Consider the following 56,005-nt stretch of genomic DNA (forward strand, 5'->3'; position numbering starts at 1 on the left):
CGCGGCGATCTCCGCGAGGAGGTACGCGTCCAGCGGCGTCTCGGGCGACGGCTTGAGGATCACCGAGCAGCCGGCCAGCAGCGCGGGCGCCAGCTTCGTGGCCGCGGTGAACTGCGGCACGTTCCAGGGCACCACGGCCGCCACCACGCCGACCGGCTCGCGCCGCACGAGCAGCGGGCCGAGCGCGCCGGGGCGGCGTTCCTCGTAGGGGAAGTCGCGGGCGACGGAGATGGCGCAGTCCCACACCATCACCGCGCCGAGCGCCTGCGCGAGGACGCTCCAGGAGTAAGGGGAGCCGTTCTGCGCGGAGATGACGCGGGCGAACTCCTCGTGCCGGGCGGCGATCGCGTCCTTGATGCGGGTGACGACGGCGATCCGCTCCTCCGGCGGCAGGCCCGACCAGACCCCGGAGTCGAAGGCGGTACGGGCCGCGGCCACGGCCCGGTCGACGTCGGCGGGCGCGGCGTGCGGCACGCGCCCGATGGTCTCCTCGGTGTGCGGCGAGACGACGTCGAGCACGGCGTCCGTCGCCGGTTCCACCATGGTGCCGCCGATGAAGAGCCGGTCGTGCTCGGCGATTCCGGTCATCCGTGAACCCTCCGTATCTGACGTCCCATCAGATGCTCCATCAGATGGGGATAGCAGCTCCCCGCGGGACGGGCAATGCATGTGCGGTGCGTAACCGCCCCACCACGGATGCAGGCGTCCGGTTAAGGTGTCCGGAACAACTTCATCCCACCTCGGAACGGGGGAAGCCGGTGCGAATCCGGCGCTGACCCGCAACCGTGAGCAGGGCCCAGGGGGCCTGTGAGCCGGAGTACCCGCGCCGAGGAGGAAAAGGCTCACCCGTCGAGGTATGCGGGGCCGGGCCGGTGCCCCGCGCCCCTGCGCGGCGACCGCCGCGCGGCTGCGTACGCCCTCCCGTACGGACTCGTACAGACACCGAGAGGCACCGACCCCCATGGCCCCCTCCTTCGCCGTCCACGCGCGCCGCGGCGCCGCGGCCCTGGCCACCGCCGCCGTGCTGGGCGCCGCCGCAGCGCCCGCGGCCTTCGCCGACGGCTCCCCGTCCCCGGCGGCCCCGGGTCTGTACGGCGCCAAGGACCCCAAGTTCGACGGTGTCTTCCGGCAGTCGCTCGCCCTCGTCGCCCAGCACGCGGTGGGCGTCTCCCCGGCCCCCGCGGCCGTGGACTGGCTGGCGGGCCAGCAGTGCTCCGACGGCGGCTTCGCCGGCTACCGCGCCGACACCGGCAAGGCCTGCGACCCCAAGGCCGGCGAGTTCACGGACGCGACCTCCGCCGCCGTGCAGGGCCTCGCGGCCGTGGGCGGCCGGGACGCGGCCGTGCAGAAGGGCCTCGGCTGGCTCAAGGAGCACCAGAACGAGGACGGCGGCTGGGGCATGAGCCCCGGCGCGGCCAGCGACGCCAACTCCACCTCCATCGCGGTCGGCGCCTTCGCCGCCGCGGGCCAGGACCCGGCGAAGGCCACCGGCAAGAGCGGCAAGAGCCCGTACGACGCGCTGCTGTCCTTCCAACTCGGCTGCGACAAGAAGGAGGACGAGCGCGGCGCGTTCGCCTACCTGCCGCAGAACGGCGAGCTGCAGGCCAACGACCTCGCCTCGACCGCGGCCGCCCTGGCCGCCCTCGGCAAGGGCTTCGGGACCGGTGCGCCGGAGCAGGGCGACAAGCCCGTCAAGCCGCTGGACTGCGCGGGCGACGAGAACGCGAAGCCCAAGGACGCGGCCGCGGCGGCCGACGCCGTCGCCGGCTACCTGGCCAAGAAGCTGGACGCGAACGGCGGGCAGCTGAAGTCCTCGATGCCGGGCGCCCCGGAGGGCCCCGACTTCGGTGCCACCGCCGACGCCGTGATCGCCCTCGCCGCGGGCGGGCACCGCGAGGCGGCCGGCAAGCCGATGGCGTGGCTGCAGTCCAAGGACAGCAAGACCGCCGAGTGGGCCGCGGGCGACCCGGGCCGCCTCGCCAAGCTGATCCTCGCCGCGCGCACCGCGGGCACCGACCCGCGCGCCTTCGGCGGCGCGGACCTGGTGCAGCAGCTCGCCGCGACGGGCCCGAAGGCGGAGGGGCCGGCCATTCCGACGAAGTCCGGGGAGAAGGAAGGGACGAACGGCCGCAGCTTCGGCGGCTGGTGGATCTTCGGCGTCCTCTTCGTCGCCAGCATCGGCGTCGGCTTCCTCCTCAGCAACCGCAGGAAGAAGCAGCTGTGATGCGCAGGATGCACAAGGTGTGCGTCCTGCTCGCGGCCGGGATGCTCGCCGTGCTCGGCGCGGCACCCGCGCAGGCGGCCGGTTACCGCTACTGGTCCTTCTGGCAGGCGGCGGGCGGCGGCAAGGACTGGACGTACGCCACGCAGGGCCCGGCCACCGCACGCCCCGGCGACGGGGAGACGATCGGCTTCCGCTTCGCCGTCAGCGCGGACTCCGCGCAGGCGGCGAAGCCGCGGGGCGCGGCCGACTTCGCGGCGGCGTGCGACGCCACGCCCGCGAAGGACGGCAGCAAGCGGGTGGCCGTCGTCCTCGACTTCGGCACGGCCGCGGACGCCCCCGCGGGCGCCGCCCCGCCTGCCGCGCGCACCGCGTGCGCCCAGGTCGGCACGGACGCGAGCGCCGGGGAGGCGCTGGCCGCGGTGGCGAAGCCGCTGCGCTACAACTCCTCCGCGCTGCTGTGCGCGATCGCCGGGTACCCGGAGTCGGGCTGCGGCGAGCAGGTGGGCAGCGACAGCGGCGAAAGCAAGCCTTCCGCAGCGCCGGAGAAGAAGAAGGACGACGGCGGGCCCTCCGCCGGCCTGGTCGCGGGCATCGCGGCCGTGGCCGTCCTCGGCGCGGCCGCCGTCTGGCAGACCCGCCGCCGGCGCGGATAGGGAAACATCGGGTGAGGAACAGCGGCGCTCTGCACGCCGGCGCATGGTGGATCTGGGCCCTGGGGCTGGCCGCCGCGGCATCGCGGACGACCAACCCCCTGCTGCTCGGCCTGCTCGTCGGCGTCGCGGGCTATGTGGTGGCGGCCCGGCGGACGGACGCGCCGTGGGCGCGCTCGTACGGGGCGTTCCTCAAGCTCGGGCTGGCCGTCATCGGCATCCGCCTGGTCTTCGCGGTGGTCCTGGGCTCGCCGATTCCCGGTACGCACACGCTGCTCACGCTCCCCGAGGTCCCGCTGCCGGACTGGGCGCGCGGGGTGCGCATCGGCGGCCGGGTGACCGCGGAGGGCCTGGTCTTCGCCCTGTACGACGGGCTGAAGCTGGCCGCCCTGCTGATCTGCGTGGGCGCGGCGAACGCCCTCGCCAACCCGGCGCGGCTGCTGAAGTCCCTGCCGGGTGCGCTGTACGAGGCCGGGGTGGCGGTCGTGGTCGCGATGACGTTCGCGCCGAACCTGGTCGCGGACGTGGCCCGGCTCCGCGCCGCCCGCCGCCTGCGGGGCCGCCCGGACCGGGGCCCGAAGGCCCTGCTGCAGGTGGGGGTGCCGGTGCTGGAGGGCGCGCTGGAACGGTCGGTGGCCATGGCGGCGGCGATGGACGCACGGGGCTACGGGCGCACGGCCCGAGTCCCGCGCTCGGTACGGCACTTGACGAACGTCCTGACGCTCGGCGGCCTCACCGGGGTGTGCGCCGGGACGTACGGGCTGCTGGCGGACGAGGGTGCCGGGTACGGCATGCCGGTGATGGTGGCGGGACTGGCTGCCGCCGTCGGGGGCCTGCTGCTGGGCGGGCGCCGGTCGGTGCGGACCCGGTACCGGCCGGATGTATGGGGGGTGCGGGCGTGGCTGGTGTCGGGGTCGGGGGTGACCGTCGCGGTTCTGATGACCCTGGCGCCGGAGGCACCGCTGCACCCGGGTGTGGTCCCGCTGACGGCACCGGTGTTGCCGCTGGGGGCGGCGGGGGCGGTGCTGGTGGGGTTGCTGCCGGCGTTTGTTGCGCCCCGGCCCCACCCTTTCGCCGGTCCTCAAACGCCGGACGGGCTGATTTCAGCCCGTCCGGCGTTTGAGGACGAGCGGCGGAGCCGCGACAAGGGGGTCTGGGGCGCAGCCCCAGGAAACGGGGAAAGGGCGGGTCAGGGGCAAGGAAAAACCACCCACGACAACGAGGCGGCACAGTGATCCGGTTCGAGAACGTGACCGTCACCTACGACGGCGCCGCCAAGCCGTCACTCCGCAACGCGGACCTCACCGTCCCCGAAGGCGAGTTGTGCCTCCTGGTCGGCCCCTCCGGCACCGGCAAGTCCACCCTCCTCGGCACCGTCAGCGGCCTCGTCCCGCACTTCACCGGCGGCACCCTCCACGGCCGCGTCACCGTCGCGGGACGCGACACCCGCACGCACCGCCCCCGCGAACTCGCCGACGTCGTCGGCACGGTGGGCCAGGACCCCCTCGCGCACTTCGTCACCGACACCGTCGAGGACGAACTCGCCTACGGCATGGAGTCCCTCGGCCTCCCCCCGCACACCATGCGCCGCCGCGTCGAGGAGACCCTGGACCTGCTCGGGCTCGCCGCCCTGCGCGACCGGCCCATCGCCACCCTCTCCGGCGGGCAGCAACAGCGCGTCGCCATCGGCTCGGTGCTGACCACGCACCCGCAGGTGCTGGTCCTGGACGAGCCCACCTCCGCCCTGGACCCGGCCGCCGCCGAGGAGGTGCTGGCCGTGCTCCAGCGCCTGGTGCACGACCTCGGCACCACCGTGCTGATGGCCGAGCACCGCTTGGAGCGCGTCGTCCAGTACGCGGACCGGCTGATCCTGCTGCCCGCCCCCGGCGCGGCCCCCGTCTCCGGCACCCCGGCCGAGGTCATGGCGGTCTCGCCCGTCCAGCCGCCGGTGGTGGCCCTGGGCCGGCTCGCCGGGTGGTCCCCGCTGCCCCTCTCCGTCCGCGACGCCCGCCGCCGCGCGGCCCCGCTGCGCGAACGCCTGGCCGACGCGGCACCGGAACCGGCGCCCGCGCCCGCACCCCCGCGGCAGCGGCGCGCCGGCCTGTTCCGCAAACCGGCCCGCCCCGAGGCCGCCCCCGCGCCCGTCGCCGAAGCGTCCGGCCTGGCTGTCCGCCACGGCCGCGTCGACGCGCTGCGCGACATCGGCCTGACCGTCCGGGCCGGTGAGACCGTCGCCCTCATGGGCCGCAACGGCGCCGGCAAGTCGACCCTCCTGCGCACCCTCGTCGGCATGCACGAACCCGCCCGCGGCACGGTGCGCGTCGGCGACGCCGTACCGCACCGCACGAGCCCGCGCCGGCTCCTCCGGCGCGTCGGCCTCGTCCCGCAGGACCCGCGCGACCTGCTGTACGCGGACACGGTGGCCGCGGAGTGCGCCGCCGCCGACCAGGACGCGGGCGCAGCCCCCGGCACCTGCCGGGAGTTGGTCTCCGAGCTGCTGCCGGACATATCCGACGCCACTCACCCCCGCGACCTCTCCGAGGGCCAACGCCTCGCGCTCGCCCTGGCGGTGGTGCTCGCCGCCCGTCCCCCGCTCCTGCTGCTGGACGAGCCCACGCGCGGCCTCGACTACGCGGCCAAGGCCCGCCTGGTGGAGATCCTGCGGGCCCGCGCCGCCGAGGGGCACGCCATCCTGCTGGCCACGCACGACGTGGAGCTCGCGGCGGAACTGGCGCACCGCGTCCTGATCCTGGCCGAGGGCGAGATCGTGGCGGACGGCCCGACCGCGGAGATCGTGGTCTCGTCCCCGTCCTTCGCCCCCCAGGTCTCGAAGATCCTGGCACCGCAGCCGTGGCTGACGGTGCCGCAGGTACGGGATGCGCTGGGGGTGGAGTCGTGAAGAGGGAACCGGCCGACCGCCGAGCGCGAGCGATCCGGCTCGGGCCACGCTCGATCGCCGCCCTGGCCCTGGTCTCCGCCATCGGCGTCGCCGCCTTCGCCTGGCCCCTGCTCGCCGCCCCCGCCTCGGGCCTGGCCCACTCCGGCGACGCCCCCTGGCTGTTCGCCGCTCTGCTCCCCCTCCTCCTCGCCGTCGTCGTGGCGACGATCGCCGACTCCGGTCTGGACTCCAAGGCCATCGCCATGCTCGGCGTCCTCGCCGCCGCAGGGGCCGCGCTCCGCCCCCTCGGTGCGGGCACGGCCGGCATCGAGCCGATGTTCTTCCTGATGGTGCTGTCCGGCCGCGTCCTCGGCCCCGGCTTCGGGTTCGTCCTCGGCTCGCTCTCGATGTTCGCGTCGGCCCTGCTGACCGGCGGCGTCGGGCCGTGGATGCCGTTCCAGATGCTGGCCATGGGCTGGGTCTCGATGGGCGCGGGCCTGCTGCCCGCGCCCGACCGGCTGCGCGGGCGGCGGGAGTCGGCGATGCTGGCCGCGTACGGGGCGGTCGCGTCCGTCCTCTACGGCACGGTGATGAACCTCCAGGGCTGGCCCTACATCGGCTCCCTGGCCTCCGGGGTGTCCTTCGTCCCCGGCGACCCGCTCCCCGACAACCTGGCGCGGTTCGTGGCGTACTGCCTGGCCACGTCCCTCGGCTGGGACCTGCCGCGCGCGCTCGTCACGGTGACCGCGACGCTCGCGCTCGGCCCGGTCGTCCTCAGGGCCCTGCGCCGGGCGACCCGGCGGGCCGCGTTCGAGGCGCCGGTGGAGTTCAGGGAACTGCACTGACCCCTTTCGCCCCTCGTCCTCCGGCACCAATGCTGGCCCCGGAGCGTCTTGACTTGGCGAGAGAGCTCACTTCTCCAGCAAACCTGCTTCCTTTCCCTCAGATGCAGGCGTAGATTCCGCTCGATTTGCGCGCCAAGCCCGCTTCATACCGCACATAGCGCGCGGGAGATGGGAGACGAGTCGTGAACACCAAGAGCCGCGCACTGAACGTGGCATCAGCAGCCATCCTGCTCTTGATCCCGATCTCGGGAACAGCAGCGGCGGGGAATTTTGAGACCGGCCCCACCAACGCTGCCACCGTGACGACGGGAAGCTCGCTCGGACCTGACGATCGCGTCACGTGCACGATCAAAGCGGCCAGACCCAACTACAGCGGGACAACCATCACTGCCGTCGGCTGGATGAGCTCGTGCCGCCCTCATGCGCCGCAGACGTGCCGAACCGAGACGGACCTGCTGCGCTACTACCCCGGTCCGGGGATGTGGCAGGTCGTGGCATCAGGACCGGTCAACTACTCCTGTCCCGGCCCAAGCCGCGTAAGCACCGCCGTCCTGCGTGATTGCGAATCAAACCCTGTGAACTGGAGCTACGTGACCAGGACCTACAGCACGATCATCCAGGACGGCATCCCCACCTCGGGGCATGTGGACAGCGATCTCCTCAACGTCCGCTGCGTCTGACCCTGGCGTGGCTGAAATCGCGCCCTCTGACAGCCAGATGAGTCCTCCGGGTGGGTATCACCAGAGCATGTCCGTCGCGACGCTCAGAACCACCAGAGAGGACACACAGTGACAACCATCGGCAGCAGCGAAGCGGCTTGGGAATTCTGCGAGAAGTTCAGCAGCCGCATCTACAGGACCTGCAAGCGGGACGTGGAGTTCTGCAACGAGATACGTCGCCGATATCAGAACTGGGAGGTCGACCCGGACGGCACGGATTCCAAGGTGCGGCTGCTCATATGCCTGGGGCTTCACTGCCTTACGCTCGATCAGCTGCATGCAGGCGGAGATCCAGAAAGAATCGCCGTTGCTGCGGTGTCCGAGGCCGTGCACACCAGGCCGGTCCATGAGCTCTTCGCCTCACTGCCTGCCCTGCCTCCGGTGGAAGCTTCGCAGGTTGACGCTATGAAGTTGATGGCCTACAGCCTTGGATCCGGGCATGACTCCTCCGCTGTGGCCAACTACTGGGCACGTATCACCGGGACGGCTCTCAGCTTCCTCAAGCAGGCTGCCGACGCAACCAGATACGACAGTCCGGACTGTGGGCAGGTCCTCTCGATGCGGGAATGAGCAGGGATCCCTTTACACGGGGCTGCAGTCAAGCGGTTGGCGGTATCGGGCGAGGTACACGGGCGAGCGCTTGACGCAGGACATGTCCGACGTCGGGCACGGGGATACCCAGCTCGGTCAGCCAGTCAACGGCTTGAACCAGCGGGACCTTGAGCTGTCTTGCACGCTCAAGGAGATCTTGCAGTGACAACCTGCTCTCCTTTTCAAGATATTGATCCTCATACCTGTCCGTCACAAGGAGCTCAAGAGCGTCATCAGCGGAGAGCCCGACAGGAAAGTCATGACAGGAAACCTGGATTCCGTAGCTCACCATCCTTTCGGCAAGCTCTTTAGGGCTGAGGAACACACTGCGCGCGGCAACGATGAGGTGCGCGAAAGGCATGACATCACCTGTTGATATGCCCCACCAAGAGCAAGGCCCAGAAGCGCTCAAGAGCTTTGCATCCACGTCGTCGAGTCGTTCAGGGGGACACATCGGTACATCGAATCCATAGTCCCGAAACCGGATTATGACGTCACCGAGGGAGCGTCCACGCCGAACCGCGTCAAGAATAAATGCGTACGGGAGAGGGCCGGGAGGAGAGAAGTCCAAGGCCTCGTCCCACAGCTCGCTTTCAAACAGCTCCAGATCATCAACCCGCGCATCGGACGGAAAGCAGGAAGGTACGGAAAACTCCAGCATGCGATAGACACGCACGACCTCGGTCGGCTGCATGCTCAGCTTGGCTGCGGCAGAGAGCACATGAGCAGGAGGGATGATGTGAGATCGGGTCAGCCATGATTCTTCTTCGCCACAGAATTCGCGCAGGAGCGCCAGCGGAACGTCAGGGCCGATACGCTCCGGCAGCCCAGCATGGTCAGCCACCAGCCCGTAGACGCGAAAGCGCGCAGAGACCTCGGAAACAGTGAGGCCGAATTCAATGCTGGCCTGAGCAATGCGCCCCGGGGGAACGGTCTCTCCCGGCCCGAACCACCCCGCCTCCCTTTCTTCGGAGTCTCTCAGCAACAAGGGGTCACCCATGGCTGCCTGCGCCAGGTCGACTACACCACCTGACACTTCGACACCGAGTTCGCTGAACGTCGCGGCAAGCTCGATGGGGTCCACATCCGCATCGATAGAATCAAGGACCAGTCTAGTGACCGTGGGAACCATTTCCTGCTGCCGCAAGCCATCACGATGACCCTCGACGGCTTTCGCCATTCCGGACCGCGATCCGTCGGGTCCCAGGTCATGGATGCCGAGTCGAGAGGCACGTTTGACCGCAGAAAGCGTCACCATACCCAACTGCTCGACCGCCGCAAGCAGTTCGTCCGAATCCGTGAATTTGAGATTGCGCCAGTGCCAGTACTCACTGTCGTCGCTCTTTTTGCAGAGCACCAGCTGATCGGACGGCATGGCCGGGAGGACCGGTCCGGTGTCACGCAGCTCCGGGCAGAAGACAGCCAGCTCATCGAGGGTGCGACGCACACCATGAGCGACGAGCCGCCACAGGTAGATATGGTCCGGCATGCTGCCTACAAAATCCCAATGGAGCTGCTTACGGTCACGACCACCGAGGACAGTCTCGACGTCGGAAGGGAGAATCCCCGTCCGCTTGAGATCGAACGATCTTCCCCCATAACGCAACAGCAGTCCCGCTCTTATTGCCGCGGCGGTAAGGATATCGGCCAGCTGTGGACTCCCGTATGCGACCCGGCAGATCCAGGCGAATTCCGGTAGCTCACGTTCGCTACCGACCAGATCGTCGGCGGCCTGGGTCAACAGGTCACACAGAAGAGTGGATAGGTCGTCGAGGACCTCCGCGCGGTCCGCCGATAGCTGGAGGGGAGCATACGAGCCGGAGAGGTTGACCACGACTCCGGTCAGTCCAGCCTCGGATGAGGAAAGGACGCCATTGCGCGTGGCAGGCTGGACGATCAGTCCATCAACAAGCAGGCCACCGCCATGCTCGGTCCAGGTCACCTGGACTCCTGGCGGCGCATGGAGCCAGTCGACTCGCTTGCCGTGGGCATCGAGCCCGAAGCGTTCCCCGCGGGGTTGCTTCCTGGACTGCAGCCGGCCCGCAGCCCACTCGGTGCGGCGCTGACCGTGTCGCGCCGTAGTGACGAACTCCGCAATACCGAGTACGCGTTCCAGTACATCGACGCATGACCAGCATTTGCTGGGTTCCGGCGCGTCGCGGAGGTACAGACGCACGCAGGTGCCTGGTTCCTCGCCTCGGTCCGCGACTGTGGCAATGCGAAACAGGTGGCCAGGTCCATGGACGGAGGCTTGGAGAACCGGACCGGGCATGCCGTTAAGACCCATGCGACAGGTGGTGACAGTCAGTTCGTCGGCCAGCATGAAGTAGCTCAGCACACCTATGCCGAAGCGGCTGTTCGGAAAAAACTCCACAGGCGGGTCCGCTTGGCTCCAAGCAGCGCGTTCGAGCTTGAAGTCAGCCTGTTCGGCGAACCGCGCGCCAGCCTTGGAAAAGACGCCACGCAGTTCGGCGTCGCCCATGCCAATTCCGTTGTCCCGGCACTCCAGGTAGGCCCGGCCATCTGCATCGACGCCCTGCTCGAACTCGATCCGGCCGACATGCACGTAGGCCACCCGGTCATTGCGCTCCAGGTATTGAGTCCGGGCACGACGATAGCGACACGCGTCCAGAGCGTTCTGATACAGCTCGCGCACCGCGAGATCACGGTCCTTGTAGAGCTGGACGCCCATGAGCAGCTCACGGACCCGGCGCTCATCCAGCCGGAAACTCGCCCAGCCGTCGAACACCCCCGCTGCAGGCTCTACGTCGTCCGCAGAGAGGCGTGTGGGAAGGTGCGGCATGGGGTGGGTGATCCGCTCGCGAGCGGCGCGATGGACCCGGTGCAGGATCTCGTCCGCCCTGGTCGTGTAGTCGCGGAGCCCTTCGATGACAGCCTCGTGATGGCAGCCGGCCCGGAGTACCGGAAAGGACGCCGGCCCAGCCCACTTGGCCCTTTCAAGAGTGTCACGGAGCTGGTCAAGGTTGACAGGGTGCGGGATTCCAATGTGCTCAACCACGATGTCCGGCAGCGCAGTCATGTCGGCACACGTCCCGTAGGCGAGGGCCAGCAGCAGGACCAGCCGCCGGTCACGGACGCGCTGGTGTCCGTGACCCGTCACCCGGTCCTCCTGCGGCAAACGCTCCAGGAACTCTGCGTTGCCCACGTCGGGACCACGCCGGACGCCATGCATCAGGTTGATCAAGCGAGGGATGCTCAGGGCTTCCCCGAGTGGATATGCGCGTTCACCCAGCAAGTCGATCAGCTGCCGCACACCATCGGGGTCCGCGTGCGCGCCTCGGCGCAGCAGCCAGCGGTGGAACAACCACCAGCCGATGGGAGCCGCCGCATCCGGCCGGAGTAACGCCCGCTTGACGAGCATGTCGTGCTCGTCGGCGAACGCTTCAAAGGACAGTCGATCTGCACCCGCACCCGCACTTGTCCTGAGATCCGCAGGATCAACTGTCCTGTACCGAGCCGCCATCCGTAGCCAGTTTGCGCGATACAGGAAGGGGACGAGAACGAGCAGGGCCGCTTCGGCCGGATAGAGGTCGGGCGAGAAGGTGTTGTCCGGCTCCCCCAGTAGCCACCCCACTCGTTCTGCAAAACGCACGGCCATGTCCGGGTCGTGCCACGTGTCGGCCTCCAGGGCCGCCTCTGCGGTGTCACGCACTACAGCCAGCGCTTCGACCACGGCCAGCACATGGCCTCGGACAGTGGCCGCATCCCTCGTGGGAGGTACGTGGTCCCATATCGTTGAACCGGCGGCTGCATGCACCCAAGGGTCCTCGGTGCCTGCCGTGCTCGCGGCAGGCACCGTCCCCTGGTGCATGTGGACATGGACGGATCCCGCCTGGACGACCGGTCCGGAATGCGCTCCACCGATCAGCAGGTTGCGCGCCTCTCCGTTCTCCATGCTCTTACATACACCTCGCAAAGAGTTCAGGCGGGATCGTCAACCCGGGCAGGTACGCAGGCTGTTGAGTCTCAGCATGGCAGCTCGAAAGCGGCCGAGTGGCGCTTGTCGGCTTCGCGAGGTGCTGGAGTCGGTGGCGCGCCCGGCTCCGGCTCGGCTGCACTGCGCAGCCCTGGGCAACGCCCTACAGCCGCTGAATGATCGTCCCCGTCGCGAGCGCACCGCCCGCGCACATCGCGATGAGGGCGAACTCCTTGTCCGTACGCTCCAGTTCGTGCAGCGCGGTGGTGATCAGCCGGGCGCCGGTCGCGCCGACCGGGTGGCCGAGGGCGATGGCGCCCCCGTTGACGTTGACCTTCTCCAGGTCCTGCTCGAAGACGTGCGTCCACGAGAGCACCACCGACGCGAACGCCTCGTTGATCTCCACGAGGTCGATGTCGCGCAGCGACATCCCGGCCTTGCCCAGGACGGCCCGCGTCGCGTCGACCGGCCCGTCGAGGTGGAAGTGCGGGTCGGCGCCGACGAGCGCCTGCGCGACGATCCGGGCCCGGGGGCGCAGCCGCAGGGCGCGGGCCATGCGTTTGGACGCCCATAACAGGGCGCAGGCGCCGTCGGATATCTGCGAGGTGTTGCCCGCGGTGTGGACGGCGGTGGGCATGACGGGCTTGAGCCCGGCGAGCGCCTCCATGCTGGTGTCGCGCAGCCCCTCGTCGCGGTCGACGAGGCGCCACATGCCCTGCCCGGCGTGCTGCTCCTCCTCCGTGGTGGGCACCTGGACCGCGTAGGTCTCCCGCTTGAAACGTTCCTCCGCCCAGGCGCGGGCGGCCCGTTGCTGGGAGAGCAGGCCGAGGGCGTCGACGCGCTCGCGGGTCAGGCCGCGCTTGCGGGCGATGCGCTCGGCGGCCTCGAACTGGTTGGGCAGGTCCACGTTCCACTCGTCGGGGAAGGGCTTGCCGGGCCCGTGCCGGGAGCCGCTGCCGAGCGGCACGCGGGACATGGCCTCGACGCCGCAGGAGAGGCCGATGTCGACGACGCCGCTCGCGATCATGTTGGCGACGAGGTGGCTCGCCTGCTGGGAGGAGCCGCACTGGCAGTCGACGGTGGTGGCCGCGGTCTCGTAGGGCAGACCCATGGCGAGCCAGGCGGTGCGGGCGGGGTTCATGGACTGCTCGCCGGCATGGGTGACGGTGCCGCCGACGATCTGTTCGACGCAGTCGGGCTGGATGCCGGTGCGCGCGAGGATCTCCCGGTAGGTCTCTCCCAGCAGGTAGGCGGGGTGGAGGTTGGCGAGCGCTCCTCCGCGCCTGCCGATGGGGGTGCGTACGGCTTCGACGATGACGGGTTCCGCGGCCATGACTCGCCCTCTCCTCGTGTCCGCGGGCTTCCCGGTGCCCGCGGCAGCAGAAGTAGTACGTGTTCTCGTCTTCTCGTCCCGCTCGCAGTCTTATGACTGCTACCCCCGGTACGCAAGGGTCGCGCAGGCCGCCCCTGCGCAACAGATGGCGTCGTCTCCCTTGTCGCCCCGGGGGCCCGTCAGTACGGTCACGGCAACTTTTCTGACGTCACGTCAGATGTGAGGTGACCAAGGATGGACTGCCCGGCGCTGCCCGACGGATTCGACTTCACCGACCCCGACCTCTACCAGCAGCGCGTCCCGCTCCCGGAGTTCGCCCGGCTGCGGCGGACCGCCCCGGTGTGGTGGAACGCCCAGCCGCACGGCCTGGCCGGGTTTGGGGACGACGGCTACTGGGTGGTGACCCGGCACGCGGACGTCCGGGAGGTCTCCACCCGGCCCGAGGACTACTCCTCCGCCCGCAACACCTCCGTCATCCGCTTCCACCCGAGCATCTCACCAGGGGCGATCGACGCGCAGAAGCTGATGATGCTCAACATGGACCCGCCCGAGCACACCCGCGTCCGGCAGATCGTGCAGCGCGGCTTCACCCCGCGGGCGGTCCGGGCCCTGGAGACGGCCCTGCGGGAGCGCGCCCGCACCATCGTGGCGGCGGCCCGCGAGCGCGGCAGCGGGAACTTCGTCACCGACATCGCCTGCGAACTGCCGCTCCAGGCCATCGCCGAGCTCATCGGCATCCCCCGGCACGACCGGGCGAAGATCTTCGACTGGTCGAACCGGATGATCGCCTACGACGACCCCGAGCTCGCCGTCACCGAGGAGACCGGCGCCCTCGCCGCCGCGGAGCTGATCTCCTACGCGATGGACCTGGCCGGCGCGCGCGCCGCCCGTCCCGCCCGGGACATCGTCAGCCGGCTGGTGGCCGCCGAGGGCGAAGGCAGCCTGGGCTCCGACGAGTTCGGGTTCTTCGTCCTGATGCTGGCCGTCGCCGGCAACGAGACCACCCGCAACGCCATCAGCCACGGCATGCACGCCTTCCTCACCCACCCCGACCAGTGGGAGCTCTACCGGCACGCACGCCCCGCGACCGCGGCCGAGGAGATCGTGCGCTGGGCCACCCCGGTCGTCTCCTTCCAGCGCACGGCGACGCACGACGTGCAGCTGGGGAACGTGACCGTACGGGAGGGGCAACGCGTCGGCCTCTTCTACGCCTCCGCCAACCACGACCCCGAGGTCTTCGACCGCCCCGAGGCCTTCGACATCACCCGCGACCCCAACTTCCACCTGGGCTTCGGCGGCGGGGGCCCGCACTTCTGCCTCGGCAAGTCGCTGGCGGTGCTGGAGATCGACCTGGTCTTCCGTGCGATCGCCGACGCGGTGCCGGGCATCCGCGCGGCCGGGGAGCCGCGGCGGCTGCGCTCGGCATGGCTGAACGGGATCAAGGAACTGCAGGTGGTGTACGGGCCGTGACGCCCCCTTCGTGACCCCTGGCTGATCGCCAACTCCCTTGATCTGGACTGGACCTGACCCCTTGTCAGGCTGATAAGGGCGGACTTACCCTCGGGTACACCTTCCGGGGCGGCACCTTTGCGCGTGCGACCGCGCACCCCCTGACCGCCAACCCCACACCGTCCGAGGGGAATCCATATGAAGGACGATCAAGGAAGACAGGTGACCGGCAAGGTCAGATGGCGCAGGTTCGCCGTCCTGGCCGTGCCCGGGTTCGCCGTCACGGCCGCGCTGGCCGTCGCCCTCGCCGACGGTGCCCTGGCGGCCTCGTTCGCGGTCTCCGGGCAGGAGTTCAAGATCCGCGCCCAGAGCATGGAGGGCGACGGCTTCGCCCAGTACGGCGGCGTGGACCGCAACGCCCGCGGCAAGCTGCTGCCGGTCGCGGTCACCGCCATCAAGACCGCCAAGATCCATTCGCTGTGCCAGTCGGTGGTGACCACGCTGCCGGTGCTCGGCGACATCTCGCTGCAGCTCACCGCGGGCGGGGGCGCCAAGCCGGTCGAGGCCGAGAACCTGTTCATCGACGCCACCCAGATGTCCGGCGACGCGGTGTTCAAGGACATCGAGATCGGCCGGGACGCGTCGACCCTCAACAAGGGCCCGAGCAACGCCCAGGGCCTGCAGGACGCCTTCGGCCAGCAGGCCAAGCGGATCGAGATCTCCGACGTGAAGCAGACCGCCTGGGCGACCAATGCAGGAACGTTCAAGCTGTCCGGCCTCGACATGAAGATCGGCCTGGGCAGGAAGGAGTGCTTCTGACGTGGACCGGTCCGCGTCGGACACCCCCGCCCCGCGCCGGCTCCGGTCCACCTGGCGACGGTGGCGCAAGAGCCGCCCGTTCTGGGGCGGCCTGGCCACCGTCGTCGCGGGCGCGGAGATCTGCGCCCTCCCGCTGGCCCCGCTGAAGATCATGCTGGAGCAGGGCATCGCGGGCATCCCCTCGGTGCTCATGGGCCTGGTGATGGTCGTCATGGGCCTGACGGCCTGGTTCGCCCCGCAGTACCGCTCGCTCGCCGGGGTGCTCACCGTCCTGATGGCCACGGCCGCGCTGGTGATGTCCAACCTCGGCGGCTTCCTGATCGGCACGCTCCTCGGCATCGTCGGCGGGGCCATGACCTTCGCCTGGACACCGGCGCCGGTGGATCAGGAAGCGGGCTGACATCCGCGCCCGTAAGGGGCGCGGGACCGCGTTCGATATGCGGCTCCGCCGCGTGGGCGCGACAAGCCACAACGGACCCGCAGCCGAAGTACCGCACACCCAGCGGGGCACCGCACCGCCCCGCACCTCCCGTCCCCCCAAGGAGATCCGATGACCCTCCGCACTGCGCGCCCGCTCGTCGCCTCCGGTGCCGGCCTCGCCCTGCTCGCCGCACTCGGCCTCGGCCTGGCCGGCTCGGCCAGCGCCAGACCGGCCGACGCCGGGTCCACCACCGTCTCCCCCGCCGGACACTTCTTCGCCGCCACCCTCAACGGGCAGGCCACCTTCCAGGCCGGCTCCGTGACCGTCACGTGCAACGTCTCCACCAGCCAGCCCGACGGCACCACGGCCAACAACCAGATACCCGCGGCGCCCGGCAACGCCAACCCCGCCGGTCCGGTGGCCAGTTCGGTCAACGCCCCCACGTACTCCGACTGCAGCGCCAGCCTCCCCGGCGTGACCGTCACCGTCACCACGTCCGGCGTCTGGGGCATCTCGATGCAGAACGGGTCGCCGATCACCGCCACGATGACCATCCCCCAGGGCGGCCTCGTCCTCCAGACCACCGGCCTGGCCGAGTGCACGGTGACCGCAGCACCCAGTGGGACCGCGTCCTTCGACACGACGTTCACCAACGGCGCGCCCTCGCAGTTCGTCGTCAGCGGCGCCTCCGTGCCCGTCACCGTCACGGGCGGCTTCGGCTGCCCGACCGCCGCCACCACGTCGGTCTTCAACGCGACGTACAGCGTGACGGACACGACGGACTCGACGCAGCAGATCACGGTGGGCAGTTGACGATCTGACCATTTGAGCAGCCCGCGCCCCGAAAGGGGCGCGGGACCCGCACCCGGCGAACCGGCTCAGGCCCGAACGGGCTCGGGCGCGACCGGATCGCTCTCCCCCCGCGCCCCCGGAATCACGGCGGGCGCCCGCCGCCCGGGCCCGGTCAGCACGTACTGGATACCGAAGCCGCAGGCGACGACCAGCACCCCGCCCAGCGCGTCCAGCACATAGTGGTTGGCCGTCCCGATGATCACCGAGAAGGTGAGCAGCGGGTAGAGCATGCCCAGCGCCTTCATCCACCTCTTCGGCGCGATCACGGCGATCACGATCCCGCACCACAGCGACCAGCCGATGTGCAGCGAGGGCATCGCCGCGTACTGGTTGGACAGCTCCGTCAGCGCCCCGAAGTCGGGGTGGGCCAGGTCCTGCGGCCCGTTGGCGGTGTCGATGAAGCCGAGGCCCGGCATCAGCCGCGGCGGGGCCAGCGGGTAGAGCCAGAAGCCGGCGAGCGCCATCAGCGTCGCGACGGCCAGCGCCGTGCGGCCCCAGCGGTAGAGCGCGGGGCGGCGCACGTAGAGGAAGGCCAGCAGGGACACCGGCACGATGAAGTGGAACGTGCCGTAGTAGTAGTCCATGGCGTCCGCGAGCCGGTCGGTGCCCGCCACGAAGTGGTTGAAGGCGTGCTCGACGTCCATGTGCAGGAAACGCTCGATGCCGAGTATCTGCCGGCCGTGCGACTCCGCCAGGCTGCGCGAGTCGGGGGCCTGGGCGCGGACGTAGGAGTAGGCCCAGTAGCCGACCCGTATCAGCATCAGCTCCAGCAACAGGTTCGGACGGTCGAGCGGGCGCCTCCAGAAGCCGAGCAGCGGCACCCAGGACCAGCGCCCGCGCTGCGGCTCGGCGACCGGGGTCGGCTCCGGCCGCTCCCACAGCTCCGCGCCGCGCGACAGGAACGGCACCGCGCAGGCGGCCAGCAGGGCGGCCAGCAGCGGGGCGTTGTCGCCGAGCGGGCCGAGCACGGGGTTCGGCGGTACGAGGACGGTGCTGGGGAGCGTCATGGCGAGCACGACGAGCAGGGGCCACACCAGTCGGCCGGCGCGCCGCCTGCCGACCCGGCCGACGACGGCGAGCAGGATCCACAGCTGCTGGTGCTGCCAGGCGGTAGGCGAGACGGCGACGGCGACGCAGCCGGTGAGGGCGGTGGCCAGCAGCAGCTGTCCGTCGCGGGCGTAGCGCACGGCGCGGCGCAGGCCGATGACGGCCACGGCTGCGGACAGCAGTGCGTAGAGCGCGAGTTCGGCGGGGCCGTGCAGACCGATGCGGAGCAGCAGTCCGTGCAGGGACTGGTTGGCGAGCCCGTCGGGGTGACTGCCGAGGCCGGCGCCGGCGATGTGGTGCACCCAGTAGGCCCACGAGTCGTCGGGCAGGGCCGCCCAGGCGAGGACCGTGCAGACGGCGAAGGTGATACCACCGGCAAAAGCAGCGCGCCGCCGCCCTGTGAACCAGAGCAGCGGCGCGAAGAGCAGCACGGCGGGCTGCAGGGCGGCGGCGAGACCGACGAGGATGCCGGGGCCGGGCCCGTCGTCCTGTGCAGGACGCGGTGGACAACAGGCGAGAACGACAAGCAGGACGGGGATGATGCTGGTCTGCCCGAGCGTGAAGGTGTTGCGCACGGGCAGCGAGAGCACGGCCAGGATGACGGCGACGGGTGCGGCGAGCAGCGCGGTGCGCCGCGAGACCGGCTGCGGCACGGCGCGCGCGACGACGAGCGCGAGGGCGACGACAAGGAGCAGCGTGCCGAAGGTCCAGGCGATGCCGAGGCTCTGTTCAGCGGCCCGGCTCAGCGGTTTGAGGACGAGTCCGGCGAACGGGGTGCCGGTGAACCGGTCGGTGTCGTAGAGCGAGCCGCGCACGTGCAGCACACCGTTGTCGCCGATCCAGATGGCCAGATCGGTGAACCGCCGCTCGGGCGGAAGCCGCAGCACGGCGGCGGCCTGACGCACGGCGAGCAGCCCGGCGAGCCCCCAGAGGACCCCCAGCACCATGCCGGTGCGGGAGCCGTCCCTCAGCGGGCCTCCGAGCCCGCTCCGCTCTGCTTCCGCCACGCTTCGCCGCTCCTCCGGTCGCCCAGTCCGGTCACCTCGTCGAGCTCTTTGAGACCTTACTGAGTCCACGGGATCGGAGGCAGGTCACCCCCGGGTCACCCGGGGGACTTCCGGGGGCGAGACGAAGTTAGCGCACGGGGGCGGCCCGACCGGTGCCCCGCGGCGACGACGCGAGGCGCCTGCGGCAGGATGGCTCCATGAGCATCGTAAAGATCAACGCCCTGAGCGTCCCCGCCGAGCAGCGCGAGGTGCTGGAGCAGCGCTTCGCCTCGCGTGCCGGTGTCGTGGAGAACTCCGACGGTTTCGAGTGGTTCGAGCTGCTGCGCCCGATGGAGGGCACCGACAAGTACCTCGTCTACACGCGCTGGCGCAGCGAGGAGGACTTCAAGGCGTGGATGGAGGGCCCGATGCGGTCGGCCCACCAGGGCGGCGGCGAGGGCGCCCCTCAGCAGCGGCCGGCTGCTGCGGACTCCACGCTGTGGTCGTTCGAGGTCGTGCAGCAGGCGGGGCCGAAGCAGGGCTGACCGAGTACCTGAGTACGCGTACTCAGGCGGCCCGTCAGTGCCGGACAGTAGTCTGCGTCCCGTCAACACGGGTGGACGAGGGACGGGACGGGCGGGGCGGACGTGAGTGCTGAGCAGCACCGAGGGCGCGACGGCGGGATCGGTGCCGATGACGCGGGGGTGATCCGATGACCACCCCCGCGGTCGGTGGTGCCGGCTTCGCCGGCCCGGCGATCAGGCAGCCGGTGAGCGGCCTGTTCACCGTGTCGGACTTCGAGTCGAAGTCGCACGAGGAGCTGCGCGCGATGGTGGCGCAGGCATCGCCGCAGGCCGCGGCGGACCTGAGCCGCAAGCTTGCGGATGCGGCCAAGGCGCTCAGCGAGATCGGCGACGGTCTCAAGAAGCACACGGCTCACGTGGCCTGGGAGGGCGAGGGCGGCGAGGCGTTCCGCACGTGGGGGTCGGACCTGGCGAACGCGACGCAGCGGCTGAGTGCGTTCAGCGGTGCGGCGGGCACGTGGATGGGGCACGCGGCGGAGACGCTGGCGCACGTCCACTCGTCGATGCCGGAGGTTTCGGCGGGGGCGAGGACGGTGCTGGACGCGTACCGGGGTGCGCATCCGGGTCAAGTGGGTTCGGTTGCACCACCGTTGAGCGGCACGGGCGGAGCCGGCGGCGCCGGCCTGCAGGGGCAGGGGCCCACGCAGCAGCAGGCGTACGCGGCACAGCAGCGCCTGGACGCGGACCGCGCGGAGGCGGCACGGCTGATGCGGCAGCTTGCCGAGTCGTACTCGTGGTCGGCGCACAACATGCAGGGGGCGGAGCGGCCGGTGTTTCCGGCCATGCCGTCGGACTTCATACCGAACCCGGGCGGCAAAGAAGACCTTCGGCAGAGCCCAGAGCCCGGCGCTGGTGGCACGCTGGCACAAGGAGGCAGCTCGTCTCCACCTATGACAGCCCCCGTTGGTGACGCTGCCCGGTCATTTGCCGACGCGTCTGCGCCAGAAAGGCACGTGAGCCTGCCCTCGACCGCAGCCAGCGCTCCTGAGCAGCCGGTTGCCAGCCGCATCGATGCCATAGCGCCAGCGGCACAGGCTCCCGGCCAGTCAACCGTTGCCCCGCCCAGCAGTGGCACCTCGTTGAGCCCGGTGCCTCTGCTCCCTATAGCCACACCGGTGTCCGCCAGTCCGCGACCGGGCGTATCCACTGCGCAAGTGCCAAGAGCCATCGATGAGCCTCGGAGCGCAGGGACACCGGCCGGCGGTGTGGGGAGAGTTTCGCCGGGGCGGTCTGTGGCCGGAGCACCGATTGACCGCCTGCCCGGCGGAGCTGGCGATGGCATCGTCGGAGGGCGCGCCACCCCCCATCCCGTCGAGCAGCCCACCCGGGCGATTCCGAGAGGAACCGTCATCGGTGCTGAGCCGGCTCGAGGCCAGGTCCAGACAGGTACTTCCATCCCTCATGCCCCAGGCGCAGGGCCAACGGCCAGTGGTTCTGGCCGACCTGGGACTGGAGGCGGGAGACGACTGGCGTCTGAGCCAGGAGGAGTCGTGGGCGGACGAGCACAGCAGCAACGCACGCAAGCGGCTGGTCGACCTTTCACACCAGGCGGAACGGGCCTACTGGGAGAGCGCCGTCCTGATAAGCAAAGCAAGAACAATCGACCCGCTGGGCGTCCTGACTACTTGACCGAGGACGAATCGACTTGGACCGACGGACATCGCCGGGTGGTTCCGCCGGTCATCGACTGACCGTGGAACGATCGGCCGACAATGGGAACTCACATGCGCAGTACCTTCAGAGCACGTGCTGAAAGATGCCTGACGGCGGTAGTCGGCCTGCTCTCGGTGGTTGCTGTCGGCACACCAGCGCAGGCCGACTCGATTCGCTCCCAGCAGTGGTATCTCGACGCCATGCATGCCGAGGAGATGTGGAAGACGAGCACAGGGACCGGCGTCACCGTGGCAGTCATCGACTCGGGTGTCGACGCGGACGTTCCGGACCTGAAGGGCCAAGTCCTCGACGGACAGGACTTCTCGGGACAGCAAGGAAACGCCCGAACCGACACGGACGGACATGGCACAAGGATGGCGTTGTTCATCGCGGGGACGGGTAAGGGAGCCGGGACGTACGGCCTGGCTCCCGGAGCCAGGATTCTTCCGGTGCGGGCCTCCGGGACGAACAACTTCAAGTCCGGTTCCCTGGCATTGGCTTCATCAATACGATACGCAGCGGACTCGGACGCCAAGGTCATCAACATTTCGATGGGCAGCCCGGGGGAAAGCGCCGAGATGACGGACGCTGTCCGCTACGCCGTAAGCAAGGGCAAGCTCATCTTCGCGTCTGTCGGGAACTCTGGTGACAAGGCGAACCTTGTCGAGTACCCGGCGGCGACGCCGGGGGTCGTTGGTGTAGGGGCGGTGGACCGGGGCATCAAGGCGGCGCCTTGGTCGCAGAGCGGACCCCAGGTAGCTCTCGCCGCGCCCGGTGCGGACATGATCGCCCCCTGCACCAACGGAGCCCCTGGGCTCTGCACAGGCGACGGCACCAGCGACGCCACCGCCCTCGCCTCCGCCTCCGCCGCCCTCATCTGGTCCGTCCACCCCAACTGGTCGGCCAACCAAGTCCTCCGTGTCCTCATCAACACGGCCGGCGGCCCCAAGAGCGGCGAAAAGCGCAGCGACACCATCGGCTACGGCGTAGTCCGCCCCCGCATCGCCCTCCAGAACCCAGGCGATCCAGGCCCTGCAGACGTGAGCCCGCTTCCTGGTGCTCAGTCGTCGACGACAAGCACCGCTGCACCTCACGGCGCGAGTCATCCTGCGCAGGCTGCTGCGGAGAATCGTTCCAGTAGCGATGCCCTGCTGTCCAAGCGCAACGTACTGGCGGCTGGTGTCGCCGCTGTCGTGGCTCTATCCGCCGCGTTTTCCGTACTCATCAGGCGCCGCCGCAAGGCCTGATCACATCTCTTGGCGTCACGATTGCCCGATCACGCATCACCACACCACGGAGTCCGAACGATGACCGACGTCACACTTGAGCCGGGCACGCCGGTACAACTGGCCTCATCCGGAACTGGTGTTGGGGGCGGGGACGGCACTCACCAGGCGAGCGTGCATCCGTGGACTACGGCTGGGGGCGTAGCAGGCGAGTTGAGTGAGGGGATGCAGGTAGCCCTCAGCGACTTGGAGCATGGCCACGCAGCGCTTAAATCGGGAACAGCAGGTTTTGCGAGCGCAGCAACTTTGAGCAACATTCTCAGCGGCTGGCAGAATCGTCTCGGCGCTGTTCGCGACGAGTGTCGCGAACTGGACGGGAACCTCAAGAAGGCCGGAGCCAACTTCGGCGAGAACGAAGCACAGGTGAAGGCGTCGTTCGATGCTCTCCAAAGCCGATCCAAGATTGACGATTACGCGAAGTAGGAGCAGCTCGGGCTGTGGTTACCATCGACGACCTGAAGAACCTCGATACTTCCAAGTTCACGAAAGCAGCCGACGCCTGGAGTTCCGTCAGCAATCGTGCCAGTTCAGCCAGGGACCGAGTGGACCACGAGATGCTGGGGAAGCTGGCCAGCACTCAGGAGGGCGACGCAGCGACGCAGGCTCTGGCACGAATTGCCACACTGAACAAAAACTATGAGTACATCCATGCCGAGTGTGGATTGATCCGCACAGCTCTCAGTTGTCTGGCCGAAGAGCTTGCCGCTCCACAGAGAAAGCTGAAGCAGGCATTGGAGGACGCAGAAGCGCTGAAGTTCACTGTCAAGCCCGATGGTTCCGTCGAGTACCCGAAGAGCCTGAGAGTTCCGGCTCCGCAGCTTCCGTCCGGGGCTTCGCCTGGTGCAATGCCATCTCTGCTGAAACCGGACAGCACCCCTGACCCGAACGCAGCCAAGGCGCAGGAGGTTGCCAACCGTATCGGCGACGCCCTCAGGGAGGCCGCTGAAATTGACGGCCGTTACGCCAGAGCGCTGACGAACCTCACCACAAACGGGGACCTGAAGAACACCGACCCCTCAGACGTCGCCAGAGATGCGCGGGGAATCCGGTCCGTCGCGGGGAAGCACTTCTCTGAGTCGAGCATCCCCAAAGGTAAGTCCCCCAAGGAGAACGCCGAATGGTGGAACAAGCTGAGCCAAGAAGAGAGGGACGAGTACGCCGCCGTATTCCCGGCCACTATCGGCAAGCTGGATGGTTTGCCATCCGCTGTTCGCGATGAGGCCAACCGCATAGTTCTTGCCGATACCCGAATAAGCCTCAGTCAGCAGCTTGCCGATCTCGTCAATAATCCGCCACAGCATTACGAGCAGAAGTTCAACCCTGTCACTGGGCTGCCTATCCAGGGCGAACAGCAGGAGACCTACGCCTGGAAGCAGTGTCTGAGGAAAAGAGAGACCTTGGAGGGTCAGCTGCGCGGGATAGCGGCTATTCAGAAGAGGTTTGACGCCACAGGCGAAGAAGGGCTTCCAGAAGCCTACTTGCTAGGATTCGACGCCGATGGGCTGGGGCGGGCCATCGTTGCGAACGGCAACCCAGACACAGCTGAACACACGGCTGTATACGTTCCGGGAACAACAGCACGGCTGCGTGACGCCGGCAAGGACATCGACAAGATGACCGAGCTGTGGAAGCAAAGCCATGGAATGCCCGGCGGGCCGTCGGTGTCCACCATTACTTGGATCGGCTACGACGCACCTCAAAGCGCTTTCCCGACGGATAAGGGCGACCTGGTGCCGGAAGCCGCATCCACTTCCTATGCCGATAAGGCCGCCCCAAAGTTGACCAACTTTCTTGACGGCATGCGAACAGCCCAGGGCGGGCCGCATGCCAGTCACACCACCGTCATCGGACATAGCTACGGGACCACTGTTGTCGGCGACACTTCCCAGAAAGGTGGTCTTGGGGCAGACGACATCATTGCGGTGGCCAGCCCAGGCATGCTCGTAGGGCATGCGGATGACCTAGATGCGCCGAATGGGCACGTGTGGTCCGAGGCGGCCTCCCTGTCCAAAGACCAAGTTCCGCTCGGCGGAAGATTGGTCGGGTTGGGTGGCGACAGTGAGATAACACCCTTGGCCAGGGTGTTCCCACTCACTTTCCCAATCTCATCCTTGACGCAAAATGTTCCATCGGATCACGAGTTCGGAGCCAATATCATGCGAACCGATTCCCAGGATCACGGCGGCTACTGGAAGGACTCCGATACCCTCTGGAATCAGGCGGCTGTGGTGACTCGAAACTATGACGTGGTGAGGCGTGGCTAGCAACAAGAGCGCGAAGATGAAGCATCATTCTGTAAAGTTGGCCGCTTCGGTAGCGGTGTCCATTCTGGCTCTTTCTGGTTGTGGTGACGTGAAGAAATCTAGCGACCTTGGATACACTCCAGAGACCCAAGAGATCGACGCGGCACGAAAGACGGCCAAGGAGTTGTCGAGCGAAATTCTTGATGCAATCTCCTTGAAGGGGAGGGTAAGTGGATCCGGACCCGGAGTGTCTCGTTGCGATGAAGATCCGGACCACTTGTACAAGATTCGCCACGCCTGGTCGGTCTGGGGGGTTCCCGAAGAAGAGATGCAGAGATCCCTGGAGCGACTCAAGGACGAGTTGCCGAAGCGCGGTTGGAAAGTCGTGCGGTACGGGCGAGACTCCAGCCAGGCCAAGAACATTGAGATGGTCGCCGACTCGACCAAGTCCAAATTTTCGGCAAACATCACCTTTATGGACAAAAGGGGAGTCAAGGAAGCATCTCCTCAGTCCAGTAGCACTTCAGGCATCATGGTCGACCTCGTGTCGGCATGCTTTCGCGTCCCTCAAGGCAAGACGGTGGATGAGTACTGATGAAGGTCTAGGTGGAAATGAATAGTTCGTTTTCGGGCTCCCCACCTGATCGGCACCCATCGAAGTCTCGCCGTCCCCGCCCCCGCCCCGAGGGCCTCAAGTTGGGCTCGCGGCTCCTCGTGCTCGGCATCGTCGCCGCCGTGGGCGGTCTGGCCGGATCCCTCCGCAGCGCGATGGATGGTGCTGGAGTGCTGCAGATTCTCGCCCAGTTGGCGGTCGGCCTCCTGGGGTTGGCTCTTGCGATTGCATGTGTTGTCGAGTACAGCGAGTACAGCAAGAAGTAGCCTTGACCACTCGGACTTCTGGTCGTGGATCGACCTTCGTGACGGGATTCGCTGAGGTAAATCGGCCGCGGGCCCGCAAAGCCCCCTCAGACGAGGTGATCGAGCTCGCCGCGCTTCGCGGCCTCTATGAAGTTGCGCAGGCCCTCGCGAGTGGTAGTGACCAGCTCGTCAGGGCGCGTGGTTTCTCTCAGTATGGGGGTGCCGTCGGATGCGAAGCCGACCTGTATGCAGGTGTTGCCGCCGTCGCCACCGCAGAAGGGGGTCTGCCACTGGACGTTGCTCATTTCCTACCTCTCAAGTCGTTGCGCGATGCCTCGGATGAGGTCACGCGTCTTCCCTGGGCACAGGCACTTCGCCTCCATCTTGTCGAGCAGCAGTCGATACCTGGCCAGTTGCATGGCCGAGTCGATGAAGGTGGGGCCATGGAAGCTGTCCACCTGGACGGTGTCGAGCTGCTCGACCGGTCCCGTGGCGTAGAGGATCGGCTGCCCTGGGCCGGCGAAGCCTTGCGTCTCAAGAGGGAGCACGCGGATGGAGATGTTGTCCCGCTCGCTCATGTCGAGGAGATGGTTCAGCTGAGTCCGGGCCACCTTCGGGCCACCGAACTGGATGTGCAGGGCCGCTTCATGAATGATCGCGGTATATCTCGGAGGGTTCTTCCGGAGGGTGAGTACCTCCTGGCGCCGCATGCGATGCATGGACCGAAGCTCGACCTGGTCCACGGACAGGGAGACAAGCGAACTCTCGAAGACTGCGCGCGCATGCTCGGCGGTCTGGAGCAGTCCAGGGATGTGCACCATGACGAACATACGCAAACTCGTGGCGTGGTGCTCAAGTTCGGTCACGTCGAGGAAGCCCGGTGGGAGGACATCGCGGTATGACTCCCACCAGTGGCCGTTGCGCTCCCGCGCGATGTCGGCCAGTGCCTCGACCAGACCGGCGTCTGTGCAGCCGTAGTTCAGCGCGAGCCGGTGAACGCGTTCGGGGCTGATGCCGAAGCGGCCCGCTTCGATGTTCGGGATACGCGTGCGGCTGACGCCAAGGAGGGCCGCGGCCTGCTGGGTTGAGAAACCGGCGGCCTCGCGGATCTTCCGCAACTCGGCACCTAGGCGGAGCTGTCGAACAGTAGGGGTGCTTCTTGGCGGCATGTCACCTCTCTCCGTACGCCCCCAGTCTGCCGCTGTCCGGGCACCGGAACCACAACGTAGGCCCGTTCCCTGGTTCCGTAGAACCGTTCTCCGGACATGCGCTACCTTCGGTGTTGCTCAGCTCACACGCAGTGGCACCGGAAGTGCACCGCGCGAGCATGCCCGTCCTCCCTGGGGTGAGGTGTGCCCGCGCCCAGGGAGGCAGGCCACCGGTATCCGTTCGCGTGCGAGGACTCCACTCCCCCACCACCATGGAGTGACCGCACATGAGTAACAACCCACCCTGCCTGTCGGAGGCCGCGCTCGCGGCAGCGGCCGCAGCGGCGGCCACGCCCCAACCCGCCACCCTCGACTACTCGTTCGCCTTCCCCGGCGGCGCCTACTGCCTCGCCATGGCCCGTACCGTCGTCAGGCGCCTGCTCTCCGACCACGGGCTCGCCGACATGAGCGAGCTCGGCACGCTCGCCGCATCGGAACTCGTCGCCCACGCATGCCAGTTCACCCCCGGGCAGGGAGTGAGCCTCTCACTGCGCTGGAGGTTCGGCGTGCTGCGGCTCACCGTGTTCGACGAGCACCCCGCCCACACCGCAACCGCCAGCAAGGCCTGTCACGCGCGGCGGCGCGAGGCACTGTCCACGCTGGACACCGTCGTCGGCTCCTGCGGAGGCATCGTCGGCCTCGACCACATGGGTACGCCCCTCGGCGGCGGAAGCAAGATGTGGGTCGCCCTCTCGCGCGAGGCAGCACGCAACTATGCGCGCCTCTGACCCCCCACCCGCCCGCAGCGGAATAGCTCATTCCAGTGTCACGAACCATCACCCCGCACCGTCGGATCCGAAGGTTTGCGTCACCGGAAGCGTCAACTCCGCTCCGGGAGCCACCCGCACCGGGCCACAGGGCGGCGTCCCCCGCCTCCACCCCCGTAAGAGGCGGGGAACACCACGCCGTCCCCCGAGTCCCAGAATTGCCGATCCGGCCGCCCCCGTTGACCTGATTCGGCGTGGCCCGAATGTCCCGTACACGGCCACAATCGAGCCGTGGCCATACGGATCCACTTCACGGCCGACGACCTCGCCCGCACGCGCCTCGCCGAGGGGCCCCGTCCCCTGGTCGAACTCGGCATGATGACCTGGGCGAAGTGGCAGCCGGCCCGTGCCCGCCGCCGCGGGAGCGGGCGGTACGAGTCGTTCGAACCGCTGTCGGCCCCGCTCGTGCGGCTCGTCGACCGGCATCCCTGGAAGGGGCGCCTCCCCGCGTTCGTGCTGTCGCCCGTGGAGTGCCGGCACCCCCGGGAAGCCTTGGAGCGGCTGTGCTCCACACCCCACGCGCAGGTCCGCAAGCACTTGGCGGACCTCACCCAGCAGCACTGGGTGCTCCGTCACGACACGGGACCGGAGCCCCTGCAGCAGTACTTCGACATGCTGGCTCACATCCACGACCGGGACGAAGGCGCCGACTGGCCGCGCATCGACTCACTGGCGAGCGCCGATCGGGCCCTGCGGATCCAGCACTTGGCCACGGGCGGTGTCGAGAGCCTGCTGGCGGGCCTCGACCCGCTCCGCATCCGCTGGCGCCCTCCCGTGCTCGAGGTCGCCTTCTTCGTCGACCTGGAGGTCCGACTCGGGGGCCGCGGGCTGCTGTTGGTCCCCACACTGTACGGCGACAGACCGTTCGTGGGAGTGGATCCGTGCAACGTGCAGGACGCCCGGCCCCAGCACTGGCTGTCCTACCCGGTCCGCCACGGCGAGCACCCCGCCGCCGCGCCCCGGTCCCCCGGCGCCGTACCGCCCCCGTCCCTGTCCGCGCTCCTCGGCCGGACGCGCGCCGCCGTGCTGTGCGCGATCGCCGCCCACCCGAACAGCAGCACCACCCAGCTCGCCGCCCGCACCGGCATCGCCCCGGCGAGCGCCAGCGAACACGCCTCCGTCCTGCGCTCGGCAGGGCTCACGGCCGCGGTCCGCCACCGCAGCGCGATGCTGCACACGCCGACCTCCGCCGGCCTCGGCCTGCTCGGCGCCGCCGCGACGGACCCGTTGATGGTCCCTCCACCGGCGCCCCGTCCACCCCGGCGAGGTCCCGCGGGGTGAGGTCCAGCGCCGCGGCGAGGGCGCCCGCACGTCATGTGGTCGGTGTGACGAGGGGTTCCTCGGTTCCGAGGCGGCCGGCACGGGTGTCCGTGTACATCGTCACCTCGCCGTCCGACCAGCGGACGATGACGTCGTCAGTGTGGCCGTTGGGCGTGTAGTCGCCCGCCGTCATGACGAGGCCATGGGTCCATGTGCTGTCGGCGCCGTGGATGTGCACCTCACGGCCGAGGGCTGCCGTCGTGGTGCCCACGTAGGTGTCGAGGGCGCCGTTCTCCCAGCGGACCATCAGGTCCCACTTCCGGTTTCCGGAGAACTCGCCGCTCGCGAAGACGTTCGCGGACTTCCAGGCGGGGTTCTTCTTCAGGAGCCTGTGCTCCGTGCCGAAGGTCCTCGCCCCCACGTTGGTGTAGAGGCTGACTTCGCCGTCGGACCAGCGCACGAGCAGGTCGGTGACGTACTTGGCCGCGTTGAACCGTCCCGCAGTGAACTGGACGGCGTGCTTCCAGACGGATCCCTTCTCGACCATCGGCTCGCCGGGGACGTCGAGGCCCTTGGAACCCACGTCCGGGAACAGGGTGACGCTGCCGTCCAGCCAGCGCACCAGAAGGTCGAACTGGGTGGAGCCCGCGAAGTCGCCGGCCGTGATGGTCAGGGCGTTCTCGAACTTGCCGTGCGACTCCATGAGCCGGCGCTCCGGCCGGAAGCCGCCCTTGGCGTTGCCCGGATAGAGGGTCACCTCGCCGTCGGTCCAGACGACGATCAGGTCGCTGTGGCCGTTGCCGGTGAAGTCCCCTGAGGCCATGAGCCTGGCGTGCTTCCAGGTGCTCGCGTGACCGGGCAGGACGGGGCTGTCGTCCGGAGGGTCGTAGGGGTGGGGGCGCTGCGGCTCGCGGTCCGCATCGGCGTCCTCGTAGAGGGCCATGGCGTCGTTGCCGTAACGCGGCGAGTAGGTCACGTAGTCGACCTCCTCGTCGTTGCCACCGCCGTTGTACCCGCCGGTGCTCCCGATGATCTTGCCCGTGCGGTGCTCGGCGTCGTAGTCCGTGATCCACGGCCCTCCGGAGACCCCGCCGTAGTAGCCGCCGCACACCATCCGCATCTGGTGGTAGCCGGGTAGGCGGGTGGTGGAGACGGGGCAACGTCTCGCCTGATGACGGCTGTTGACCTTGTCGCTCGACGGATAGCCGATGACGGTGACGTCGTTGTGGTAGCCGGGGGTACGGGTGAACGTCAGGGCTCCGGTGACGTCCTCGGCCCTGCCCTTGCGGTTGGGCCCCACCTTGACAAAGGCCAGGTCCAGGTCCGAGACGACCGACTTCTTCCTGACGTCCGTCGCCACTCCGGCGTATCGGCTGTCCATGAAGATTCTCTCCAGCGGGAGCACGCCGTGCGGCTGGTCGGCCGCCGAGGCCTTGTACCGGTACTGCGGCACGAAGATCTGCTCCGTGGCGCGCCGCAGCGAGATGCCGCAGTGTCCGGCGGTCAGCACCAGGCTGCGGCCGCGGCTGTGGACGACGCTTCCGGTGCAGTACGTGTTCTTGCCGTTGAGGGGGGTGTCGCGGAAGAAGAAGGTGCCGACCATGGGGAGGCCCTCGAAGTAGTCCCCCGAGCCGGCGTGTGCGGAGTCCCGTGCGCCCGGCCCGGCAGCCGCCGCCCCGGCCTGCTGCGGGGATCCGCCCTTGCCGGCGTCGAGGGGCCGGGCGCCGGCCATGCGGTCCGCCGTCCAGTACGCCTCCGCTTCACGCAGGCCCGGCCCGGGATGCGAGGTGTCCGGCGCGGGCCCCGTCGGCGGCGGCGAGTGGTGCACCCCGGAGGGGGAAGGCGACGAGGAGGAAGACGATGAAGGGGAAGGGGATGAGGGGGAAGGCGATAACGGCAGGGGAACCGGTCTCGATGCGGAACCGGGCGCGGCCGCTGCCGGGCCGATACCGAGCAGGGCCGTACACAGACCGATTCCCAGAACCGGAAGCCATCGCGAGTGGTTCGGCACGGGTGCGACCTCCTGCAGAATGTGATGAACTCACGCCAATGCGAAGCGAGTTCAAAGTGAGGCACGCTAGCGTAAAGAGCGTAAAGGACGCGCGTCCGTTCGGAGTCACAGGAGAGGGCGGGAATCGGCCATGAATCACCTGCGTACGGCCGCTTTTGTGCTGGCCGTCGGGGCATCCACAGCCATCACGGCCCCCGCTGCAGCCGATGGATCAATTCCGCTTGCACCGGCCGGAATTCACTCCGTCCGGCCCGGAGACCACATAAAGGTGACCGCAGAACCCGGCCAAGTCACGAATGGCGACGTGGTGACGTCGAAGGCATTCAGCGCCGACGGAACCATGCGGATGCACACGCCTCTCCTCACGGCGACGGTTTCCGTCAAGTGCGATATCCCGCCAGGTGATTATGCGGTGGAAACCCATTCGTATCTGGACCGTCACCCGGCGGAACACGCCGCGTCATGGACGGAGGTCCGGGTCCAGGACGTCGGCTCCGCCGCCCGCCGGCAGTGCCACGACGACGAGAAGGACCGCCCGGTGGCCGACTCCCCCGAGGAGCAGTGGCCCGCGAACACCCCCTGGCCCGAGTCCCCTTGGGACGTCCGCTCCTTCCGGCCCGGCGACCGCGTCGTGATCGACGACAGCGGGGACGAAGGGCGGGACGGGGAGGTCACGTTCGTCTCGCCCGCCTTCGCCGACAAGCCCGTGGGCCGCGGCGCCAAGGCCTCCTTGACCGCGGCCACGACCGTCAAGTGCGATGCGAAGGCGGGGCTGTACCCCGTACACCGGCATCTCGACGGCAGCACCGACGGCCCGGCGGACAAAGAGGTCTGGGCCCGCTACCGCGTCACCCCCGCCGACCTGGGCAAGGCCGGCACCTGCCGGGCGGCGGACCACGACGGGGGCGTCGGCACCGGCACCATCGCCGCCGCGGCGGGCGGTGCCGCCGTGCTGGCCGCCGCGGGCGCCGTGGTCGTGGTCCGGCGCGCCCGCCGCGCACGGTGACACCGTTCAGGAGCCCTCCCCCTCCACCGCCACCGGCGCCCCGTCCAGTTCGGCGAGGTCCCGCGGGGTGAGGCCCAGGGTCGCGGCGGCGATGTTGTCGTGGAGGTGGCGCAGCCGGGTGGTGCTGGGGACGGGGATGACGTGCGCGCCCTGCGCGAGGGTCCAGGCGAGGGCGATCTGGGCGGGGGTGGCGGCGTGGCGGGCCGCGACCGTGCGCAGGACGGTGAGGATGCGCTCGTTGGCCGTGCGGGCGCGGCGCGTGAAGCGGGGGTGGCGGGCGCGGACGTCGCCGGGGGCGAAGTCCGTGTGCGGGGTGATCGTGCCGGTGAGGAAGCCGCGCCCCAGGGGTGCGTACGGGGCGAACATCGCGCCGTTGCGCGCGCACCAGCGGACGACGGGCTGCGACTTCCGGTCCCACAGGGAGAGTTCGGACTGCACCGCCGCGACCGGGTGGATGCGGTGGGCCCGTTCGGCGTCGCGGACCCGGACGTCCGACAGGCCGAGGTGACCGATCTTGCCTTGTTTGACCAGTGCGGCCAGGGCGCCCCAGCTGTCCTCCAACGGGACGTCCGGGTCGATGCGGTGGAGGTAGCAGAGGTCGACGGCGTCGGTGCGCAGCCGGCGCAGGCTCGCCTCCACGGCGGCGCGCAGCTGTGCCGGTCTGCCGTCGCGGTGCAGGGCCATGGCCGCCAGGTCGTCCACGACGAAGCCGGCCTTGGTGGCCAGGAACACCTCGTGGCGGCGGGCGGACAGGGTGCGGCCGAGCAGCGTCTCGTTGTGGCCCTCGCCGTACACGCCCGCGGTGTCGAGGCAGGTGACGCCACGGTCGACGGCGGCGTGCAGGAGGGCGGCGGCTTCAGTGTCGTCAAAGCCGGAGTGGGCGTACATCCAGGGGCTCAGCCCGGAGCAGCCCAGTCCGACGGCGCCGAGCGGCCGTCCGGTGGGCGGGAAGGGTCTCGTCCTCATGCCCGTGTCCGTCATCCCCATCACCCTCATGTCCGTCCCGTGCGACGATCCTTGCCATGATCACGACCTCGTCCTCCTGGACCGTCGCCCCCGAGCCCGTCGGCTCCCCCGGATCGGCCGCACTGCTGCGCGAGTACCTCGTCGACGTGGCCGACCGCTGGTACCTGCTGCACCACGGCCGGCGGTGCACTCCGGAGGAGATCGAGCGGCACCTGGCCGAGGACCCCAGCGACGATCTCGTCCCGCCGCACGGCGTGTTCCTGATGGGCCGGTACGGCGGCGAGCCGGCCGGGTGCGTGGGTGTGCGGCGGCTGGACGCGCGGACGGCCGAGGTGAAGCGGATGTTCATACGGCCCGCGCACCGCGGACGGGGCGGCGGGCCCGTGCTGTTGGGTGCGGCCGAGGAGACGGCCCGCTCGTGGGGTGCGGAGCGGCTGGTGCTGGACACCCGGCTGGACCTGGTGGAGGCGCGGGCGCTCTACGCGCGCCAGGGTTTCCGCGAGACGCCTGCCTACAACGACAGCGCGTACGCGGAGGTCTGGATGGCCAAGCGACTGGCCGGGCAACCGGCCGAGCCACTGGCCCATCAGCCGGGCCGAGTTCATGGCCGCGCGTCGTGATCCCGTCTGACTTCGCCGCCGTCGCGCGGCTGTTCCTCGTCGGAGCCGCACAACTCGGCGCTGAGTTCGCGGACGAGCACGTTGAGGTCGGTGGGCCGGTCCGGTGTCCACCAGTCGCCGAGCAGTTCGGCGAGTGACTGCTTACGCGCGTCGAAGAGCAACTCGGCCTGCCGCTTGCCCTCCTCGGTGAGGACGAACAGCACTCCCTCGCGCCGCACCAGTTCGCGTGTCTCCAACTGCCGCCCGGCCTCGGTGACCACGCGCAGCGGGATGCCCGCGCGATCGGCGAGCAACGACGGCTCGGCGGATCCGTAGCGGTTGATGCGCAGCAGCATCCAGCTCGCGGCGGGCAGCAGGTCGAGCCCGGCATGTTCGGTGATCTTCTCGTAGATGCGCTTGCGGCCCTCTCGGCTGCCGAGCAGGGAGAGCATGCGGGCGGCCTCGTCCCGCGAGGAGCGCTGGACGGGGTTGCTGGAGACGACCTCGCCGGCGTCGGGCGCGGTGACGGCGCTGCGCAGCGGCTCCTCCCGGAGGAACCAGGCGAGGGCGAAGGCCAGGAGGGCAGCAGGCACCGCGTAGACGAAGACGTCGGTGATCGACTGGGAGTAGGCGCCGAGGACGTCCGCCCGCTCCGCGGCCGGCAGGCGGCCCACGGCTCGCGGGTCGGCCTGCAGGGCGGCGGGGGTGACACCGGGCGGCAGGGTGGCTCCGGCGAGGGCCGCGGCGACCCTGGGCCCGAGCTTGTTGGAGAAGATCGTGCCGAACACCGAGACGCCGAACGAGGCGCCGATGGAGCGGAAGAACGTGGCGCCGGAGGTGGCGACGCCCAGGTTCTCGTAGCCGACGGAGTTCTGCACGACGAGCACGAGCACCTGCATCACGAGGCCGAGCCCGAAGCCGAAGACGAAGAAGTAGACGCTCATCTCGCCCGTGCTGGTGGTGGGTTCGAGCTGGTGCAGCAGGAGCAGGCCGATCGTCATCACGCCGGTGCCGGCGATGGGGAAGACGCGGTAGCGGCCGGTGCGGCTGACGATCTGGCCGGAGCCGGTGGAGGCGATCAGCATGCCGGCCACCATCGGCAGCATGTGCACGCCGGACAGGGTCGGCGAGACACCGTGGACGACCTGCAGGAAGGTCGGCAGGTAGGTCATCGAGCCGAACATCGCGAAGCCGACGATGAAGCCGATGACCGAGCAGAGCGTGAAGGTGCGGTTGCGGAACAGGCCCAGCGGCAGGACGGGTTCGGCCGCGCGCCGCTCGACGAGCACGAAGGGGACGAGCAGGGCCACGCCGAGCACGCCGAGGCACGCGATCTGCCAGGACGACCAGGCCCAGGTGGTGCCGCCGAGCGAGGTCATCAGCACCAGGCAGACGGCGACGCACGCAATGAGGAAGGTGCCGAGGTAGTCGATGCGGTGCGGGGTGCGGTGGACGGGGATGTGCAGCACGGCGGCGATGACGGCGAGCGCGACGACGCCGACGGGCAGGTTGACGTAGAACACCCAGCGCCAGCTGAGGTGGTCCACGAACAGCCCGCCGAGCAGCGGCCCGAGCACGCTCGTACCGCCGAAGACCGCACCGAACAGGCCCTGGTAGCGGCCGCGGTCGCGGGGCGGCACGATGTCGCCGACGATCGCCATCGACAGCACGATCAGCCCGCCGCCGCCCAGGCCCTGCAGGGCGCGGAAGCCGATCAGCTCCAGCATGTTCTGCGCGGCCCCGCACAGGGCGGAGCCGACGAGGAAGATGACGATGGCGGTCTGGAAGAGCTTCTTGCGCCCGTACTGGTCGCCGAGCTTGCCCCACAGCGGGGTCGCGGCGGTGGAGGCGAGCAGATAGGCCGTGACCACCCACGACAGGTGCTCCAGCCCGCCGAGGTCGCTGACGATCGTGGGCAGGGCGGTGGAGACGATGGTCTGGTCGAGCGCCGCCAGCAGCATCCCCAGCAGCAGGGCGCCGATGGCGACCCGCACGCTGCGCTGCTCCTGCCCCGCGCCGGGCACGGCCCCGGGGGCGGCGGCCGTGGCATGGCCGGGGGCGGATTCGGGTGGGAGTGCGGGTCGGTCCTGCGCCATGGGAACTCCCCTCCGTGGTGCGGCCGGGGTCGGGGTTCCGTCAAGCTCCATCGTGAGCCGGAAGTGCCCGTACGGCCTGCCGGGGCGCCCGTTCGGGCGGACCGGGAGAGGACCCGCGCAGCCGCTGCGACCAGGGGCATTGGCGTTCTTGGCGGTGGTTTTTGTATCTTTGAGAAACAAAGTGGCCCCGCCCGCACTCCCTGACCGGTGGACGGGGCCGCTTGTCTTTCTCCCGCGCTCTGGAGTCCTCGGATGACCATCACGCTCACCGCCCGCGCACTGCTGCTGGACATGGACGGGACCATCGTCAACTCCGACGCCGTCGTCGAGCGCTGCTGGCGCCGCTGGGCCGGGGAACACGGCCTGGACGCGGACGAGGTCATGAAGGTCGTCCACGGCCGCCAGGGCTACGCGACCATGGCCGTCCTGCTGCCGGACCGCCCCATGGAGCTCAACCACGCCGACAACCGGCGCATGCTCGCGGCCGAGACGGCCGACGTCGACGGCGTCGTGCCGGTGCCGGGCGCGCCCGCCTTCATGGCCTCCCTGGCCGGCCTCCCGCACGCCCTGGTCACGTCCGCGGACAGCGGCCTGGCGCGGGCGCGCATGGGGGCGGCGGACCTGCCGATGCCGGACGTGCGCGTCACGGCGGAGTCCGTGAGCGCCAGCAAGCCGGACCCCGAGGGCTTCCTCAAGGGGGCCGCGGAGCTGGGCTTCGCGCCCGCGGACTGCGTGGTCTTCGAGGACTCGGAGGCCGGGATTGCGGCGGGGCGCGCCGCCGGTATGAGGGTTGTGGGGGTCGGCCCTCGCGCTGCCGCGCTCGCGCCGGATGTGGCCGTGGACGACCTCACCCGGGTCCGCGTGTCCGCGGGGGCGGACGGCGAGATCGTGCTGACGGTCGGCTGACTCAGGCTTCCGCCCGCCCGCTCGGCGGCCCGCGCACAGCGGATCCCTTCCGGGGGTTCGGGGTCGTCCGAGCGGGTGGGCGGGGATCCTTTTTCCGCTGCGGGTCGTTCTCGGCTGGTCGCGCAGTTCCCCGCGCCCCTTACGGGGCTGGTGATCGCGCCCCAAAGGGGCGCGGGGAACTGCGCGACCAGCCACAACAAGCCCGCAGCCGACGCGCTGCACTTCCTGCGCCCCTTACGGGGCGATCACGGCCTCGTACAGGCTGAAGCCCGCCAGTGCCAGCATCACCAGGGCCGCCACCTTCGTGATCAGGGCCAGCGGCACGCGGCGCATCAGGGCCTTGCCGCCCACGATGCCCGCGCCGGCGACCGCCCACAGGCCCAGGGTCGCGCCCACGCCCACCGAGACCGGGTCGTTGTAGCGCGCGGCCAGGTTCGCGGTCATGATCTGCGTGAGGTCGCCGAACTCCGCGACCAGGATCAGCATGAAGCCCGCCCCGGACACCTTCCAGAAGGACTGGTCCGCAGGCTTCTTGATCTCCTCTTCGTCGTCGTCCTTCTTCAGCAGCAGCATGGCGGCGCCCACCAGGAAGGCCACCCCGACCACGCCCTGGAGCAGCCGCTGCGGCAGCAGCGTCAGCAGGCTGCCCGCCGCGATGGCGAGCGCCACGTGCACGGCGAAGGCGGCCGCGACGCCGGCGAAGACGTACGAGGCCCGGTAGCGCGTACCGAGCATCAGGGACGCCAGGGCGGTCTTGTCGGGGAGCTCGGCCAGGAAGATCACGCCGAAGACCAGCGCGGCGACGGTGAAGCTGAACACAGGAGAGGTTCCTCAAGTCGGAGGGCGACGCTGTCGTACCGCACCGACGAGTTCAGGGGTCGCTTCGGCACGGCAGCATCACCAATGGACACTGCTGCCGAAGGTCTCGCTGGCCGGGCCTGCAAGCGCAAGCGATCCGGCCTCCGGGCGCCGGCCGGGCACGAGGCTCGGCAGTATGTCGACGGTCCGGCGAAGAGCTACTCCCCTTCTGCTCCCCTCAGGGTACGTGACGCGGCGCCCGGTGCAGCAGCCCGCGGGCCACCAGCTCCAGCGTGACCGCGACCGCCACCACCTGCACCGCCATCAGCGCGACCAGCACGAACAGCTGCACCGCCCCGGCCAACAGCGGTGAGGCACCGCCCAGCAGCATGCCCACGAAGGCGCCGGGAAGGGTGACCAGTCCCACAGTGCGGGTCTGGTCCAGCCCGGGCAGCAGCGCGTCGGACGCGACGGGGCGTGCGATCTCCAGCCGGGCGTCCCGGTCGAGCAGGCCGAGCGCCTGGGCCGCCTCGACCTCGCCGTGCCGGGTGCGCAGTTCGTCGAGGGCCCGCCGCCCGGCCAGCACGGTCGCCGTGAGGCCGCCGCCGATGAGGATGCCCGTGATCGGGATCAGGGCCACGCCCTTGAGCGGGACGAGCCCGGTCAGCAGGAGCGCGGCCACCACGGGCAGGACCCCGGCGGCGATCGGCAGCGCGGTCCACCACCAGGTGCGGTTGTCGGTGATGCGCCGCCCGGCCGTGCGCACCGCGACGGCGAACATCAGGAGCACGAAGCCCAGCAGCAGCGGCACCGCGTGCACCACCCACCCGATCAGGGCGGAGACGGCGGCCAGTTGGACGGCCGCGCGCAGCCCGGCCAGGGCGACGGCCCGGGCGTAGGGGCGCTCGTGCCCGTCGGCGAGGTGCGCGGCCGCGGCGACGGCGACGGTCGCGACGAGCAGGACGGCGAGGAACACGCCGAGGGTGGTGTTGACGGGCAGCAGCGCTGCGGCGGCGAGCACCCGGCCACCCTACGGAGCCCTCCGTAAAGGGTTCGTCACGGCACGGAAAATCAAGAACTTGAACTTGCAAGCACTCTTAGGGAGCCCTAACCTGAAGTACTCCTTTGTCACCCGTCCCCGTCACATGAGGAGCCCCACGCATGCCTCCCACGCCGACCCCCACGGCCTCCCCCACGACCCCGGCGGCCGCCGCTCGCGCCGCCGCCCCCGCGCCCGACTCGCTCACCGGACGCCTGGACGCGGCCCGCCCGTACGTCCTGTCGCTGTTCCGCATCGTCGTCGGCCTGCTCTTCGCGGTCCACGGCGCCGCCTCGCTCTTCGGCATCCTGGGCGGCGCGGCCGGCACCCACGGCGGCACCATCCCCACGGGCACCTGGCCCGGCTGGTACGCGGCCGTCATCCAGCTCGTGGCCGGCGTCCTCGTGCTGCTCGGCACCGGCACCCGCACCGCGGCGCTGATCGCCTCCGGCTCCATGGCCTACGCGTACTTCAACGTCCACCAGAAGGTGGCCCTGTGGCCGATCCAGAACGGCGGCGAGGGGTCCGCGATGTTCTGCTGGGCCTTCCTGCTGCTGGTCTTCACCGGTCCCGGCGCGCTCTCCCTGGACCGCTTCTTCGGCCGCTCCGCACGCAACTCCGCCTGACCGCCGACCCGGCCGGGGCGCGGTGCGCTCAACTGATCTGATGCGCACGACCGATGTGCACCTTGAGGCGCGTGATGCGAAGAACATCACGCGCCCCGTGCTCATCTCCCGTTTACTTCAGGCGTACGCTGTACGGTTGTGAAGGCCGCCCCTGCCGCTCCCCTGCGACGTCGCGGCGGGGGACCGTACCGGGAGATCAGGACGTGCTGGAGCAGTTGGGGACCTTGGCCGACACCCCATGGATATACGTGATCGTCGGGCTGTCCGTCCTCCTGGACGTCTTCCTGCCGGTACTGCCGAGCGGGGTCCTGGTGATCACCGCCGCCACCGCGGCCGCGGGTTCCGCCGCCGATGCAGTGGGTGACGCGGCTCACGGGCACACCGGCTTCCCCAACATGTTCGCGCTCGTCGCCTGTGCAGCCACCGCGTCCGTCCTCGGCGACATGGTCGCCTACCGCCTCGCCTGGCGCGGCGGCGACCGCTTCGACCGTGCCATCGCCCGCTCCCGCCGGCTGACCGCCGCCCAGGCCAAGCTGGGCACGGCCCTGCTGCGCGGCGGCGGACCGCTCGTCGTCCTGGCCCGCTTCGCGCCCGCCGGCCGCTCGGTGGTCAGCCTCGGCGCGGGCGTGATGCACCGCAGGGTGGCCGAGTTCCTGCCGTGGTCCGCGCTCGCGGGTGTGACCTGGGCTGCATACAGCGTCAGCCTGGGCTACTTCGGCGGCCTGTGGCTCGGCGCGACCTGGCTCGGCACCGCGGTCTCCGTCCTCGCGCTGTTCGCGGCGGGCGCGGGAGCGGTGTACCTGATGAAGCGCCCCGAGGAACCGGAAGCACAGCCGCATTGAGGCAGTGGGACAACGGACAGCGGGCCGGCTCCGATCGACGGAGCCGGCCCGCTGCCGTAGTTCAGGGACGCTCAGTGACGCTTGAGAGCGGCCAACGACAGCCTGCTCACCGGACCTTGGTGAACACGTCCCGGTCGAGGGACTTCAGCCCGTTCGCCCAGAGCTGGTTGACGCGGCTGCGCTCGGCGGCGTTCGGGTACGGGTTCGTACAGGACGGGCCGGGGCCGCCGCCGGACATCAGCTCGCTGCACGGGCCCGAGTAGTGGTCCGGCAGACCCAGGACGTGACCGGTCTCGTGCGTGGTGACGCGCGTCGAGTCGTACTGCTGGTTCTGCTGGTAGTCCAGGAAGACGTACCCGCGGCCGTGGCCGTCCGTGCTGGCGTAGGAGCCGCGGGAGTCGTTGCCCTCGTAGTAGTCGAAGTCCGCGTTGCCGCCCGCTCTCAGCTGGACGTTGCGGACGGAACTGTTCCAGATCCGGGCCGCGTTGGCTATCTCGTTCTGGAAGCTCGGCGCCTGGCTGGGGTCGTAGGTGACCGTCACGGTGCTCACGCCGGGCGACGCCGCCTGCTTCGCCTTCGCGGACTTCAGCACGGCCTCGAAGAAGGCCTTGGTGTCGGCCTGTTCGCGGGCCGAGCCGACGTAGGCGGCCCGCGAGGACTCCGTGGACTTCGCGGACTTCGCCGGGTGCGCCGTGGTCGCCGCCGAGGCGGGCACGGCGGTCATGGCGGCTGCCAGCCCCAGCCCGAGGGCGGCGGACAGCACTGCGGTGGAGCGGTTCATGTGGGGGACTCCATTCGTGCCGAGAACCCCGGGCCGCATCGGGTGGGCCGACGGCCGGAGTTCAACGGGTGAACGCTTGTTCCCCTTGAGTCTGTGACGTGTTAACGCTGGTGAGGATGATGCCAATTGGGCATAGCGCGGCCCAATCACCTATCCTTCGCGCTCCGTAGTCGGACGATCTCTGTCATGTGTCTGGTGTGACGCACGAGGCGAAGTTATGCTCCCTGCGTGGAGCTTGAGGTCAGGCACCTCCGTGCACTTTGCGCCATCGCCGACACCGGCAGCGTCCGCAAGGCCGCCGTGCAGCTGGGCATGACCCAGCCCTCCCTCACCACGCAGCTCCGCCGCATCGAAGGCTCCGTCGGCGGGCTGCTGTTCACCCGCGAACGGACCGGCAGCCGCCCCACTCCCCTCGGCCACTCCGTCCTCGCCCGCGCCCGCCCCATCGTCGCCGAGATGAGCGCCCTGGTCACCGCGGCCAGGGACGCGGCACTCGGCATCGGCGGGGTGCGGCTGCGCGTCGGCAGCATCGGCAGCCGCGCGGTGACGGGCTGGCTGCACCGCATCCACCGGCGGCTGCCGGAGACGGACACGACGATCCACATCGACGTCTCCTCCACCGTCCTGCTGCAACTGCTGGCGACGAACCAGCTCGACGTCGCGTTCGTCCACGAGACGACGGGCTTTCCGCTGCACGTCCCGGCCGGGGTCGAGCGCCGCGTGCTCATCGCCTGCGAGCCGCGCTTCGTCGCCCTGTCCGCCGGACACCCGGCGGCCGCGCGCCCCGTGGTGCCGCTGACTGAACTCGCCGGTGACGACTGGATCACCGACCCGGCGGCCGACCAGGAGGCGACGGCGCTGCGCCGTGCGTTCACGGCCGCGGGCCTGGACCCCCGCATCCTGCACGTCCGCGACACCACGACGGCGGCCGAACTGGTCGCCTCCGGCGAGGCGGTGCGCTGCTGCCAGCCGACGGCGGCACCGGAGGCCGGGACGGTCGTCCGCCCGCTGCTCGGCGACCCGTTGACGGCACAGCTGTCGCTGGCGTCACGGCCGGGTGCGCTGCCGCTGCGCGAACTGGACGCGCTGTTCGGCGATCTGATGGAGGCGTATGCGGCGGCGGCCGAACGGAACGAGACATACCGCTTATGGCTGCGGGAGCAGGGAGGCGGCCTGCTCCCGCTGCCGACGGGCCGGTGAGGAAACCGGGGTGTCGCCTTTCCGACGCCTTTCCGACGTCACATTTCCGACGAGTTTCCGGAGGTTTCGCGACAAGTTACGCACCGGAGTTGCTCAAGCCGAAACAATCACGACAGTCTGGTTGCCTAGAGCAACCTCACTGGAGGATCCGCAATGCCCAGCACGAGCACCGGCGTGGACACCTCGCCGGCCTTCCGCACCTACGTCGAGGAGAACCTGGACGCCCTCGGCTCCGACCCCGGCCACGAGGCCCTGATCCACGGGGACCGGCGCGTCACCGCGGGCGAGATCCGCGACCTCGTCTACCGCATGACCCGGGCCCTCCGGGCCCAGGGGCTGCAGCGCGGGCACACGGTCACCCTGCTGAGCGGCAACCTGCCCGAGATCATCGCCGCCCGCTACGCGGCCAATCTGCTCGGCTGCAAGGTCAACCACCTCTACAACAAGCTGTCCGCCGACGTCCAGGCCACCATCGTCCGCGACGTCGAGACGCACGCGCTGATCGTCGACCCGCGCCTGGCCGCACGGGCCGCCGAGGTCACGGACCTGGCCCCGGTGAAGTCCGTGCTCGTCCTCGGCCCTTCGGACGTGGGCACCGACCTGCTGGAACTGGCCGCCGGCGAATCCGCCGAGCCGTTCCCCAACCAGGCACAGCCCGACGACCTGTGCTCCATCCGGCACACCGGCGGCACGACCGGCCACCCCAAGGGGATCTGCAGCACGTTCGGGCAGAACCCGTTCCGGGCGCTGGAGCACAACTCCGAGGTCCGCCTGCTCGTCTGCACCACCCTCGCCCACGCCGCCGGACACCTGGCCGACGCGACCCTGCGCGAGGGCGGCGTCGTCGTCCTGCTGGAGGACTTCGACCCCGCGGCCGTCCTCGCCGCCATCGAGCGCGAGCGCATCACGGACCTCTTCCTGCTGCCGCCGCTGCTGTACCAGCTGATGGACCACCCGGACGCGGCCCGCACCGACACCTCCAGCCTGCGCTGCGTCGCCTACGGCGGCTGCCAGTCCTCCCCGGCCCGCATCGCGGACGCGGTGCGCCGCTTCGGCCCCGTACTGCTGCAGTTCTACGGGCAGAACGAGGCCGGCGGCATCAGCATCCTCACCACCGAGGACCACGACCTCGAACACCCGCGCCACCTGCAGCGCCTGCGCTCCGCGGGCAAGCCGCTGGAGGGCGTCGAGATCGCGATCCGCGACGAGAGCGGCAACGACCTGCCTGTCGGCGAGCACGGCGAGATATGCATCCACTCGGATCGGCTGATGCAGGGCTACTGGAAGCAGCCGGAGCTGACCGCCGAGGTGTTGCGGGACGGCTGGCTGCACACCGGTGACATCGGCTTCATCGACGACGAGGGCTACATCACCGTCGTCGACCGCATCAAGGACATGATCGTCGTGGTCGGCGGCCACGTGTACACCAGCGAGCTCGAGGACGTCCTCAACTCCCACCCGGAGGTGCTCCAGAGCGCGGTCTTCGGCGTCCGCGACGCCGACCGCATGGAGCAGGTCCACGCAGTCGTCGTCCCGGTGCCGGGCAGCGGCGTCGACGCGGAGCAGCTGCGCACGTTCGTCCGCGAGGAGCGGGGCACGATGTACGAGCCGGCGAGCATCGTCTTCGCGGAGGCACTGCCGCTGACGGATGCGGGCAAGCCGGACAAGAAGCGGCTTCGGCAGGAGGCGGAACAGGCCGTCTCGGCCTGAGGCCGCACGCCTGATTCCTTACAGCAGCCCCAAGTCGCCGAGCTCCTTGTGGAGGTCGGCCGGGGTGCGTATTCGCTCACGCTGGTGTATGTGCGCCCATGCCATGGCGCCCCGTCAGGGGCGCGGGGAACTGCGCGCTCAGCCACGACGCTCCTGCAGTCGAGGTTCTCGGGGCTTCGCCCCGGACCCCTGGGGTAGTGCGTCGGCTGCGAGCCGCCGGTAGTTGCTCGCGCAGTTCCCCGCGCCCCTTACGGGGCATCTAAGGTGCCGTCATGACCGAGGAGTCGACACCGCAGAGCGAGCAGCAGCGGCGCCGCAGTCGCAGTTTCGGCGAGGTCGCCGAGATGTACGACGCTGCGCGCCTCGCGTATCCGGACCAACTGTTCGACGACGTCCTGGCGTTCGCCGGCCGGCAAGGGGCTCCCGCGCTGGAGGTCGGCGCCGGGACCGGCAAGGCGGCGCTCGCCTTCGCCGCCCGCGGCGTGCCGCTGACGTGCATCGAGCCGGACCCGCGGATGGCGGAGCTGCTGTCGCGCAAGTGCGCCGACCTGCCGGAGGCCACGGTGACGGTGACGGTCGGCGAGTTCGAGACCTGGCGCCCGGACCGCCGCTACGGCCTCCTGTACGCCGCACAGGCCTGGCACTGGATCGACCCCGAGGTGCGCTGGGCACGCGCGCGTGAGGCGCTGTTGCGCCCCGGCGGGGCGATCGCCCTGTTCTGGAGCGACTGGCACGTGGTGGACGCCCGCCTCCGCGGCGGGCTGGTCGCCGCCCACGGCCGGCACTTCGCGGAGACGTTCCCGGACGAATTCGTCGGCTCCCACACGGACGGCCCCACCTCCTGGGTCCGGCAAGAGCTGGCGGCCGACGGCGGCTTCGGGGACCTGGAGCAGCGGACCTACACGTCCGTGCACGAACGCTCCACCACAGGCTTCATGGACCTGTTGTCCTCCCACTCCGCCTACCGCATCATGCCGGGCGGGAAGCGGGAGGCACTGTTCGCGGAGCTGGAACCGCTGGTCGCAGCGCACGGCGACACGGTCCGGCTGGAGGCGACGACGCGCTTGTTCCTGGCACGCACGGGTCCGGTGGTCCCGCTTCCGGCCGCGTTCAAATGACCGGCCCGGCCTGGGAATCGGCCGAGTCGGTTGGTACGTTGCGCGGGCACCGGAAGGAAACACATGAACGACGCCACCGGGCCCACCGGCTTCGAGGACATCCCCCCGACCGCCCTCGCCGACCTCCTCGGCCGCGGACAGGTCATGGACACCGGCATCCGCCCGTTGTGGCCGTCGACGCCGCGCATCGCCGGACCGGCGTTCACCGTGCGGTGTCCTCCCGGCGACAACCTCATGCTGCACGCGGCCATCCACCGCGCCGAGCCCGGCTCGGTCATCGTCGTCGAGTCCGGGGACATGGACTACGCGCTGGCCGGAGGCAACGTCTGCGCCGTCGCGCAGCGCCGGGGGATCGCGGCCTTCGTGGCCGACGGGGTCATCCGCGACCTCGCGGAGGTACGGGCGATGGGCTTCCCCGTCTTCGCCAGGGGCGTCATCCCGATCCCGGGCACGAAGGCGGCCGTGGAGCCGTTCAACGTGCCGGTGCAGTGCGGCGGGGTGCAGGTGCACGCCGGGGACGTCGTGGTGGCCGACGAGGAAGGCATCGTGGTCGTTCCCCACGCCCGTCGGGAGCAGGTACTCGCCGACGCCCGGGCGAAGTTGGCCAAGGAGGCGGCCGAATCCCTCGACATGTGGGAGGCGGCGCACCGCGCCCGCATAGACGACATCCTGCGCGCGAACGGCTTCGAGGGCTGAACCGCCCGCTGATACGTTCCCGCCATGTCACAGACACACGCATCGGCGAACCCGGCACGCACCCCCGTCACCGCTGACGACCTGGAGGACGTCGTCCGCCTGGCCGTCGTGGCCCTCCGTGACGCGCCTGCCGGGAGCTGGGAGAAGCCGGCCGGGGAGTTGGAGTGGGACTGCTGGGAGACGGTCGAGCACCTCGCCGACGACATGTTCTGCTACGCGCTGCAACTGTCCCCGCCCGTACCGCCGTTGGACGGCTACGTCCCCACCGTGCTGAGCCGGCTGCGCCCCGGCGGGCCGGAAGAGACGGTGCACGCCGACCGTGAGGCCGGCCTGGACGGGCTGATCCGGGTTCTCGAAGGGTGCACGGGGCTGCTGGCGGCCGTGGTGCGGACGAAGTCGCCGGAAACCCGGGCGTACCACACCTACGGGACCTCGGACCCCGAGGGATTCGCCGCAATGGGGATCGTCGAGGCGCTGGTGCACATGCACGACGTCGCCAAGGGGCTCGGGGTCGCCTGGGAGCCCTCGGCCGACCTCTGCAGCCGTGTGATGGCGCGGTTGTTCTCCGATGTCGCCGTCGGGAACGAAGGCCCCTGGCGCACCCTGCTCTGGGCCACGGGCCGCACCGAACTGCCGGGGCAGCCGCGCAAGACCTCCTGGCGGTGGAACGGCGTCCCCTTGGGCTGAGGCGTTCACCGTTGCCGCCGGGGGCGGTGGCGTCGGTGGTAGGAGACCGTGACGGCGACGAGCAGAGGACCCCAGAGGACCAGCGGCTGGTAGAGAAGCCCGACCACGAGGTTGCCCATGTGCGTCATGTCCTCGTGCGGGTACGTCCACCACCAGGGAACGTTGGCCCACAGCACGGTAAGTACCGCTGCGCCGAAGGCCGCTACGGCGACGACGGCCGCGGGACGGACGGTTCGCCCGCCGACGAGCGGCACCCAGCGCGGTACGGCCTCTCCCCAGGGCCGTACCAGCCCGATGGTCAGGAACGCCAGAAGCTCGCAGATCACGCTCAGCGTCAGCATCCAGGCCTTTGCACCGGGCGTCTCGAAGGGCACGAAGCCCTGTTCCGAGTAACCGGCCGGGAAACCGAGCACCATGGCGATCCGCCACAGTCCGCTGGGCAGGACGACGAGGGTGGTCAGATGCGCGGCCCGGACGGCCCAACGGGGCGGTGGTGCAACGGAAGTCGGGGGCACGGCGGCCTCTCCAGCGGTCATGGGAAACATCCTGCTGCCGCGTCCGCCGCGTTTCGTCAGCCTGTGCGCCGGGGTCGGGTGGCCCGTGGGGATGACGGGTGGACGGCGGGGCTCGGCCTCGGGGCGGAGCAGGACGCCTCTGCAGGGAGGATGGCACTCCTGGTGCCGGGATAAGCAAGCCCTGGATACCGGGTTGAAGCCCTCTCAGACTGGGCCCGTGAACGCGTTCCGGGCGATCGCCCGGAACCGGTACCGGGGGCAGAGAGGGAAGAGGAAGACATCGTGGCGGGAATCGACGGCAAGGTCGTGGCGATCACGGGAGCCAGTGGCGGTATCGGCGAGGCGACTGCACTGCTGCTCGCCGAGCGAGGCGCCCGGCTCGTCCTGGGGGCGCGCCGGTCCGAGCGCCTCGCGGAGCTGGTGGCGCGGATCGAGAAGGCGGGCGGCTCGGCCGTGCAGATCCGCACGGACGTGACCCGACGGGACGACATGCACGCCCTGGTCGCACTGGCCCGTGAGCGGTTCGGCCGGCTCGACGTGCTGGTCGGCAACGCCGGTGTCGGCACGATCTCGCCGCTGGACGATCTGCGGGTCGACGAGTGGGACGAGATGGTCGACGTCAACGTCAAGGGTGTGCTGCACGGGATCGGCGCCGCGCTGCCGGTCTTCCGGGCGCAGGGCGCGGGCCACTTCGTCACCGTCGCGTCCACGGCCGCGTTCCGCATCGTGCCGGCCATGGCGGTCTATGCCGGTACGAAGTTCGCGGTCCGCGCCATCTGCGAAGGCCTGCGCCAGGAGGCCGGTGACTCCCTGCGGGTCACCACTGTTTCGCCCGGCGTGGTCGGGACCGACTTCGCCGAGGCATCGACGAATCCGGACGTCAGAGCACAGATCACGGAGATGCGGGACCGTATCGCGATCCCGCCCGAGGCGATCGCCCGGGCCATCGCGTTCGCCATCGAGCAGCCGGCATCGGTCGACGTGAACGAGATCGTCGTCCGGCCCACCGCGCAGAGCTGACAGCTGCTCGATTGCGGGCCCCACAACCAGGGCCGCTCAGCGGCAATACCGGTCCGCGAGGGCGCGGAACACGAAGAAGTTCGGGATCCGGCGTACGGACGTCATCGTGAGGCTGCTCCAGCGGCCGGCGACGCGCACCTTCACGTAGCCGTCCTTCACCGCGATCTCCTCGACCTGCTGCCACGGCACCGACTTGCCGCCGGAACCGATCTCCGAGGACGTCATCCACAGCGGGCCGAAGTCGAGCCGCTGCCCGGCATCGAGCCGGGCGAGCGCCTGGGGGAAGCGGGCGACTGTCACTGCCCGTTGAATGGCCTGTCCCCATTCCTGGGGGTCGGCGAAGCCGCCGCGCAGGATCACGCTTTCGCCGGTGGTGTCGGTGACCGTGTACGCGTAACTGATCCTGGTGGTCATGCCGTTGTAGGTGTGCCGGATGGTGTCCTGCAGAACGTCGGTGTCGGCGTAACGGACCGCCCGGACGTGGCCTCGGTGGGCGATCGTGAGTCCCCGCTCGTACAGGTCCAGCCGCGACCCTTCGTTGCGGCCGGCCGCGCGGCTGTAACGCACGAGCGCAATCAGGCACATCACGAGCGGGCCGCCCAGGAGGATCACCAGGCCGGGATATCCGGTCGCCACACAGATCACGGCCAGGACCGCGAGGACCACGGCCGCGATCCTGACCCGGCCCAGATGCCGGCGCTGCGCCGGGGCGATCGACGGATAGGCGGCCTGATGCCCTCCCAGCCCTTCTCGTCCCGCCAGCTCATGGATGTCCCGTGCGAGTGCGTCCATTTTCCCCGTACCTCTGTGCAGCAGGCGGTGTTCCCCGTGGGTGTCAACTGGCCTGCGCCGATCAAAGTTTGAGCGCAGAGTGACAGTCGTCGATGAAATGGCCATGAACCGCACTGACGGACCGTCACCTATAGTCGGTCACATGAGCGAGAGGACCAACGTCGAGAAACTGAAGCGGAATCCGGCACTCACCGCGCTGTCGCTGGTGGGCCTGCTGGCGATGTGCGGGCTGCTGACGTACGTGGCCTGGTTCACGGAATGGGGGCAGTCGGGGTCCTTGGGGAAGTGGCTCATCGCGAAGGCCGGGCTGAAGGCCGCCGTCTTCATCCCTGTCGGAGTCGTCGCCCTGATCGCCTGGTTCCGCTCCCGGCGGAGCCGGCCGTAGCAGGGACTGCCGTCACGAGCTACCGCCAACGCCCCCGTGGAGAGGTCTCCGCAGGGGCGTTTTCCAATGGTGGGCACAGACCTGGCGTGCCATGACCGGGCACAGCGGTCCTACAACTTGGTCATCTTGGCGTACGGGGTCAGGATCCGCATTTGCGTCGAGCCGAAATCCACGAGCACCGCGACTCCATCCTCGATGCCGATCACCCGGCCAAGGCCGTGCATGTCGTGTGTGACCTGGTCACCCACGGCGAAGTGCTTGGGAGCCGGCGTGACTGGGGCCCTGAAGGGGCTGGTGGGCAGATGACGCTTCGGTGCAGCAGGCTTAGTCATTGCCCCCAGTATGCGCCCAGGCGCATCCCGTTGGCTGCGGCCGTCCACGTCCGTTGCCCGGCACCGACCCGAACGGTGACAACCGTTTGGGGATCGTGGCTGCGGTCAATGTCGCTGACCTGCGCTTTTGTTAGCCGGGCAAGGGGCCGGGGCCCGGCCTGCCGTGTCCCGATGTCCTCTGCGGATGTCAAAAACCCCGAAGCGTGATTGCTTCGGGGCTTTCTCGCCGGTGGGCACAGACGGATTCGAACCGCCGACATCTGCTTTGTAAGAGCAGCGCTCTACCGCTGAGCTATGCGCCCTCGCACGAACCGACAGCCTACATGGCCGGGACCGCCCCCCGGCAAACCCGATCATGACGCCCCAGGTGGGGAAAACCCCACCCTGTACCCGGTAGCGCACCGGATCCCCTTCCCGGGTCTCCGTCCCTAGGGTCGAGGGCAGTGGCCCACCGGGCCACCCCACCCGCCCCGAACGGAGTTCGCCATGCAGCCCCGCACCGCCGTCGCCCGCACCTCGATCGTGATCAGTGGCGTTCTGGTCGCCGGTGTCGCCCTCAGCGGGTGCGGGGCCAGTGCCGAGGACGCCGCGCCTGAGGACCGGACGTTCACGGTCCGTGGGCAGGAGCTCACCGTGGACACCGACAGTTCCGCCATCGAGCTCGTCGGAGGCAGTGGCAGCGGCAAGGACGTGAAGGTCACGCGGTGGTTCGACGGGTGGGCCGTGGGCGGGTCCGCGGGGGTCACGTGGAGCATGGACGGGGACACCCTCAAGCTGCGGGTGCACTGCCGGGGGATCAGTGTCGGGTGCGACGCCAAGCACCGGATCGAGGTGCCGCGCGGAATCGCCGTGCACGTCAAGGACAAGAACGGGTCCGTCGACGCCCGCGGTTTCGACAGCGATCTGAAGATCGGCACCAGCAACGGGTCCGTCGACGTGCGCGACTCCTCCGGCCGGCTCGAGGTCGGCACGTCCAATGGACGCGTGACCGCCGACGGCATCCGTTCCCAGCAGGTTTCGGTCACCAGCAGCAACGGGTCCATCCGGCTCGGGCTGCAGCAGGTGCCCGACCGGGTCGAGACGAAGAGCGACAACGGCTCCACCCGTATCGCCCTCCCCCGCGCCGCCTACAACGTCGATACGCACGCGGGCAACGGGCACGTCAGCGTCGATGTCCCCCGCGACGCCTCCAGTGCGCACGCGGTGACCGCCCGGAGCAACAACGGGAGCATCACCGTCACCACCGGCTGAGCCGCCCTCCGGTGCTGTCCCCGCCGGGTGGGACAATGGCCCTCGGGCCTGGGGAGACTCACCGGAGAGGGCAGACGGCAACGTGACGGCGACCTTCGCGCAATCCATGAGGCACGCAGGGCGGTCCGTTCGCGAGACCGCCGGGCTCGTGCTGCTTCCGCTTCCGCTCGCCGCCCTCGCCCTCGCCTCCTTCGCCGGCGGCGGCACGCGCCGCTGGGGCTGGGGCCGCGGCAGCGAGGCGCAGCGCGCCGACGCCCAGGCCGCGAAGGATGCGGCGGCCGCCGCGTTCTACGAACTCGACACCGCCCAGCGCGAACTCCGCATCTCCATCGAGACGATCACCGCGGTGGACTCCTCCCCCGCCGCCCGCAAGGCGGCCGCCGACTTCGAGGCGTTCGGGCAGCGGATCGACGAGGTTTCGCACTCCTACATCGGCGCCGTCGATGCGCATGATCTCGATCGGGAGGATCTGGAGGCCTCCGCCGCCTCCCGCGCCCGTGCCGATCTCACGCGGGCCAAGGACGAGCTCGTCCGCGTCAAGGGCGACCTGGAGCGGTTCGGGCAGGGTCTCGGGCCGCTGCTCGCGAGAGCCGAGAGCGAGCTGGCGCGGGTCGCCCCGGCGGTGGAGCGGGCCCGGCAGGGGCTGCTCGCCGCGAGCAACGCGCTGGACGCCGCACGGGCCTCGGGGCTGCGCGCCGACGATCTGGCCGCCCGGCTGGCCGCCCTCTCCCCCGAGCTGACCCTGCTCAACCAGGGTGCCGGGCAGCACGGCGTGCGCGAGACCGTCGAGCGTGCGGAGCGGGTGCTGCGCGAGGCCGAGGCCATACAGGAACAAGCCGGTCAATTGCCGCAGAAGGCTGCGGAGATCGACAAGCGGCTCGTCTCGCTGCGCACCCGCGCCCAGGCGCTCACCACGCGCGCGGGCGCCGTCGGCCCCGTCCTCAGCGAGCTGCGCCGCCGGTACAGCGCAGCGTGCTGGCAGGACCTGCAGCAGGTGCCGGACGAGGCCGGGCGGGCCGTGGGCCGGGCCGAGCAGGTGCTGCGCGAGGCGCAGGAGGCGCGGGACGAGCAGCGCTGGGCGGACGCGACGGCCCGGCTGGCGACGGTGCGGGCGCTGCTGAGCACCACGGACGAGGCCGTGTCCGCGGCCGGCGAGCGGCTGCGGCGGCTGGACGAGGTGTCCTTCGACCACCGCAAGGAGGTCGAGCGCACCCGCTTCGCCGTGCGCGACGCGCAGCGGCTGGCGATGGCCGGGCGCAGCACGCCCGACCCGCGGCACGCCCAGCCGCTCGACGCGGCGGTGGAGCGGCTGGAGCGCGCGGTCGCGGGGCTGGAGGGGCGGCACCCGGACTGGTGGCGGTTCCTCACGGAGACGGAGGCCGTGCGCGAGGTCGCGGCCGGGGTGGTGCAGGCGATCCGGGACGAGCGGGGGCTGGGGCACTGACACCCCGGCTGACTATGCTGCGGGCATGCCTCGTTATGAATACCGGTGCAAGGCGTGCGGTGACACGTTCGAGCTGACCCGCCCGATGGCCGAGTCGTCCGACCCCGCCGTGTGCCCTGCCGGGCACGGGGACACGGTGAAGCTGCTGTCGACCGTCGCCGTGACCGGCAACGCCGGCCCGGCCCCGCAGGGCGGGGGCGGCGGCGGGGGCGGGTGCTGCGGGGGCGGCTGCTGCGGCTGAGCCGGGGCGCCCCGTAAGGGGGTGGTGCGTCGGCTGCAGGCCGTCGGTGGCTGAGCGCGCCCACGCGGCGGAGCCGCATATGTAACCGCCCCGCGCCCCTGACGGGGCACCGGACAGGCCCCGGCTAGGCCACCCGCCGCGCCAGCGTTACCCCGTCCGCCACCGTCAGCATCACGCTCTCCATCCGGCCGTCCTTCGCCGCGTGTTCGTTGAACGCGCGGACGTCGGCCCCCGGTCCGGCCGTCACCGACGGGTCCACGACCGTTCCCTTGAACAGGACGTTGTCGACCACCAGCAGGCCGCCCACGCGCAGCCGCGGGACGATCTCCTCCCAATAGGCGATGTAGTCGTCCTTGTTGGCGTCCAGGAACGCCAGGTCCAGGTGCGGCTCGGCCGGCAGGGCCCGCAGGGAGTCCAGGGCGGGGGCGATGCGCAGCTCGATGCGGTCCGCGACGCCCGCCTCGGCCCACGCCCGGCGCGCATGGGCCGTCCACTCCTCCGAGATGTCGAGCGTGATCAGCCGGCCCTCGTCCGGCGGCAGCGCCCGGGCCATCGACAGCGCCGACAGGCCGGTGAAGGTGCCGACCTCCAGGAGCTGCCGGGCGCCCGTCAGGCGCACCAGGAAGGCCAGCAACGCGGCCTGTTCGTGCGGGATCTGCTTGACCGCGACCTCCGGCAGCGTGTGATGCGTGAGCTCGACCAGGGCGCTCTGCACCGCGTCCAGCGGCGGGTTGTGGGCCAGGACGTAGGCGTACAGCTCCGACGTGAGCGGGGCGTTCTTCAACTCGGGCACGGCGTCTCCTCGTTGTGACGGCTCCAGGCCGCTCACGAGATTACGTGCACGCCGCAGCGAAGGCCCGCACAATTTCCTCCCCCGCCGTCACGCCCCGCGCCTCCAGCGCCGTGACGTGCGGCGCCGTCCAGTCCAGGTCGGCCAGTTCGCCGTGGCCGGGGCGCCAGGCACGGTCCGCCGCGAGCAGCAGGTCGGCGTCGAGCAGGGAGTCGCCCGCGGCGAGTACCGCGGCGGCGCCGGTGCGGCGGGCGATCTCGGCGACGGCCGCGCTCTTGGTGAGCGGCTTCGGCACGGCGTAGAGCTTGCGGCCCTGGAGGGACACCGTCCAGCCCTGCTCCGCCGCCCACGCCTCCAGTTCCCCGACCCAGGTGGCGGGCAACTGCTCGCGCTCCACGACGAGATACGCGAAGAGGTCCTCGGCCACGCGCTCCTTGAGCAGCCACGCCGGGTCCGCGGTGCGCAGCAGCCGGGTACGGACCTCCGCAAGCGGGGCGCACTCGGCGGCCAGCCTCCGCCGCACCGCCGCGTGCCAGCCGGCGTCCGGTTCGCCGTCGACCAGCAGCTGCCCGCCGTTCGCGCAGACCGCGAACCGCGGCGCCGGGCCGGGCAGTCGGATGCGGCCGTACTGCTCGCGCGTGCGGGTCGTCGTCGGGACGAAGACGGCGGTACGGGCCACCTCGGCCAGCAGCGCGGCGGCCGTGCGCGTCATGTACGACAGCGGTCTGTCCTCGTACGTCTCCACGCACACCAGAGGTGACCCGTTCTCGGCGAGACCCAGGGCCGCCTCCGAGTAGATGAGGGTGCGGTCGAGATCGCTGGCGATCAGTACGCGGGTCACGGCGCCGGCACCGCCCTGCCGTCCGCCCCGGTGGCGCCGCGCGTGTAGCGGGGGTGGATCAGGCCGACGCAGCTGTAGGGCAGGCCGTCGGTCCCGTCGACCTCCTCGACGGGCACGCCGCGCTGTTCCGCCAGCAGCCGCACGTGGTCGAGGTCGGCGCCCGCGCCGCGCTTGGCGAGGATCTTCCAGGGGACACGGCGCAGCAGGACGCGGGTCGTCTCGCCGACGCCCGGCTTGACGAGGTTGACGTCGTGGATGCCGTACTCCTCGCTGATGCGCTCGACGGCCGCCCATCCGCTCCAGGTGGGCGCGCGGTCGGGGGCGGCGGCGAAGTGCTTGGCGTCGAGGGCCACGTCCTCGCCGACCTCGGGGAAGCGGGCGGTGACGGCGTCGAGGAACGAGCGCGAGACGTCGGCGCCGGCCAGCTCGCGGTAGAACTTCGCGCCGTGGAAGTCGTCCGGGCCGACGAGGTCGGACCGCAGGACCGTGCGCGAGACCAGGCCGGACACGGTCGAGTTGAGGCACGCGGACGGGATGAGGAAGTCGTCGCGCGTGCCGTAGGTCGCCACGCAGTGGCCCGGGTCGGCGAGGACCGCGAGCCGCGGGTCGAAGCCGCCGAAGTCCTTCAGGGCATCAGCCAGTTCGCGGGTGATCGCACCCTTGCCCGTCCAGCCGTCGACGAAGACGACATCCGCCGGGTCGTACCGGTCGGCCAGCCAACGCAGGGCGTTGACGTCGATGCCGCGGCCGCGGACGATGGAGACGGCGTAGTGCGGCAGGTCCAGGCCGTGCGCGTGCTGCGCCCAGCGGCGCATCAGCACGCCCACGGGTGTGCCGGCGCGGGCGAGGGAGACCAGGACCGGGCGGGGCGACCGCTCCGCCAGGACGGTCTCGGTGACGACGCCGACCGCGCGGGCGACACGTGCCGCGGAGGCGTCGAGGGCGGCCCGGTAGAGCTCCTGGTAGCGCACGCTGGGCTGGTACTCGACCGGCAGCGACTCCGCGTAGTGCGCACCGCCGCTCTGGATGGCCTCCTCCCGTTCCTCGGTGGGGGCTTCGAGGGCCACGGAGGACAGGTCCTGGAGCAGCCAGCCGACGTCCTCGGGGGCGTAGGAGGAGAAGGCGGGGCCGCGGAGGGGTTCGCCCGCGGCGCGGTGCGAGGGGATCACGGCGAGCAGGACCTTTCGGGTGTGGGCGGCGAGGCGGTCCGGCAGGCCGCCGGGGGTGTGCAGGGCGGGGGTGTCGCCGGCCGAGTCGACGACGGCGACGATCGCGTCGAAGCCGCCGCCGGCCACGTTGTACGCGTAGCGGTCGCCGTCGGGGGCGTCGTGGGCGGGGAAGGCGATGCGCGTGCGGATCGCGTAGCCGGGGTCGTCCACCGGGAGGACCGGTGACCGGGTGGTCGTGGAGTACCGCACGGATGCGGTGCCGGCGAGCGTGCGTTCCAGCTCCTCGGCCAAGCGCAGGGGGGCGTACATCAACTCCTCGTTGCCGAGGACGAGTACGCGGGCCGCGCCCGGCGGGAGGGCCTCGCGGATACGGGCCGCCATGTCCGGAAGTGCGGCTTCCAGGCGGGTGCGGTGGGCGGGGGTGAAGCCGTGGCGGCCTCCGTCGGGGAGGCCGAGGGGCCAGTGCAGGTCCACGCGGGACACCGGTGCGCGGTGCGACGGGGCCGCCTCGGCACGGCCGCCGTCGTGGCCGTCGTCGTGCTGCGCGACCAGCTCCTGCCCCCGTGCCAGCACCCCCTCCGGCAGCCGCACCGTCCCGCTCGCGAGCGCGACGACGTCCACGCGCGCGCCCAGCTCCGCCGCGAACTCCTCCAGCCGCGCGCGGTCCTGCGCGGTGCGCATGTCGACCAGGGCGACGACCACGTACCGGTCGCGGGGAAAGCGCTCGTGGAGCGCCGCGACCGTGTTCAGCACCGTGCGGCCCGTCGAGAACTCGTCGTCGACGAGCACCAACGGGCCCTCGCCAGCGAGCAGTTCCGGGTCCTCCGGCAGCAGCAGGTGCGACGTCGCGTGGCTGTGCTCCTCCTCGAAGCCGCCGACCGCGCGGACCCCGCGCACCGGGCGGCGCGTGGAGTGCAGGTACGGGGCGAGCCCCAGGCCGTCCGCGACGGAGTGACCCAGGCCCGTGGCCGTCTCCGCGTAGCCGAGCACCACCGCCCGTGCCGCATCGGCCCCGCCGAGCAACTCCCGTACCCTGCGGCCCAGATCGAGCCCGGCGCCGTACACCCGCGCGGGCGAGGCCGGCACGTGCTTGCCGAGCACGTTCGAGACCAGCAGGTGCGCCCGCCTGGGGTTGCGCCGCAGGGCCAGGCCCAGCAGCTCCGGCAGGTGCCGGTCCCCTTCCAGGCCGACACCCAGCCGGTCCGTGACCCACTGGCCCGACCACACGTCCACGTTTCCGCTCCCCTTCACGTCCGCACGCTCGCCGACAGCAGTTCCACGAAGCCGACGTCCTCGCGCGCGACGCCGAAGACCTCGGCGCGCAGCATCGTCCGCTCGGCCCAGGCCCGGTGCGGCTTCACTTCGTTCATCTTGTTCGTATAGGCGGAGCGCAGCACTCCGCCGCCGTCGCGATCCGGCCGCAGGATGTCCTGCGCGTCGCTGAACTCCTCGTGGCTGACGACGGAGAGAGCGTGCACGGGAGCGACGTGGGACGGGTGGATGCAGGTCTTGCCCTGCAGGCCGTTGGCGCGGT

The 56,005-nt window shown here is 70.2% G+C and carries 53 protein-coding genes, 1 tRNA gene and 1 riboswitch (2 of these 55 only partly in view); of the genes, 34 read left to right on the top strand and 20 right to left on the bottom strand.

Features of this window, described 5'->3' with window-relative positions:
• Positions 1 to 588, bottom strand: partial view of an aldehyde dehydrogenase gene (locus tag ACWD4B_RS04660; protein WP_451419380.1) — the start only. 861 nt of this gene lie to the left of the window's left edge; 588 of the gene's 1,449 nt are visible here — the first part of the coding sequence; the start codon lies at positions 586 to 588; its stop codon lies beyond the left edge, outside the window.
• 108 nt (positions 589 to 696) lie between these two features.
• Positions 697 to 844: riboswitch (cobalamin riboswitch) on the top strand.
• A gap of 117 nt (positions 845 to 961) precedes the next feature.
• Between ACWD4B_RS04660 and ACWD4B_RS04665 the strand changes: the two genes are divergently transcribed.
• From ACWD4B_RS04665 to ACWD4B_RS04695, 7 genes are all read left to right on the top strand, one after another.
• Positions 962 to 2,224 carry a prenyltransferase/squalene oxidase repeat-containing protein gene (locus ACWD4B_RS04665; RefSeq protein WP_451419381.1) on the top strand — a complete coding sequence of 421 codons (1,263 nt, stop codon included), beginning with the start codon at positions 962 to 964 and terminating at the stop codon, positions 2,222 to 2,224.
• Positions 2,224 to 2,877 carry an SCO2322 family protein gene (locus ACWD4B_RS04670; protein ID WP_451419382.1) on the top strand — a complete coding sequence of 218 codons (654 nt, stop codon included), beginning with the start codon at positions 2,224 to 2,226 and terminating at the stop codon, positions 2,875 to 2,877. Before ACWD4B_RS04665 ends, ACWD4B_RS04670 begins: the two co-directional genes overlap by 1 nt.
• Complete coding sequence (locus ACWD4B_RS04675) at positions 2,850 to 4,109, top strand: energy-coupling factor transporter transmembrane component T (RefSeq protein WP_451419440.1); 1,260 nt, start codon at positions 2,850 to 2,852, stop codon at positions 4,107 to 4,109. Before ACWD4B_RS04670 ends, ACWD4B_RS04675 begins: the two co-directional genes overlap by 28 nt.
• Positions 4,106 to 5,773 carry an ABC transporter ATP-binding protein gene (locus tag ACWD4B_RS04680; RefSeq protein ID WP_451419383.1) on the top strand — a complete coding sequence of 556 codons (1,668 nt, stop codon included), beginning with the start codon at positions 4,106 to 4,108 and terminating at the stop codon, positions 5,771 to 5,773. Before ACWD4B_RS04675 ends, ACWD4B_RS04680 begins: the two co-directional genes overlap by 4 nt.
• Positions 5,770 to 6,597 carry an ECF transporter S component gene (locus tag ACWD4B_RS04685; RefSeq protein WP_451419384.1) on the top strand — a complete coding sequence of 276 codons (828 nt, stop codon included), beginning with the start codon at positions 5,770 to 5,772 and terminating at the stop codon, positions 6,595 to 6,597. The genes ACWD4B_RS04680 and ACWD4B_RS04685 overlap by 4 nt, the downstream gene beginning before the upstream one ends.
• 182 nt (positions 6,598 to 6,779) lie before the next feature.
• Entirely contained in the window at positions 6,780 to 7,277 is a 498-nt protein-coding gene (locus ACWD4B_RS04690; RefSeq protein WP_451419385.1) for a hypothetical protein, read from the top strand.
• 108 nt (positions 7,278 to 7,385) lie between these two features.
• Positions 7,386 to 7,886, top strand: a complete 501-nt coding sequence (locus ACWD4B_RS04695) for a hypothetical protein (RefSeq protein WP_451419386.1) — start codon at positions 7,386 to 7,388, stop codon at positions 7,884 to 7,886.
• 28 nt (positions 7,887 to 7,914) lie between these two features.
• Here the strand turns inward: ACWD4B_RS04695 and ACWD4B_RS04700 are convergent, their stop codons facing one another.
• Both ACWD4B_RS04700 and ACWD4B_RS04705 read right to left on the bottom strand, forming a co-directional pair.
• Positions 7,915 to 11,823, bottom strand: coding sequence for a wHTH domain-containing protein (locus tag ACWD4B_RS04700; RefSeq protein ID WP_451419387.1), 3,909 nt, complete (start codon positions 11,821 to 11,823; stop codon positions 7,915 to 7,917).
• Positions 11,824 to 12,007: 184 nt separating this feature from the next.
• Complete coding sequence (locus ACWD4B_RS04705) at positions 12,008 to 13,177, bottom strand: steroid 3-ketoacyl-CoA thiolase (RefSeq protein ID WP_390777841.1); 1,170 nt, start codon at positions 13,175 to 13,177, stop codon at positions 12,008 to 12,010.
• 234 nt (positions 13,178 to 13,411) lie between these two features.
• Between ACWD4B_RS04705 and ACWD4B_RS04710 the strand changes: the two genes are divergently transcribed.
• From ACWD4B_RS04710 to ACWD4B_RS04725, 4 genes are all read left to right on the top strand, one after another.
• Positions 13,412 to 14,647 carry a cytochrome P450 gene (locus ACWD4B_RS04710; RefSeq protein WP_451419388.1) on the top strand — a complete coding sequence of 412 codons (1,236 nt, stop codon included), beginning with the start codon at positions 13,412 to 13,414 and terminating at the stop codon, positions 14,645 to 14,647.
• Positions 14,648 to 14,824: 177 nt separating this feature from the next.
• Positions 14,825 to 15,445, top strand: coding sequence for a DUF6230 family protein (locus tag ACWD4B_RS04715; RefSeq protein ID WP_451419389.1), 621 nt, complete (start codon positions 14,825 to 14,827; stop codon positions 15,443 to 15,445).
• A gap of 1 nt (position 15,446) precedes the next feature.
• Positions 15,447 to 15,845 carry a DUF6114 domain-containing protein gene (locus tag ACWD4B_RS04720; RefSeq protein WP_451419390.1) on the top strand — a complete coding sequence of 133 codons (399 nt, stop codon included), beginning with the start codon at positions 15,447 to 15,449 and terminating at the stop codon, positions 15,843 to 15,845.
• Positions 15,846 to 15,995: 150 nt separating this feature from the next.
• Positions 15,996 to 16,679: a hypothetical protein gene (locus ACWD4B_RS04725; RefSeq protein ID WP_451419391.1), complete on the top strand. Its 684-nt coding sequence runs from the start codon at positions 15,996 to 15,998 to the stop codon at positions 16,677 to 16,679.
• A gap of 65 nt (positions 16,680 to 16,744) precedes the next feature.
• Here the strand turns inward: ACWD4B_RS04725 and ACWD4B_RS04730 are convergent, their stop codons facing one another.
• Entirely contained in the window at positions 16,745 to 18,712 is a 1,968-nt protein-coding gene (locus ACWD4B_RS04730; protein WP_451419441.1) for a bifunctional glycosyltransferase 87/phosphatase PAP2 family protein, read from the bottom strand.
• A gap of 257 nt (positions 18,713 to 18,969) precedes the next feature.
• Between ACWD4B_RS04730 and ACWD4B_RS04735 the strand changes: the two genes are divergently transcribed.
• The 6 genes from ACWD4B_RS04735 (at position 18,970) to ACWD4B_RS04760 (ending at position 25,396) form a co-directional block, all read left to right on the top strand.
• Positions 18,970 to 19,296, top strand: coding sequence for an antibiotic biosynthesis monooxygenase family protein (locus ACWD4B_RS04735; protein ID WP_451419392.1), 327 nt, complete (start codon positions 18,970 to 18,972; stop codon positions 19,294 to 19,296).
• Between the two features lie 1,763 nt (positions 19,297 to 21,059).
• Entirely contained in the window at positions 21,060 to 22,235 is a 1,176-nt protein-coding gene (gene mycP / locus ACWD4B_RS04740) for a type VII secretion-associated serine protease mycosin (RefSeq protein WP_451419393.1), read from the top strand.
• A 60-nt stretch (positions 22,236 to 22,295) separates the two neighbouring features.
• Positions 22,296 to 22,697: a hypothetical protein gene (locus ACWD4B_RS04745; protein WP_451419394.1), complete on the top strand. Its 402-nt coding sequence runs from the start codon at positions 22,296 to 22,298 to the stop codon at positions 22,695 to 22,697.
• Between the two features lie 14 nt (positions 22,698 to 22,711).
• Positions 22,712 to 24,538: an alpha/beta hydrolase gene (locus ACWD4B_RS04750; RefSeq protein WP_451419395.1), complete on the top strand. Its 1,827-nt coding sequence runs from the start codon at positions 22,712 to 22,714 to the stop codon at positions 24,536 to 24,538.
• A complete protein-coding gene (locus ACWD4B_RS04755) occupies positions 24,531 to 25,112 on the top strand; it encodes a hypothetical protein (RefSeq protein WP_451419396.1) in 582 nt (193 codons plus the stop codon). The genes ACWD4B_RS04750 and ACWD4B_RS04755 overlap by 8 nt, the downstream gene beginning before the upstream one ends.
• 119 nt (positions 25,113 to 25,231) lie before the next feature.
• A complete protein-coding gene (locus tag ACWD4B_RS04760) occupies positions 25,232 to 25,396 on the top strand; it encodes a hypothetical protein (protein ID WP_451419397.1) in 165 nt (54 codons plus the stop codon).
• Positions 25,397 to 25,482: 86 nt separating this feature from the next.
• Here ACWD4B_RS04760 and ACWD4B_RS04765 read toward each other — a convergent pair whose 3' ends face one another.
• Both ACWD4B_RS04765 and ACWD4B_RS04770 read right to left on the bottom strand, forming a co-directional pair.
• Entirely contained in the window at positions 25,483 to 25,680 is a 198-nt protein-coding gene (locus tag ACWD4B_RS04765; protein WP_451419398.1) for a DUF397 domain-containing protein, read from the bottom strand.
• A 3-nt stretch (positions 25,681 to 25,683) separates the two neighbouring features.
• Entirely contained in the window at positions 25,684 to 26,544 is an 861-nt protein-coding gene (locus ACWD4B_RS04770; RefSeq protein ID WP_451419399.1) for a helix-turn-helix domain-containing protein, read from the bottom strand.
• A 266-nt stretch (positions 26,545 to 26,810) separates the two neighbouring features.
• Here ACWD4B_RS04770 and ACWD4B_RS04775 point away from each other — a divergent pair, with 266 nt between their 5' ends.
• Positions 26,811 to 27,311 (top strand): ATP-binding protein, encoded by a 501-nt coding sequence (locus ACWD4B_RS04775; protein WP_451419400.1) that lies wholly within the window; start codon positions 26,811 to 26,813, stop codon positions 27,309 to 27,311.
• Positions 27,312 to 27,581: 270 nt separating this feature from the next.
• A complete protein-coding gene (locus ACWD4B_RS04780) occupies positions 27,582 to 28,631 on the top strand; it encodes an ArsR/SmtB family transcription factor (RefSeq protein ID WP_451419401.1) in 1,050 nt (349 codons plus the stop codon).
• A 31-nt stretch (positions 28,632 to 28,662) separates the two neighbouring features.
• Here ACWD4B_RS04780 and ACWD4B_RS04785 read toward each other — a convergent pair whose 3' ends face one another.
• The gene (locus ACWD4B_RS04785; protein ID WP_451419402.1) at positions 28,663 to 30,438 is read right to left on the bottom strand and encodes a trypsin-like serine peptidase; all 1,776 of its coding nucleotides are present in this window, start codon (positions 30,436 to 30,438) and stop codon (positions 28,663 to 28,665) included.
• Positions 30,439 to 31,033: 595 nt separating this feature from the next.
• On the opposite strand from ACWD4B_RS04785, the gene ACWD4B_RS04790 reads away from it, so the two are divergent.
• Positions 31,034 to 31,627 carry a hypothetical protein gene (locus ACWD4B_RS04790; RefSeq protein WP_451419403.1) on the top strand — a complete coding sequence of 198 codons (594 nt, stop codon included), beginning with the start codon at positions 31,034 to 31,036 and terminating at the stop codon, positions 31,625 to 31,627.
• A 6-nt stretch (positions 31,628 to 31,633) separates the two neighbouring features.
• On the opposite strand, the gene ACWD4B_RS04795 is transcribed toward ACWD4B_RS04790, so the two are convergent.
• Entirely contained in the window at positions 31,634 to 32,593 is a 960-nt protein-coding gene (locus ACWD4B_RS04795) for an aldo/keto reductase (RefSeq protein WP_451419404.1), read from the bottom strand.
• 56 nt (positions 32,594 to 32,649) lie between these two features.
• On the opposite strand from ACWD4B_RS04795, the gene ACWD4B_RS04800 reads away from it, so the two are divergent.
• Entirely contained in the window at positions 32,650 to 33,213 is a 564-nt protein-coding gene (locus ACWD4B_RS04800) for a GNAT family N-acetyltransferase (RefSeq protein WP_451419405.1), read from the top strand.
• On the opposite strand, the gene ACWD4B_RS04805 is transcribed toward ACWD4B_RS04800, so the two are convergent.
• Positions 33,195 to 35,288, bottom strand: a complete 2,094-nt coding sequence (locus tag ACWD4B_RS04805; RefSeq protein WP_451419406.1) for a DHA2 family efflux MFS transporter permease subunit — start codon at positions 35,286 to 35,288, stop codon at positions 33,195 to 33,197. The two genes, ACWD4B_RS04800 and ACWD4B_RS04805, sit on opposite strands and share 19 nt — an antisense overlap.
• A 252-nt stretch (positions 35,289 to 35,540) precedes the next feature.
• Here ACWD4B_RS04805 and ACWD4B_RS04810 point away from each other — a divergent pair, with 252 nt between their 5' ends.
• Entirely contained in the window at positions 35,541 to 36,194 is a 654-nt protein-coding gene (locus tag ACWD4B_RS04810) for an HAD-IA family hydrolase (RefSeq protein WP_451419407.1), read from the top strand.
• A gap of 234 nt (positions 36,195 to 36,428) precedes the next feature.
• Here the strand turns inward: ACWD4B_RS04810 and ACWD4B_RS04815 are convergent, their stop codons facing one another.
• Both ACWD4B_RS04815 and ACWD4B_RS04820 read right to left on the bottom strand, forming a co-directional pair.
• Positions 36,429 to 37,013, bottom strand: a complete 585-nt coding sequence (locus tag ACWD4B_RS04815) for a TMEM165/GDT1 family protein (protein WP_336411951.1) — start codon at positions 37,011 to 37,013, stop codon at positions 36,429 to 36,431.
• Positions 37,014 to 37,230: 217 nt separating this feature from the next.
• Positions 37,231 to 38,013: an ABC transporter permease gene (locus ACWD4B_RS04820; RefSeq protein ID WP_451419408.1), complete on the bottom strand. Its 783-nt coding sequence runs from the start codon at positions 38,011 to 38,013 to the stop codon at positions 37,231 to 37,233.
• Positions 38,014 to 38,153: 140 nt separating this feature from the next.
• On the opposite strand from ACWD4B_RS04820, the gene ACWD4B_RS04825 reads away from it, so the two are divergent.
• On the top strand, positions 38,154 to 38,657 hold the full coding sequence (locus ACWD4B_RS04825; protein ID WP_451419409.1) for a DoxX family protein: 504 nt from the start codon (positions 38,154 to 38,156) through the stop codon (positions 38,655 to 38,657).
• Between the two features lie 203 nt (positions 38,658 to 38,860).
• Positions 38,861 to 39,499: a DedA family protein gene (locus tag ACWD4B_RS04830; protein ID WP_451419410.1), complete on the top strand. Its 639-nt coding sequence runs from the start codon at positions 38,861 to 38,863 to the stop codon at positions 39,497 to 39,499.
• A gap of 106 nt (positions 39,500 to 39,605) precedes the next feature.
• Here the strand turns inward: ACWD4B_RS04830 and snpA are convergent, their stop codons facing one another.
• Positions 39,606 to 40,280, bottom strand: coding sequence for a snapalysin (snpA, locus tag ACWD4B_RS04835; RefSeq protein ID WP_451419411.1), 675 nt, complete (start codon positions 40,278 to 40,280; stop codon positions 39,606 to 39,608).
• A gap of 228 nt (positions 40,281 to 40,508) precedes the next feature.
• Between snpA and ACWD4B_RS04840 the strand changes: the two genes are divergently transcribed.
• The 5 genes from ACWD4B_RS04840 (at position 40,509) to ACWD4B_RS04860 (ending at position 45,691) form a co-directional block, all read left to right on the top strand.
• Positions 40,509 to 41,480: a LysR family transcriptional regulator gene (locus tag ACWD4B_RS04840; protein WP_451419412.1), complete on the top strand. Its 972-nt coding sequence runs from the start codon at positions 40,509 to 40,511 to the stop codon at positions 41,478 to 41,480.
• Positions 41,481 to 41,633: 153 nt separating this feature from the next.
• Positions 41,634 to 43,190, top strand: coding sequence for an AMP-binding protein (locus tag ACWD4B_RS04845; protein WP_451419413.1), 1,557 nt, complete (start codon positions 41,634 to 41,636; stop codon positions 43,188 to 43,190).
• A gap of 272 nt (positions 43,191 to 43,462) precedes the next feature.
• On the top strand, positions 43,463 to 44,308 hold the full coding sequence (locus ACWD4B_RS04850) for a class I SAM-dependent methyltransferase (RefSeq protein ID WP_451419414.1): 846 nt from the start codon (positions 43,463 to 43,465) through the stop codon (positions 44,306 to 44,308).
• Positions 44,309 to 44,371: 63 nt separating this feature from the next.
• Positions 44,372 to 45,004 carry an RraA family protein gene (locus ACWD4B_RS04855; RefSeq protein ID WP_451419415.1) on the top strand — a complete coding sequence of 211 codons (633 nt, stop codon included), beginning with the start codon at positions 44,372 to 44,374 and terminating at the stop codon, positions 45,002 to 45,004.
• Positions 45,005 to 45,028: 24 nt separating this feature from the next.
• Complete coding sequence (locus tag ACWD4B_RS04860; RefSeq protein ID WP_451419416.1) at positions 45,029 to 45,691, top strand: hypothetical protein; 663 nt, start codon at positions 45,029 to 45,031, stop codon at positions 45,689 to 45,691.
• A gap of 5 nt (positions 45,692 to 45,696) precedes the next feature.
• Here ACWD4B_RS04860 and ACWD4B_RS04865 read toward each other — a convergent pair whose 3' ends face one another.
• On the bottom strand, positions 45,697 to 46,227 hold the full coding sequence (locus ACWD4B_RS04865) for a hypothetical protein (protein WP_451419417.1): 531 nt from the start codon (positions 46,225 to 46,227) through the stop codon (positions 45,697 to 45,699).
• A 261-nt stretch (positions 46,228 to 46,488) separates the two neighbouring features.
• On the opposite strand from ACWD4B_RS04865, the gene ACWD4B_RS04870 reads away from it, so the two are divergent.
• The gene (locus ACWD4B_RS04870) at positions 46,489 to 47,226 is read left to right on the top strand and encodes an SDR family oxidoreductase (protein ID WP_451419418.1); all 738 of its coding nucleotides are present in this window, start codon (positions 46,489 to 46,491) and stop codon (positions 47,224 to 47,226) included.
• A 36-nt stretch (positions 47,227 to 47,262) separates the two neighbouring features.
• Here ACWD4B_RS04870 and ACWD4B_RS04875 read toward each other — a convergent pair whose 3' ends face one another.
• The gene (locus tag ACWD4B_RS04875) at positions 47,263 to 48,018 is read right to left on the bottom strand and encodes a DUF6585 family protein (protein WP_451419419.1); all 756 of its coding nucleotides are present in this window, start codon (positions 48,016 to 48,018) and stop codon (positions 47,263 to 47,265) included.
• Between the two features lie 142 nt (positions 48,019 to 48,160).
• On the opposite strand from ACWD4B_RS04875, the gene ACWD4B_RS04880 reads away from it, so the two are divergent.
• Entirely contained in the window at positions 48,161 to 48,403 is a 243-nt protein-coding gene (locus ACWD4B_RS04880; protein WP_451419420.1) for a hypothetical protein, read from the top strand.
• 110 nt (positions 48,404 to 48,513) lie between these two features.
• Here ACWD4B_RS04880 and ACWD4B_RS04885 read toward each other — a convergent pair whose 3' ends face one another.
• Together ACWD4B_RS04885 and ACWD4B_RS04890 are read right to left on the bottom strand one after the other, a co-directional pair.
• Positions 48,514 to 48,735, bottom strand: coding sequence for a CarD family transcriptional regulator (locus ACWD4B_RS04885; protein ID WP_451419421.1), 222 nt, complete (start codon positions 48,733 to 48,735; stop codon positions 48,514 to 48,516).
• A gap of 230 nt (positions 48,736 to 48,965) precedes the next feature.
• Positions 48,966 to 49,037: transfer RNA gene (locus ACWD4B_RS04890), tRNA-Val, on the bottom strand.
• 184 nt (positions 49,038 to 49,221) lie between these two features.
• On the opposite strand from ACWD4B_RS04890, the gene ACWD4B_RS04895 reads away from it, so the two are divergent.
• From ACWD4B_RS04895 to ACWD4B_RS04905, 3 genes are all read left to right on the top strand, one after another.
• A complete protein-coding gene (locus tag ACWD4B_RS04895; RefSeq protein WP_451419422.1) occupies positions 49,222 to 49,986 on the top strand; it encodes a DUF4097 family beta strand repeat-containing protein in 765 nt (254 codons plus the stop codon).
• Positions 49,987 to 50,092: 106 nt separating this feature from the next.
• A complete protein-coding gene (locus tag ACWD4B_RS04900; RefSeq protein WP_451419423.1) occupies positions 50,093 to 51,430 on the top strand; it encodes a hypothetical protein in 1,338 nt (445 codons plus the stop codon).
• A gap of 25 nt (positions 51,431 to 51,455) precedes the next feature.
• The gene (locus ACWD4B_RS04905) at positions 51,456 to 51,671 is read left to right on the top strand and encodes an FmdB family zinc ribbon protein (protein ID WP_451419424.1); all 216 of its coding nucleotides are present in this window, start codon (positions 51,456 to 51,458) and stop codon (positions 51,669 to 51,671) included.
• Positions 51,672 to 51,795: 124 nt separating this feature from the next.
• Here the strand turns inward: ACWD4B_RS04905 and ACWD4B_RS04910 are convergent, their stop codons facing one another.
• The 4 genes in view from ACWD4B_RS04910 to ACWD4B_RS04925 are tightly spaced (at most 40 nt apart) and all read right to left on the bottom strand, a layout consistent with a single transcriptional unit that may run on beyond the window.
• Entirely contained in the window at positions 51,796 to 52,464 is a 669-nt protein-coding gene (locus ACWD4B_RS04910) for an O-methyltransferase (RefSeq protein ID WP_451419425.1), read from the bottom strand.
• A 40-nt stretch (positions 52,465 to 52,504) separates the two neighbouring features.
• A complete protein-coding gene (locus ACWD4B_RS04915; protein WP_451419426.1) occupies positions 52,505 to 53,302 on the bottom strand; it encodes an HAD family hydrolase in 798 nt (265 codons plus the stop codon).
• Positions 53,299 to 55,704: a phosphoribosyltransferase gene (locus ACWD4B_RS04920; RefSeq protein WP_451419427.1), complete on the bottom strand. Its 2,406-nt coding sequence runs from the start codon at positions 55,702 to 55,704 to the stop codon at positions 53,299 to 53,301. Before ACWD4B_RS04920 ends, ACWD4B_RS04915 begins: the two co-directional genes overlap by 4 nt.
• Before the next feature lie 14 nt (positions 55,705 to 55,718).
• Positions 55,719 to 56,005, bottom strand: partial view of an HpcH/HpaI aldolase/citrate lyase family protein gene (locus tag ACWD4B_RS04925; RefSeq protein WP_451419428.1) — the end only. Its footprint extends 907 nt past the window's final position; the window shows 287 of its 1,194 coding nt (coding positions 908-1,194); its start codon lies off the right edge, out of view — the gene reads right to left on this strand; it ends in the stop codon at positions 55,719 to 55,721.

The sequence above is a fragment of the Streptomyces sp. NPDC002536 genome (assembly GCF_053594995.1).

What these genes read in the sequence shown, in the direction of transcription:
- ACWD4B_RS04905 (WP_451419424.1), top strand. Translation starts at nt 51,456, where the DNA reads ATGCCTCGTTATGAATACCGGTGCAAGGCGTGCGGTGACACGTTCGAG.
- ACWD4B_RS04765 (WP_451419398.1), bottom strand. Translation starts at nt 25,680, where the DNA reads ATGAGCAACGTCCAGTGGCAGACCCCCTTCTGCGGTGGCGACGGCGGC.
- ACWD4B_RS04670 (WP_451419382.1), top strand. Translation starts at nt 2,224, where the DNA reads ATGCGCAGGATGCACAAGGTGTGCGTCCTGCTCGCGGCCGGGATGCTC.
- ACWD4B_RS04865 (WP_451419417.1), bottom strand. Translation starts at nt 46,227, where the DNA reads ATGACCGCTGGAGAGGCCGCCGTGCCCCCGACTTCCGTTGCACCACCG.
- mycP (WP_451419393.1), top strand. Translation starts at nt 21,060, where the DNA reads ATGCGCAGTACCTTCAGAGCACGTGCTGAAAGATGCCTGACGGCGGTA.
- ACWD4B_RS04700 (WP_451419387.1), bottom strand. Translation starts at nt 11,823, where the DNA reads ATGGAGAACGGAGAGGCGCGCAACCTGCTGATCGGTGGAGCGCATTCC.
- ACWD4B_RS04745 (WP_451419394.1), top strand. Translation starts at nt 22,296, where the DNA reads ATGACCGACGTCACACTTGAGCCGGGCACGCCGGTACAACTGGCCTCA.
- ACWD4B_RS04775 (WP_451419400.1), top strand. Translation starts at nt 26,811, where the DNA reads ATGAGTAACAACCCACCCTGCCTGTCGGAGGCCGCGCTCGCGGCAGCG.
- ACWD4B_RS04845 (WP_451419413.1), top strand. Translation starts at nt 41,634, where the DNA reads ATGCCCAGCACGAGCACCGGCGTGGACACCTCGCCGGCCTTCCGCACC.
- ACWD4B_RS04810 (WP_451419407.1), top strand. Translation starts at nt 35,541, where the DNA reads ATGACCATCACGCTCACCGCCCGCGCACTGCTGCTGGACATGGACGGG.
- ACWD4B_RS04715 (WP_451419389.1), top strand. Translation starts at nt 14,825, where the DNA reads ATGAAGGACGATCAAGGAAGACAGGTGACCGGCAAGGTCAGATGGCGC.
- ACWD4B_RS04880 (WP_451419420.1), top strand. Translation starts at nt 48,161, where the DNA reads ATGAGCGAGAGGACCAACGTCGAGAAACTGAAGCGGAATCCGGCACTC.
- snpA (WP_451419411.1), bottom strand. Translation starts at nt 40,280, where the DNA reads ATGAACCGCTCCACCGCAGTGCTGTCCGCCGCCCTCGGGCTGGGGCTG.
- ACWD4B_RS04735 (WP_451419392.1), top strand. Translation starts at nt 18,970, where the DNA reads ATGAGCATCGTAAAGATCAACGCCCTGAGCGTCCCCGCCGAGCAGCGC.
- ACWD4B_RS04770 (WP_451419399.1), bottom strand. Translation starts at nt 26,544, where the DNA reads ATGCCGCCAAGAAGCACCCCTACTGTTCGACAGCTCCGCCTAGGTGCC.
- ACWD4B_RS04805 (WP_451419406.1), bottom strand. Translation starts at nt 35,288, where the DNA reads ATGGCGCAGGACCGACCCGCACTCCCACCCGAATCCGCCCCCGGCCAT.
- ACWD4B_RS04855 (WP_451419415.1), top strand. Translation starts at nt 44,372, where the DNA reads ATGAACGACGCCACCGGGCCCACCGGCTTCGAGGACATCCCCCCGACC.
- ACWD4B_RS04885 (WP_451419421.1), bottom strand. Translation starts at nt 48,735, where the DNA reads ATGACTAAGCCTGCTGCACCGAAGCGTCATCTGCCCACCAGCCCCTTC.
- ACWD4B_RS04850 (WP_451419414.1), top strand. Translation starts at nt 43,463, where the DNA reads ATGACCGAGGAGTCGACACCGCAGAGCGAGCAGCAGCGGCGCCGCAGT.
- ACWD4B_RS04795 (WP_451419404.1), bottom strand. Translation starts at nt 32,593, where the DNA reads ATGAGGACGAGACCCTTCCCGCCCACCGGACGGCCGCTCGGCGCCGTC.
- ACWD4B_RS04710 (WP_451419388.1), top strand. Translation starts at nt 13,412, where the DNA reads ATGGACTGCCCGGCGCTGCCCGACGGATTCGACTTCACCGACCCCGAC.
- ACWD4B_RS04825 (WP_451419409.1), top strand. Translation starts at nt 38,154, where the DNA reads ATGCCTCCCACGCCGACCCCCACGGCCTCCCCCACGACCCCGGCGGCC.
- ACWD4B_RS04705 (WP_390777841.1), bottom strand. Translation starts at nt 13,177, where the DNA reads ATGGCCGCGGAACCCGTCATCGTCGAAGCCGTACGCACCCCCATCGGC.
- ACWD4B_RS04875 (WP_451419419.1), bottom strand. Translation starts at nt 48,018, where the DNA reads ATGGACGCACTCGCACGGGACATCCATGAGCTGGCGGGACGAGAAGGG.
- ACWD4B_RS04860 (WP_451419416.1), top strand. Translation starts at nt 45,029, where the DNA reads ATGTCACAGACACACGCATCGGCGAACCCGGCACGCACCCCCGTCACC.
- ACWD4B_RS04725 (WP_451419391.1), top strand. Translation starts at nt 15,996, where the DNA reads ATGACCCTCCGCACTGCGCGCCCGCTCGTCGCCTCCGGTGCCGGCCTC.
- ACWD4B_RS04800 (WP_451419405.1), top strand. Translation starts at nt 32,650, where the DNA reads ATGATCACGACCTCGTCCTCCTGGACCGTCGCCCCCGAGCCCGTCGGC.
- ACWD4B_RS04665 (WP_451419381.1), top strand. Translation starts at nt 962, where the DNA reads ATGGCCCCCTCCTTCGCCGTCCACGCGCGCCGCGGCGCCGCGGCCCTG.
- ACWD4B_RS04895 (WP_451419422.1), top strand. Translation starts at nt 49,222, where the DNA reads ATGCAGCCCCGCACCGCCGTCGCCCGCACCTCGATCGTGATCAGTGGC.
- ACWD4B_RS04730 (WP_451419441.1), bottom strand. Translation starts at nt 18,712, where the DNA reads ATGGTGCTGGGGGTCCTCTGGGGGCTCGCCGGGCTGCTCGCCGTGCGT.
- ACWD4B_RS04900 (WP_451419423.1), top strand. Translation starts at nt 50,093, where the DNA reads ATGAGGCACGCAGGGCGGTCCGTTCGCGAGACCGCCGGGCTCGTGCTG.